This window comes from Longispora albida DSM 44784 (assembly GCF_000379825.1).
In the GTDB taxonomy this organism is placed as follows: Bacteria; Actinomycetota; Actinomycetes; order Mycobacteriales; family Micromonosporaceae; genus Longispora; species Longispora albida.
The window spans coordinates 814,691-872,361 of record NZ_KB903813.1; the positions used below are offsets into that span (position 1 = coordinate 814,691).

35 protein-coding genes, 2 tRNA genes and 1 riboswitch are annotated in these 57,671 nt (G+C 70.2%); of the genes, 18 read left to right on the plus strand and 19 right to left on the minus strand.

The window, feature by feature from the left end; translation table 11 throughout:
- Positions 1 to 52: 52 nt before the first annotated feature.
- A complete protein-coding gene (gene orn, locus A3G1_RS0103935; RefSeq protein ID WP_026211790.1) occupies positions 53 to 667 on the plus strand; it encodes an oligoribonuclease in 615 nt (204 codons plus the stop codon).
- Positions 668 to 767: 100 nt separating this feature from the next.
- Here the strand turns inward: orn and A3G1_RS0103940 are convergent.
- Positions 768 to 840, minus strand: a tRNA-His gene (locus A3G1_RS0103940).
- 144 nt (positions 841 to 984) lie between these two features.
- Here A3G1_RS0103940 and A3G1_RS0103945 point away from each other — a divergent pair.
- The 7 genes from A3G1_RS0103945 (at position 985) to A3G1_RS0103975 (ending at position 10,227) form a co-directional block, all read left to right on the plus strand.
- Positions 985 to 1,057: transfer RNA gene (locus A3G1_RS0103945), tRNA-Lys, on the plus strand.
- A gap of 214 nt (positions 1,058 to 1,271) precedes the next feature.
- The gene (locus A3G1_RS0103950; protein WP_018348166.1) at positions 1,272 to 1,748 is read left to right on the plus strand and encodes an Ig-like domain-containing protein; all 477 of its coding nucleotides are present in this window, start codon (positions 1,272 to 1,274) and stop codon (positions 1,746 to 1,748) included.
- A 53-nt stretch (positions 1,749 to 1,801) separates the two neighbouring features.
- Entirely contained in the window at positions 1,802 to 3,820 is a 2,019-nt protein-coding gene (locus tag A3G1_RS0103955; RefSeq protein ID WP_157640882.1) for a glycosyltransferase, read from the plus strand.
- Complete coding sequence (locus tag A3G1_RS0103960; RefSeq protein ID WP_018348168.1) at positions 3,820 to 4,767, plus strand: FkbM family methyltransferase; 948 nt, start codon at positions 3,820 to 3,822, stop codon at positions 4,765 to 4,767. Before A3G1_RS0103955 ends, A3G1_RS0103960 begins: the two co-directional genes overlap by 1 nt.
- The gene (locus tag A3G1_RS0103965) at positions 4,755 to 5,819 is read left to right on the plus strand and encodes a glycosyltransferase family 4 protein (protein WP_018348169.1); all 1,065 of its coding nucleotides are present in this window, start codon (positions 4,755 to 4,757) and stop codon (positions 5,817 to 5,819) included. Before A3G1_RS0103960 ends, A3G1_RS0103965 begins: the two co-directional genes overlap by 13 nt.
- Positions 5,816 to 6,604, plus strand: coding sequence for a glycosyltransferase family 2 protein (locus A3G1_RS0103970; protein ID WP_018348170.1), 789 nt, complete (start codon positions 5,816 to 5,818; stop codon positions 6,602 to 6,604). Before A3G1_RS0103965 ends, A3G1_RS0103970 begins: the two co-directional genes overlap by 4 nt.
- A gap of 26 nt (positions 6,605 to 6,630) precedes the next feature.
- Complete coding sequence (locus A3G1_RS0103975; protein ID WP_018348171.1) at positions 6,631 to 10,227, plus strand: hypothetical protein; 3,597 nt, start codon at positions 6,631 to 6,633, stop codon at positions 10,225 to 10,227.
- Positions 10,228 to 10,253: 26 nt separating this feature from the next.
- On the opposite strand, the gene A3G1_RS33000 is transcribed toward A3G1_RS0103975, so the two are convergent.
- From A3G1_RS33000 to A3G1_RS0103990, 3 genes are all read right to left on the minus strand, one after another.
- Complete coding sequence (locus A3G1_RS33000; protein ID WP_083936724.1) at positions 10,254 to 11,162, minus strand: RCC1 domain-containing protein; 909 nt, start codon at positions 11,160 to 11,162, stop codon at positions 10,254 to 10,256.
- 311 nt (positions 11,163 to 11,473) lie between these two features.
- Positions 11,474 to 12,301 (minus strand): DUF11 domain-containing protein, encoded by an 828-nt coding sequence (locus tag A3G1_RS0103985; protein ID WP_018348173.1) that lies wholly within the window; start codon positions 12,299 to 12,301, stop codon positions 11,474 to 11,476.
- 10 nt (positions 12,302 to 12,311) lie between these two features.
- On the minus strand, positions 12,312 to 13,322 hold the full coding sequence (locus A3G1_RS0103990) for a metallophosphoesterase family protein (protein ID WP_018348174.1): 1,011 nt from the start codon (positions 13,320 to 13,322) through the stop codon (positions 12,312 to 12,314).
- Between the two features lie 355 nt (positions 13,323 to 13,677).
- On the opposite strand from A3G1_RS0103990, the gene A3G1_RS41305 reads away from it, so the two are divergent.
- Positions 13,678 to 20,964 (plus strand): SdrD B-like domain-containing protein, encoded by a 7,287-nt coding sequence (locus A3G1_RS41305; RefSeq protein ID WP_085985653.1) that lies wholly within the window; start codon positions 13,678 to 13,680, stop codon positions 20,962 to 20,964.
- A 95-nt stretch (positions 20,965 to 21,059) separates the two neighbouring features.
- On the opposite strand, the gene A3G1_RS0104000 is transcribed toward A3G1_RS41305, so the two are convergent.
- From A3G1_RS0104000 to A3G1_RS0104010, 3 genes are read right to left on the minus strand one after another with little or no spacing between them, the layout of a single operon-like run.
- Positions 21,060 to 22,112, minus strand: coding sequence for a Dyp-type peroxidase (locus A3G1_RS0104000; RefSeq protein WP_018348175.1), 1,053 nt, complete (start codon positions 22,110 to 22,112; stop codon positions 21,060 to 21,062).
- Positions 22,109 to 23,416 carry a hypothetical protein gene (locus A3G1_RS38075; RefSeq protein WP_018348176.1) on the minus strand — a complete coding sequence of 436 codons (1,308 nt, stop codon included), beginning with the start codon at positions 23,414 to 23,416 and terminating at the stop codon, positions 22,109 to 22,111. Before A3G1_RS38075 ends, A3G1_RS0104000 begins: the two co-directional genes overlap by 4 nt.
- Complete coding sequence (locus A3G1_RS0104010; protein ID WP_211216204.1) at positions 23,413 to 24,726, minus strand: right-handed parallel beta-helix repeat-containing protein; 1,314 nt, start codon at positions 24,724 to 24,726, stop codon at positions 23,413 to 23,415. Before A3G1_RS0104010 ends, A3G1_RS38075 begins: the two co-directional genes overlap by 4 nt.
- 230 nt (positions 24,727 to 24,956) lie before the next feature.
- On the opposite strand from A3G1_RS0104010, the gene A3G1_RS0104015 reads away from it, so the two are divergent.
- Genes A3G1_RS0104015 through A3G1_RS0104025 form a run of 3 tightly spaced genes read left to right on the plus strand, consistent with a single transcriptional unit; the run spans position 24,957 to position 28,771 of the window.
- Positions 24,957 to 25,166 (plus strand): hypothetical protein, encoded by a 210-nt coding sequence (locus tag A3G1_RS0104015; protein WP_018348178.1) that lies wholly within the window; start codon positions 24,957 to 24,959, stop codon positions 25,164 to 25,166.
- Between the two features lie 18 nt (positions 25,167 to 25,184).
- Positions 25,185 to 27,395, plus strand: coding sequence for a M23 family metallopeptidase (locus A3G1_RS41615; protein WP_051110400.1), 2,211 nt, complete (start codon positions 25,185 to 25,187; stop codon positions 27,393 to 27,395).
- A 38-nt stretch (positions 27,396 to 27,433) separates the two neighbouring features.
- Positions 27,434 to 28,771, plus strand: coding sequence for a hypothetical protein (locus A3G1_RS0104025; RefSeq protein WP_018348179.1), 1,338 nt, complete (start codon positions 27,434 to 27,436; stop codon positions 28,769 to 28,771).
- Between the two features lie 49 nt (positions 28,772 to 28,820).
- Here the strand turns inward: A3G1_RS0104025 and A3G1_RS38085 are convergent, their stop codons facing one another.
- The 3 genes from A3G1_RS38085 to A3G1_RS0104040 are packed head-to-tail and all read right to left on the minus strand — an operon-like array spanning position 28,821 to position 32,064.
- Complete coding sequence (locus tag A3G1_RS38085; protein WP_018348180.1) at positions 28,821 to 30,599, minus strand: RCC1 domain-containing protein; 1,779 nt, start codon at positions 30,597 to 30,599, stop codon at positions 28,821 to 28,823.
- On the minus strand, positions 30,596 to 31,198 hold the full coding sequence (locus A3G1_RS0104035; RefSeq protein ID WP_157640883.1) for a DUF4352 domain-containing protein: 603 nt from the start codon (positions 31,196 to 31,198) through the stop codon (positions 30,596 to 30,598). The genes A3G1_RS38085 and A3G1_RS0104035 overlap by 4 nt, the downstream gene beginning before the upstream one ends.
- A 47-nt stretch (positions 31,199 to 31,245) precedes the next feature.
- The gene (locus A3G1_RS0104040) at positions 31,246 to 32,064 is read right to left on the minus strand and encodes a hypothetical protein (RefSeq protein WP_157640884.1); all 819 of its coding nucleotides are present in this window, start codon (positions 32,062 to 32,064) and stop codon (positions 31,246 to 31,248) included.
- 228 nt (positions 32,065 to 32,292) lie between these two features.
- On the opposite strand from A3G1_RS0104040, the gene A3G1_RS0104045 reads away from it, so the two are divergent.
- The 3 genes from A3G1_RS0104045 (at position 32,293) to A3G1_RS38095 (ending at position 45,371) form a co-directional block, all read left to right on the plus strand.
- Complete coding sequence (locus A3G1_RS0104045; protein ID WP_157640885.1) at positions 32,293 to 42,588, plus strand: DUF7507 domain-containing protein; 10,296 nt, start codon at positions 32,293 to 32,295, stop codon at positions 42,586 to 42,588.
- Positions 42,589 to 42,727: 139 nt separating this feature from the next.
- On the plus strand, positions 42,728 to 44,482 hold the full coding sequence (locus A3G1_RS42075) for a M23 family metallopeptidase (RefSeq protein ID WP_018348183.1): 1,755 nt from the start codon (positions 42,728 to 42,730) through the stop codon (positions 44,480 to 44,482).
- A gap of 19 nt (positions 44,483 to 44,501) precedes the next feature.
- Positions 44,502 to 45,371 (plus strand): alpha/beta fold hydrolase, encoded by an 870-nt coding sequence (locus A3G1_RS38095; protein ID WP_018348184.1) that lies wholly within the window; start codon positions 44,502 to 44,504, stop codon positions 45,369 to 45,371.
- A gap of 66 nt (positions 45,372 to 45,437) precedes the next feature.
- Here the strand turns inward: A3G1_RS38095 and A3G1_RS0104060 are convergent, their stop codons facing one another.
- The 3 genes from A3G1_RS0104060 to A3G1_RS0104070 all read right to left on the minus strand — a co-directional run bounded on the left by A3G1_RS0104060 (position 45,438) and on the right by A3G1_RS0104070 (position 48,570).
- Complete coding sequence (locus A3G1_RS0104060) at positions 45,438 to 46,619, minus strand: WD40/YVTN/BNR-like repeat-containing protein (protein ID WP_018348185.1); 1,182 nt, start codon at positions 46,617 to 46,619, stop codon at positions 45,438 to 45,440.
- A gap of 131 nt (positions 46,620 to 46,750) precedes the next feature.
- A complete protein-coding gene (locus A3G1_RS0104065; RefSeq protein ID WP_018348186.1) occupies positions 46,751 to 47,284 on the minus strand; it encodes a DUF6609 family protein in 534 nt (177 codons plus the stop codon).
- A 20-nt stretch (positions 47,285 to 47,304) separates the two neighbouring features.
- Entirely contained in the window at positions 47,305 to 48,570 is a 1,266-nt protein-coding gene (locus tag A3G1_RS0104070) for an FAD/NAD(P)-binding protein (RefSeq protein WP_018348187.1), read from the minus strand.
- A gap of 187 nt (positions 48,571 to 48,757) precedes the next feature.
- Here A3G1_RS0104070 and A3G1_RS0104075 point away from each other — a divergent pair, with 187 nt between their 5' ends.
- Both A3G1_RS0104075 and A3G1_RS0104080 read left to right on the plus strand, forming a co-directional pair.
- Positions 48,758 to 49,666: a DMT family transporter gene (locus tag A3G1_RS0104075; RefSeq protein ID WP_026211793.1), complete on the plus strand. Its 909-nt coding sequence runs from the start codon at positions 48,758 to 48,760 to the stop codon at positions 49,664 to 49,666.
- 210 nt (positions 49,667 to 49,876) lie between these two features.
- Complete coding sequence (locus A3G1_RS0104080) at positions 49,877 to 50,824, plus strand: sigma-70 family RNA polymerase sigma factor (RefSeq protein ID WP_018348189.1); 948 nt, start codon at positions 49,877 to 49,879, stop codon at positions 50,822 to 50,824.
- 57 nt (positions 50,825 to 50,881) lie between these two features.
- On the opposite strand, the gene A3G1_RS0104085 is transcribed toward A3G1_RS0104080, so the two are convergent.
- The 4 genes from A3G1_RS0104085 to A3G1_RS0104100 form a co-directional block, all read right to left on the minus strand.
- Positions 50,882 to 51,853, minus strand: a complete 972-nt coding sequence (locus tag A3G1_RS0104085; protein WP_018348190.1) for a C40 family peptidase — start codon at positions 51,851 to 51,853, stop codon at positions 50,882 to 50,884.
- 165 nt (positions 51,854 to 52,018) lie between these two features.
- Positions 52,019 to 52,966: a C40 family peptidase gene (locus tag A3G1_RS38100; protein WP_245563432.1), complete on the minus strand. Its 948-nt coding sequence runs from the start codon at positions 52,964 to 52,966 to the stop codon at positions 52,019 to 52,021.
- 52 nt (positions 52,967 to 53,018) lie between these two features.
- Positions 53,019 to 53,168, minus strand: a riboswitch (cyclic di-AMP (ydaO/yuaA leader).
- Positions 53,169 to 53,365: 197 nt separating this feature from the next.
- Positions 53,366 to 54,313, minus strand: coding sequence for an alpha/beta hydrolase (locus A3G1_RS0104095; protein WP_018348192.1), 948 nt, complete (start codon positions 54,311 to 54,313; stop codon positions 53,366 to 53,368).
- An 8-nt stretch (positions 54,314 to 54,321) separates the two neighbouring features.
- Positions 54,322 to 55,125, minus strand: coding sequence for a metal-dependent hydrolase (locus A3G1_RS0104100; protein ID WP_040477339.1), 804 nt, complete (start codon positions 55,123 to 55,125; stop codon positions 54,322 to 54,324).
- A 91-nt stretch (positions 55,126 to 55,216) separates the two neighbouring features.
- Here A3G1_RS0104100 and A3G1_RS0104105 point away from each other — a divergent pair, with 91 nt between their 5' ends.
- Entirely contained in the window at positions 55,217 to 55,564 is a 348-nt protein-coding gene (locus tag A3G1_RS0104105; RefSeq protein WP_083936728.1) for a nuclear transport factor 2 family protein, read from the plus strand.
- A 56-nt stretch (positions 55,565 to 55,620) separates the two neighbouring features.
- On the opposite strand, the gene A3G1_RS0104110 is transcribed toward A3G1_RS0104105, so the two are convergent.
- Together A3G1_RS0104110 and A3G1_RS38105 are read right to left on the minus strand one after the other, a co-directional pair.
- The gene (locus A3G1_RS0104110) at positions 55,621 to 56,973 is read right to left on the minus strand and encodes a dipeptidase (RefSeq protein ID WP_018348195.1); all 1,353 of its coding nucleotides are present in this window, start codon (positions 56,971 to 56,973) and stop codon (positions 55,621 to 55,623) included.
- 82 nt (positions 56,974 to 57,055) lie between these two features.
- Positions 57,056 to 57,637 carry an SMI1/KNR4 family protein gene (locus tag A3G1_RS38105; protein ID WP_018348196.1) on the minus strand — a complete coding sequence of 194 codons (582 nt, stop codon included), beginning with the start codon at positions 57,635 to 57,637 and terminating at the stop codon, positions 57,056 to 57,058.
- Between the last annotated feature and the right edge of the window lie 34 nt (positions 57,638 to 57,671).

A 57,671-nucleotide genomic window follows, 5' to 3' on the forward strand; every position in this document is an offset into this window, starting at 1 on the left:
GTATGCCCGGTCTCGCCCCGCAGAATGCCGATCAGCAGCCTAGGCTAGGCACGTGAGCGAGCTTCTTGTCTGGATCGACTGTGAAATGACCGGCCTCGACCTCGGGCGCGACGCGCTGATCGAGGTGGCGGCCCTGGTCACCGACCCTGAGCTGAACGTGCTGGGCGAGGGGGTCGACATCGTCATCAAAGCACCGGACGAGCTGCTCAGCGGCATGGTCGACGTCGTGCGCGACATGCACGCCCGCTCCGGCCTCACCGAGGAGGTGCGCGCGGCCACCGTCACCATCGGACAGGCCGAAGAAATGATCATGGAGTACGTGACGAAGCACGTGCCCTCGCCGCGCACCGCCCCGCTGTGCGGCAACTCGATCGCCACCGACCGGGGCTTCATCGCCCGGGACATGCCGGCCCTCGACGCGCACCTGCACTACCGCATGATCGACGTCTCCTCGATCAAGGAGCTGGCCCGCCGCTGGTACCCGCGGACCTACTACGGCCAGCCGGCCAAGGGGCTCGCGCACCGGGCGCTGGCCGACATCAAGGAGAGCATCCGCGAGCTGGAGTACTACCGCCGGACGCTGTTCGTCCCGGCACCCGGGCTCGACGTGGACGGCGCCAAGGAGGTCGCGGCCCGGGTGGTCGCGGACATGCCGGTCGCGGGCTGAGCCGCAGGGACCCGGCGGTTCGCGCCGCCGGGTACACGCTGGAAACCAGGAAAGGCCTGATCCGGAGATCAGGCCTTTCGCATCCGCTTCGCGGAATCTGGGTGACTGACGGGACTCGAACCCGCGACCCCCGGGACCACAACCCAGTGCTCTACCAGCTGAGCCACAGCCACCACGTGCACCTCACTGCTGAGGCGACGCCCAATAGTAGCCGAAGCCCCCGGGGTTCGCGCTACCGGGTTGGGCCGGGGCTGGGCCGGCCCCCCGGATTCGCGTCCCCGCCGAACCCCTGCTAATGTTCTCTCCGTTGCCAACGAGCGCCGCTAGCTCAACTGGCAGAGCAGCTGGCTCTTAACCAGCGGGTTCGGGGTTCGAGTCCCTGGCGGCGCACGGTAACGAGGCCCCGGTTTGTGGAAACACAGACCGGGGCCTTTTCCGTGTCCTGGGAACGTCCAGTGTGGCGCACCTGCCCACGCCCGGGTGCAGTTATGGGGAGTTTCTCCAAACTCAGGCCTTTCGTCAGCCTCCGCGATTAAATGACCTTCGTAGACGACATCGGAGGTTTGTGACGATGATCCGGCATGCCGCACGATGGTTAATCGGGATGTTCCTGGTGCTGGGAGCTGCTGCGCTCAGCGGCCCGCCAGCGTCCGCCAACTACCCGGTGCAGTACGGAGCCCTGACGGTCAGCGGGCAGGCCCAGGCCGGGCGGCCGGTCCAGATCTCCGGCAGCGGGTACTCGCCGGGGGCGACGGTCACCGTCCGGCTGAGCACCGGCGCCGTGGTGGGGACGGCGACCGCCGACGCGACGGGCAGCTTCTCGTACTCGGCGACCATCCCGGCTGGGCTGTCCGCCGGTACGCACAAGCTCACCGCGACCGGGCCGATGCCGGGTGGTACGCGGGAGCTGTCGGCCGAACTCGTCGTGAGCGGCAGCAGCGGCGGCTATGTCCGTGCTGACGACGGCGGCGCGACGATGCCGGTGACCGGTGCGCCGATCGCGGGCCTCGTGATCGGCGCGCTCGCCATCGGGGGCGTGGGGACGGCACTGGTGGTGGCCTCCCGTCGTCGGTCCGGCTGAGGCGGCCGGGCGCCGTGGCAGCGGTCTCGGCCGCAGGGAGAAGCGCCCCCGCCGTGGGCAAACGTGCCAGTGGACCAGCTGCTGGCCTGGCATTCCTGGCCACTATGGCTTTCGCGACCGGCAGCATGTCGGCAGTGCACCTGGTGGCCAGCCGCATGCTCGGGCCGTCCGGGTACGGGGCGCTGGGTGCCGTGCTCTCCATCATGGCGATCCTGGTGGTACCCGCCGTGAGCTGCCAGACGCTCTTCGCGGCCGAGGTGGCGCGCCGGCGGGACCGCGACGAGCACTACGACCCGACCCGGGCACTGCACCGGGCACTCGTGGTGGGCGGTGCCGGTACGGTGCTGCTGCTCGTGCTCGCTCCGGCGATCACCGCGTACCTGCGGCTGCCGAGCCTGGCCCCGGCGCTCTGGCTGGCGTTGTACTGCGTGCCGCTCGCCGTGGACGCTGTGGCCGGTGGCGTGCTCTACGGCCGCCGCCGCTTCTGGACGGTCAGCCTGGTCACCCTCGCGGGTGCGCTGTGCCGGCTTGGCTGCACGGTGTTGTTCATCGAGCTCGGGTTCGGGCTGACGGGTGCGGTCGCCGCGTCGATCTGCGCGGACGGGCTGCGTGCCGTCGTGCTGTGGCTGCTGGTGCGCCGGTCGGCCAGGCGGGGCGCGCCGGTGCTGTGGGTCGACCCGGGGCAGGCGCTCGCCGGTACGGCCGCGATGGCTGGGCTGTGGTTGCTGCTCGCCGCCGACGGGATGCTCGCGCGGCACATCTTCCAGCCTGCGGACTCCGGTCACTACACCGCAGCGGTCACGGTGACACTGCCGCTGGTGGTACTGGCGCAGGCGGTGGGGATGCTCGTGCTGCCCCGGTTCGCCGCGCTGGGGCCGAGGCGGGCCCAGCGGCTGCTGATCGCGACGCTGGTACTGCTGGCCGGATGCGGGGGTGCGGCTGGCCTGGCGCTCGCGGCTTCCGGGCGGTGGCTGCTGCCGGTGTTGTTCGGTGAGGACTTCGCCGCTAGTACGGGGCTGGTGGCCGTGCGGGCCGCTGCGGCTACGGGGCTGGGGATTCTGTGGGTCCTCGTCCAGTACCACCTGGCGCGCCGGCACACATTGCGGACTCTGGTGGCGTGGCCAGCGGTGATCGTGCTCGCGGTCAGTGCTTCCGTGTGGCATCCGGGACCGGGTGGGCTGGCCGGGTTGCTGGCGCTGTGCGTCGCGGCCGCGATCGTGCTCGGCCTGACCGGTGCGAACCTCGCCCGGCCTGTCAGGCGGCCGGAGCCGGTGCCCGCGAGCCCGGCCGGCCTGGACCTGAGCGTCGTCGTCCCGTTCCACAACCCGGGTGAGCAGTTGCGCCCGCACCTGCTGGCCCTCGTCGGGGCGCTGCGGGACACCGGAATGTCGTTCGAGGTGATCGCGGTGGCCGACGGGTGCACGGACGGCAGCCCCGGCAGCGTCACCGACCTCGGCCCGCTCGGCGTCCGGACGATCCGGCTGTCGTACAACATGGGCAAGGGCGCGGCGGTGCGGGTGGGGCTGCGGGAGGGCCGGGGGCGGTACCTCGGCTTCATCGACGGCGACGGTGACCTCGACCCCGCGCACTGGCTGCCGATCCTCGGCCTGATCCGGCTGTACGAGCCCGACGCCGTGATCGGTTCCAAGCGCCATCCGCTGTCGCACGTCGGCATTGAGGTGTCGTGGACTCGGCGGCTGTGCTCCGCCGGGTACCGGGGGCTGGTCGGCACGCTGTTCCCCTACCTGCCGGTGCGCGACACGCAGGTCGGGCTCAAGGTGTTCCGCCGCGAGATGCTGGCCGAGCTGCTGCCGCTGAGCGTCGAGCGCCGTTACGTGCTCGACCTGGAACTGCTGGTGGCCGGGTGGCGGCACGGATACCGGCGGATCCTGCCAGCGCCCGTGACCCTGCGCCGTACCGGGCGCTCCACAGTGAACCCCCGCGCGGTCTGGTGGATGCTGGCCGACACCCTGCGGCTGGCCGTCCGGACGCTGCGCGGTGACTACGACCCCGTCCCGGTGCCCCGATCCGGCAACCGGGCTCCCGTCCCGTCGATGAGTGAGCTGGTGTGATGAGCGCAGTCAGCAGCACAGTGGACAGTACGGTGGCTGGGATCGCCAGCTGGGCCCGGCGGCGGTTCGCCAACACTGCCGTCGAGCGCCTGCCGTTCGTCAGAGCGGCGCATCAGGCGTTGTTCCGGCTCACGTGCGACGGTACCGAGCAGCAGGCCGACTTCCGTGGCTCGCGGCTCACCGTGCCGACCAGCGACATCACGATGGCGCCCGGGCTGCTCCGCGGGTACTACGAAAAATGGGAACTGACAGCCTTCGAGCAGCTGGCGGCGGCCAGCGGCCTGATCGTCGACGTCGGGGCGAACATCGGCGTCTACGCGTGCGCCGGCGGGCTGCACCTGCCGCCCGGCGGCAGGCTGGTCGCCATCGAGCCGGTACCGCAGAGCATTTCCTATCTGCGGCACAACCTGGCGGCGAATGGCCTCGATGGTGTCGTGCAGGTCATCGAGGCTGCGGCAGGCGCGCACCCCGGTCGGTTGCGGCTGCATCTGGCCAGCGGGGCGATCGGGACGCACTCGGCGGCGTCGTCCAATGTGACCGGACATGGCGGGCTGGCCGACGTGCCGATGATCCGGGTCGACGATGTCGTGTTCGGGCAGCCGGTCGACGTGCTCAAGGTCGATGTCGAGGGCTACGACGGCTACGTCCTGCGGGGCGCTGAGGAGATGCTGCACCGGGACCAGCCCGCGATGCTCATCGAGTACGTGCCGAAGCAGTTGCGGGCGTGCGGGTTCCCGCTGGCCGAGTTCGCCGCACGGGTGTTCGGCGCGTGTGAGCGGGTGTATCTGGTGGACGAGCCGCGCGACGTGTTCACCGAGTGCGACGAGGCCGGGGTGCTGGCGCTCGCCGAACGGGACGTCCGCTACAACCTCGTCGGCGCGAGCCGCCCGGAGCACCTGGCGATCCTGGCGGCCGTCGCGGCGGAGGTGTCGCCGTGCGCATCGTGATCTTCAACTGGCGGGACCTGCGCCATCCGGCGGCGGGCGGGGCCGAGGTGTACACGCAGCAGGTCGCCAGCCGGTGGGCTGCTGCCGGGCATGACGTGACGTTGTTCTGCGCTGCCGTGCCTGGCTGCCCGTCCGAGGAGACCGCCGACGGCGTGCGGGTGGTGCGTGGTGGCGGAAGACATGGTGTGTACCGGGCGGCCCGCGCCTGGTACCGGGGCCTGGCTGGCCGGGTCGACCTGGTCGTCGACGAGATCAACACGAGGCCCTTCGGCTGCCCGTCGTGGGCGGGGGACGTGCCGGTGGTCGCGCTGGCGCACCAGGTGTGCCGCGAGATCTGGTCGTACGAGATGCCGCCGCCGTTGTCGTGGGCCGGCCGGTACGTGCTGGAGCCGTGGTGGCTGCGGCAGTACCGCGACGTGCCGGTGCTGACGGTGTCGCAGTCGAGCGCGGAGTCGCTGGCGGAGTACGGGCTGCGGCGCGTCCGGGTCGTGCCGGAGGGCGTGGAGCACAGGGGCCGGCCAGCTGTGGAGCGGGAGGAACAGCCGACGGTGCTCTTTGTCGGGCGGCTCGCGCGGAACAAGCGGCCGGATCATGCGCTGGCGGCGTACCGGCTGCTCCGGGAACGGATGCCGGAAGCCCGGCTGTGGTTCGTGGGTGATGGCGAACTCGCTCCCACGCTGGAGGGTGCTGGCGTCCGGTGCTTCGGCCGGGTACCAGGGCCGGTGCGCGACGAGCTGATGGCCCGCGCGCACGCCCTCGTCGTCACGTCGGTACGGGAAGGCTGGGGGCTGGTGGTGGACGAGGCCGCGGCGATGGGGACGCCGGCCGTGGCGTACGACGTACCCGGGCTGCGGGACTCCGTGACAGCCGCCGGGGGAGTGCTCTGTGCGCCGGATCCGGGGGCTCTGGCCCGGGCGCTCGCCGAGCACCTGCCCGGCTGGGCCGCCCGGCCCGCGACGGCTGGCTGGGCGGGCGGGGCTGTTGACTGGGACACCGTCGCGGCGGAGGTACTCACCGCTGCTGCCAGCGAGGCGGGGGTGGTGGCCGTATGACCCGCGTGACCGTCGTCGTGCCGACCCGGAACGCCGCGCGGACGCTGGAGGCCTGCCTGACCAGCATCCGCGCGCAGTCCTATCCGGACACCGAGCTGGTCGTGGTCGACAACCATTCCACGGACGGCACCCCGGAGATCGCCGCCCGGTACGCCGACCAGGTGCTGGTCGCGGGGCCGGAGCGCAGCGCGCAGCGTAACCACGGCTGGCGGGCCGGAACAGGTGAGCTGGTCGGGTTCGTGGACGCGGACATGGTGCTCGAACCGGGTGTGGTCGCCGACGCCGTGGCCGTGCTGAGCCGCGACCGGGGGCTGGGGAGCCTGGTCGTGCCGGAGCACGCGTTCGGCGACGGGTTCCTGGCCGGCTGCCGGGTACTGGAGAAGCGGATCTACCTCGGGGACGCCAGCGTGGAGGCCGCCAGGTTCTTCCGGCGGTCGTTGCTGGAGGAACTGGGTGGCTACGACGAGTCGCTGACGGCCTTCGAGGACTGGGAACTCGCCGACCGGCTGGCCGGGCGCGGCCACGGCGTCGGCCGGACCACCGCTGCCATCTGGCACGACGAGGGCCGGGTCTCGCTGCGGGTCGCGTTCACGAAGAAGCGGTACTACGGCCGCTGGCTGCCCGTCTACCGCGCCAGGGACGCGCGGCCGCTCGCCCGGCCAGCCCTGCTGGCGAAGCTGCCGGTGGGCAGGCATCCGGTACGCAGCGCCGGCCTGCTCGTGCTCAAGTGCGCGGAGCTGGCGGGCATGGCCCTCGGGACTCTCGACGCCCGACGCGCTCGGTGACGGGGCGTCACCGGCGACCGCCGCGGATGTCCCTGCCGCCCGACGTCACCCGTACGTGGGCGATCGTGCGGCGGTGGGTAGCCGCCCGGCAGTTCGGGCTCGTCGGGTACGGGTTGCCGGTGACGACGGCCGTGCTGTTCGCGGGCAGCTGGTTCCCGGACGGGGCGTTCATCGCGGCGGGGGACGTGTCGCCGTACCTGCGCGAGGGTTCGGCGAGCGAGCTGGGTGCACTGTGGAACCACGCGGGGACCGGGTCGGGTGCGACCTCGTACACGGCACCGGACGTCGTCGACGTGGCCCTGCTGTGGGGGACGGGGCTTTTCGGGCTGCCGCCGGTCGCCGCGCAGTTCCTGCTGTACGCGTTGTGCTGGGGGCTCGCGGCGTTCGGCACCGCGTACCTGACGGCGGCCTGGGTCCGCCGCCCGGTGGCGATCGCGCTGGCCGGGCTGGCCGGAGCCGTGAACTTGTACCTGCTGACCGCGTTCCCCAATCCGCTGCCGGCCCTGGCCATCGGGCTGACAGGCGTGCTGGCCGGTGCTGTGATCCGGGTGACCCGGCTGCGCGGCCCCTCTCCGGTACAACTCGCGCTGCTGACGACGCCTGCCGGTTACCTGGCCCTCAACCCGCCGCTGCTCGTGGTCTGCGCCGCGACCGTCGCCGTCGCGGCCGGGCTGGCACTCGCCTCCACCGGCTGGACGGGTATCCGGTCGCTGGCTGGCCGCCTGGTCCGCGCGCTGCCGTGGCTCGTCCTGCTGAACGTGTGGTGGGTACTTCCGTTCTGCCTGGCCAACCTGGCGTCCGCCGGCGTCGAGTTCAGCGCGGAGACCAGCGTGTCCGCCTGGTCGTGGACCCATGTCCGGGCTTCGCTGGCGAACGTGGCCGCCCTGAACTCGCACTGGGGCTGGGAACACGTCGAGAACTTCCCGTTCCGGGCGGCGATGGAGTCCTGGGGGCAGGTCGTCCTGCCCTGGGCGCTGCCGGTGCTCGCGCTGGCCGGTGCCGTGCTGGCCGACCGGGCCCGGCGGCGGGTCGCACTGGTGCTCGCAGGGGTTTCCGCGGTGCTGGTCGTCGTCGGTACCGGGTCCCATCCGCCGTTCGGTGCGGTCAACCTGTGGCTGCTCGACCACGTACCGGGAATGTGGCTCTTCCGCGAACCAGCCAGCAAGCTGAGCGTGCCGCTGCTGCTCTGCTACGCGGCCCTGGCGGCGCTGGCACTGGACCGGGCCATCGACCTCGCGCGCTCCGGGCGGCAGCCGGCCTGGATCACCAGGCTGCACGTCAGGCCGGTCCTGCTGCCGGTGGTCGTCCTCCTGGGACTGGGTACCTTGTGGCATCCGTGGCCACTGTGGACCGGTGCCGTGCTCGACGGCGGGCGCGGTGCCCTGCCAGCCCCGAGCGTCCACGTACCGCGGGCCTGGCATCAAGCCGCGGACATCGTCAACGCCGGCCCCAGGCACGGCAAGGTCCTGATGCTGCCGCTCGACGCGTACTACCAGGTCACGACGAGCTGGGGGTATCACGGCGTCGACGCCGTACCCCGCCAGCTCTTCCGCCGCCCCGTGCTGCAGCCACTGCCCGGCGGCTACTTCCGGGCGGCAGGCAGCGCCGACGAGCTGATCGCCGCCGTGCAGGACCGGCTGCTGCTCGGCGACAGCGCCGGGGCGCGCCGGCTGCTCAAGGCGCTCGCCGTGACGCAGGTGGTCGTCCGGCACGACCTGGTCACGACGCCGTTCAGCCCGCCAGCCGCGAACTCCCGGAAGCTCAGCGAGGCGCTGACCAGCATGGACTGGGCGCGCCGCGCGGGCCCCGGCCTGGACATCGCCGACGTGTACCAGGTCGGCGGCGAGCCAGGCCAGATCCGAGTCTTCTCCGGCATGACAGCTCTCGCCGGGGGAGACAGCCGTCCAGGGCTGGCCGAAGCCGTGGCCGGGGCTCCCGACGACACGGTCCTCGTCGACCAGTCGGCGGGACCGGCCGGTGTGCTCTGGCGCGGGGAGGACGACGAGCTGCACACCACGAAGGCCACCGAGTACCGGATCAGCCGCACGGCAGGCGCCATCGCCCCGTACCAGGCGGCTGAGGTGCCCGGGAAACTCCTGTTCACCGACGCCTCCCACTACGCGATCGACGGCGTGCGCCTGCCGAGCCGGCCGGAGCTGGAACTGCCGCTGTCCGGTACCGGCGTCGTGGCACTGGACGTCGACGGCCGGCTCCAGCCCTTCGCCGAGCCCGTGCTGGTCGGCGCGCCCGGCAGCCAGGTGGACGCGTACGGCTCGACGGGCGAGCAGGCACTCGGCCTGTTCGGCGACCTCGGCGACTGCAACCGGACGGCTGGCCAGGTACTCGAACCGGGCGCGCTGACGATGTCGATGACGGGTACCAGGCTGCTGCGGCTGGAGGCCGAGGCGCACACCGCGTGCATCGCCGCCGAGGTCGCGAGCGCTGGTACGTACCGGCTCGCGTTCCGCTACCGGGTGGTGTCCGGCACGCGGCCACGGCTGTGCGTGTGGCAGGACAAGCCGGGCCGGTGCGTGACGGCTCCCCAGCCGAACGGCGGCGGTACGGACTGGCACGACTATGCGGCGCTGGTCCGGACCAACCCGGGCCGGCTGTTCCTCTACGCGGACAGCGCGGGTGAGGGGCGCACCGTCGTCGAGTACGACTCCGTGCGGCTGGAGCCGCTGCGGCCGATCGGATCCGCGCGCTTCACGGTCAGCGACCCGCCGGACGCCTGGCGCGAACTGGCCGCCGGTAAGCACCAGCTCACGACGCGGCGGGCCCGCCCGGCCCTGGAGCCGGACATCACCAGCCAGCTCGGCGACTGCAACCGCTACGCGAGCTCGGCCGACCCCGGCATCACCGTGCGGCAGACCGGGACGACCGGTGTGGAGCTGACCGCCCGAACCGGCAGCGCGTGCCTGTGGCAGCCCCTCAGCGGCGAGCCGACCCGCCCCTACCGGCTCAACCTGGCCTACGAGAACCACGCGGGCGCCCCGGCCCGCATCTGCGTCTGGCAGACCGGCCCGGAACGCTGCGCCACGCTGCCTGCCCTGTCACCCGCGCCCGGCTGGCACCGTCTTTCCACTGTGGTCCATCCGGAACCCGGCACGACAGAACTCAAGCTCTTCCTGTACGCCGACGGCCGCACGCCAGCCACGAAAGTCGGCTACCGCGAGGTCACCTGGCAGCCGGACGGCCTGGCCGAGGCGATCATGCTGACCCCGGCCGGGCGTACGGCGGCGAAGCCGGACTTCCGGCCGCTCGGTTCCGGGCCGCAACGGCACAGCATCCGGCTCACCGGGCTGCGTGGCGCCACCGTCGTGGCCCTCGCCGAGTCCTACGCGCCCGGCTGGCGGCTCAGGGGCCTGCCGGACGGGTGGAAGGCGCGGCACGTCCTCGTCGACGGGTACGCCAACGGCTGGCTGGTGGAGGGCCGTGGCGATGCCGTCCTCACCGCTGCCTACGCCCCAGGCGAGCTCTCTGGGCACGGGGCGGCTGCTTCCGTGGCCACTCTGACGATCCTTGGCCTGCGGGGTGCGCGCCGCCGTATGTGGTTGCCAGAACCCCTGTGGCACGCGCTGACCCTGGCTGTCACGAGGAACAGGAAAGGCCCCTCGCGATAACGCGGGGGCCCTTCGCTGGAGGATGCTCAGGCCGTGGCGATGAGGGCCAGAGCGTGACAGGTACCAGCCGAGATCTGTGTGACGCTACTGAGCCCGGACGGTGCCTCGGTGGCGTCCACACCGCAGTACGGGCTCCAGGAGACGACGGTGCCGTCGGTCTTGAGCCCGTAGACGCTGAACGTGCCGATCGCGATCTGCTTGACCCCAGCAACCTGCGTGGTGATGTCGAGCTGGCCTGCTCCGTTGTCGCCCCAGCCCGCGACGGTGCCGTCCGCCTTCACCGCGGCCCCGTTCGCCACCCCAGCCGCGATCGAGGTCACGCCGGACAGCCCCGCTGGTACCTCCGTCTGGTGGTTGCTGTTGTCGCCCCAGGCGACGACCGTGCCGTCCGACTTGAGGGCGACGCCGAAGTCGTAGCCGGCGGCGATCGCCGTGACCCCGGTCAGATCAGCCGGCACGGTCAGCGCCGGACGGGCGGCGTAGCCCCAGGCGACCACCGTGCCATCGTCCTTCAGCGCGAGGTTCACCTCCCCGCCGGCGGAGATCGCCTGCACTCCGGACAGTCCTGCCGGGACATCCAGGCCGTTCATGGTGTTGCTGCCCCAGGCGACGACGGTGCCGTCCTTCTTGAGCGCCAGGCTGTGCCCGACCTTCGAGGCGGAGATGGCCTTGACGTCGGCGAGGCCGTCCGGCGGCTTGCCGATGGCGTCGCCCCAGGAGACCACCGTGCCGTCCTTCTTGAGCGCCAGGCTGTGCTGGGCGCCGTCCGAGACGGCGATCGCTCCCGTCAGGTCTGGCAGCTGGTTCTGCTGGTATGCGGGGTTGCCCCAGGCGTACACCGGGCCAGCCTCGTTCGTCGCCAGAGCGGGGACCGCGAGCGCGGCCAGCACCGCGCAGACCGCCCCGCCCCATGCCAATCTCCGTACTACGGACATGCCTACTCCTCTACTGGGTCCCCCGTTAGGCCCTGCGGGCTCGGGACCGGGACCACGCCCGCTTGTCCCGTCATGTCCGCTCCCGCAGGTTTGCGGCAAACACGCACGCCAATATCCACACTTCAGCAGTGTGCGAAGAAAAGGGGTGTATTTCTCGTACTTGCATGAACTAGGCCAAGCTGCCGACTTGAGTGGTACTGTGAGCAGTTTTTGCCCCGCAGTGCCAGAAAGCGCCGTGTCGGGTGCGGCCTCACACAAGAAGCTCGGCTGGGAGTTCCCAGCCGAGCTGAATCGCGGGCGTGAGCCGGAGGTCAGGCCCGGTGTTTGCCAGCCGGGGCCGCCGGCCGGATCAACTGCCGGGCGTCCGGGCTGCTCATGGAGTCCGGGCTGCTTGCGGAGTCCGGGCTGGTAGCTGGAGCGGGAGGGCTCTGGGCCTCCTGAGGGTGTCGCGGCTCCGGCTGGCGCCTGGCAGCACGGGACCCCGGCTGGACCGGTGCGGTGGCCGGGCGCAGCCGGGACAGGAGGATCGCGGGGCTGGGGCGGCCAGAGCGGTTCCACAGGACGAAGAGGCCGGCCAGCACGAGCAGGGCTGCGGCGAACAGCGCGACCTTGCCGAGGGCGGAGAAGCCGCCGGACGCCTCCGCCTTGACCGGGGCCTGCGGCGGGGCGGCGATCAGGTACCCGTTGATCGACGTGTTGTCGTCCGGCACGGTCTCCTGTGTGCTGGTGGTGACCGTCGCCGTGTTGCGGACGAGCCCGCCGGGCGGGCGCTTGGTGTCGAGCGTGCCGCTGATCGTGATCACTGTCGGCTCGGCCGGGGCTTGCTGGACGCTGCCGAGGGTGCACTCCACCTGGTCCGGCCGGACGGTCCGGCAGGTTCCCTGGGTCGACTTCGCCTCGACCCCGGTCATGGGCAGTGTGGTGGTGAACCGCATGGTGGAGTCCGCGGCCCCGGCCGAGCCGGTGTTGCGGACGACGACCTGATGAGTGACCTTGTCCCCCGGGCTGGCGTTGAACGGGGTACTGGTCAGGTCAGCCGTCACGTTCGGGCCGTCGGCAGCGTGTGCTGCCGCTGGCAGTCCGGTGAGGGCGAGCACGCCGAGCAGTGCGGCGGCTGTCAGGTGTCGTCCGCTGGTCATGGACGTAGTATCACCAGGTTTTCCCGTAACGGGTGGCTATTGGCGAAATCTTCCTGATTGGACGATGCGTACCGCTGTAGCCGGAGGGTTTCGCGCCCTGCACCCAGTTCGGGACGCGGAAGCTGAACTCGGGGATCCACTGGCGGCTCGCGATGTCCCGGCCCCGGACGACGACCATGTCGGAGTACACCTCGACCTGAAGCCCGTGGTTGCCGTCCGGGAGCTTCACGTGGTTCGCGTCCCACAGGTACGCGACGGCTCCAGTGTGGACGGACACGAACCGGTCGGCGTCGGTCAGGAGCCGGCTGTCGTTGACCCGCAGGCTCGTGTGCCAGTGGCTCCAGAAGAACAACGTCCTCGGGTTGGCGCGGAGGATCTCACGCAGCCGGTCCCGCTGGGCGACGTTCTCCAGCGGCTGGTGCAGGAACACGAACGCCGGGCGGCTGGCGTCCCCGCCGGCCAGGGTGCTGGCCAGCCAGTCGAGCTGGGCGTCGGACAGGATCGCCGTCCACGGCGACTTCGCGTACTCGGCCGGCGGCACGTCCTCCCCGCCGAGCAGGATGAACTGATATCCGCCGATGACGGACTGGGTGTACACCGACGAGCGGCCGGCCTGGTCGAGGAAGCGCTGCTTGTCGTTCGCGACGCCGGACTTGGCGAAGTACTCGTGATTGCCGATGCCCTTGAGGATCGTCGCCGGGGTGGGGTTGTTCGCGAACAGGTCGTTGAGGACCCGGTAGTCGGCCGCTGTGCCGTGGTCGGTGAGGTCGCCGTTGATCACCAGCGCGGCAGCCGGGTAGACGCTGTTGAGGTCGCGGAGCGCCGCCCGGATGTGGTCGTTGTACGGCGAGCCGTTGGCGTTCGCGTGCAGGTCGCCGAGGACGTGGAAAACGAGGTGCGGCGAGTCGGCGCGGGCCGGGGCCGGGCTGGCGTTCGCCGCGACGGTGGTGGCCGCCAGAACGCCGATCAGGATGACTGCGCACCGCCGTACCCAGTCGGGAATGAAAGTAGTAATGGACATAAAAAGGGATGATATTGGCTGGAACAGTGCAGACTGGCGATTGCCGCCGCGAGGGCGTTTCGGGCCCCAGGTGAGCCGCGAGCGGCCGGAAAGCCAGATCTGGGCCCGAACGCGCGGGAATTTGCTATCCGTATATCCGATTCCGGCCCGTGTAAAAACGGATAAGCAGCGTCAGCAGTACAAGATAGTGATTATTTTCCTAATGACTGCCTAACTTGAACTTCGCTGCTTTATCACATGAATAGCCGCGGAAATTTTTTTTGGCGCAAAACTCAAAAACCCATGGTGATCGTCACAGAATGGCCTCTGTGTGCAGTGGATCTACCTGGCTGGCCGGAAACCGCAGGGAGAGGCTATGAAGCATCGCAGGGCGAAAGTGCCGGAGGAAGTGGGCAATGCGCCCAACCGGGTATGGGCGCGCCTCGGGTGGTGGTTGCTGAGTCCGGGTGCAGGCGCGTCAGCCGCGCGGCCACCGAGCTCGCGGCCACCGGGGGGGCATCGCGCGTCCGGCAAGTCCAGCCGTAGCCGCCAGGCGGCTGCGGCCCTCGTTGCTGCGGTCATCCTGCTCGGCCTGCTGCCGTTCGGGATCGCGTCCGCCGCGAGCGGCACCGTGACGGGCATGGTCTTCAAGGACTTCAACTCCAACGGCAAACGGGACACCTACGACCCGGCGACCAACAAGACCGACCTCCTGCTCGACGACCCGGGGATGGCCGGAATCACGGTCACCGCCTACGACTCGACGGGCAAGGCCGTCGCGACGACCACGAGCGGGAAGGACGGCTCCTACAGCCTGCCGGTCCTGAACTCGGCCAGCGACGAACTGCGGATCGAGTTCACGAACCTGCCGTCGGGCTACTACGACAGCTGGAAGGGCACGGACAACGGGACGACCGTCCAGTTCGTGAAGCTCTCGCAGACTCCGAAGGCGAGCCTGGGCATCGTGCTGCCCGAGGACTACTGCCAGGCCAACCCGCAGCTCGCGTACGGCTGCCAGCGGTTCGGTGACCCGATCAACGGCGTCAACGGCAAGGAACTGAGCCTGCTGCTCACGCCGTTCAGCGCGCCGGACCACTACGAGGACAACAAGGACTACAACACCATCCTCGCGAACTTCAAGGACACCGGCTCCTACTGGGGCCTGACCATCCCGAGGACCCCCAAGGGCGTGGCCAAGTCCGTCTACACCGCCGCCTACTACCGGACCTCCTCGGGCCTCGGGCCGGGCGGTACCGGCGCGATCTACAAGTCGGCGACCACCGGCAGCCTGCCGAACACCGCGGTGTGGGCCGACCTGAACAAGATCTTCGGCGCGGGTACCGCTGGCACCGACGACCGGACCGACTGGCCGACCAACACCGGGCGGGACTATCCCTTCGCGACCAAGTGGGCTACCGACACGACGTGGGACAAGGTCGGCCACACCGCGCTGGGTGGCCTGACCTCCGACGACACCAACGTGTACACGATCAACCTCGCCGACCGGCAGCTCTACACCCTGCCGCTGGAGGACCCGAACAAGGCGACCAGGACGCCGGTTCCGGTCAACCTGCCAGGTGCGTCGAAGACCTGCCCTGACTCCGACACGGTGCCGTTCGCCGCCACCGTCCGCGGGGGCAAGGTCTACGTCGGTATCACGTGTACGGCGCAGAGCACGCAGTCAGCCAGTGACCTGGCGGCCTACGTCTACACGTACGACGTGAAGACCAAGAAGTGGAGCGACGCCCCGGTCTTCGAATGGGCGCCGCAGACCCGGCCAGCCACCGCCTACGTCAGCACCTTCGGCCCCAACCCGGACAGTGGCCTGTGGAAGCCGTGGCTGAACACCAACCCGCGCGGCAAGGTCCCGTACTACACCCACTGGACCTACGCGATGCCGCTGTTCACCGGCATCACCTTCGACGGCGAGGACATGATCCTCGGCTTCCGTGACGTCTTCGGTGACATGACCCAGGCGTACAACCCGGAGGTCGGCGCCATCGTCTCCGGTGGCGACGTCGTCCGGGTGTGCAAGGTCGACGGGAACTACAAGCTGGAGAACGCCGGCAAGTGCGGCGACCGGACCGGCGGTGACCCCACCAACGGCGAGGGCCCGGGTGGCGGTGAGTACTACCAGGACTACTCGCCTCCCGGCTACCACCGGGAGCTCCAGCACGGTGGTGTGTGGACGGTGCCTGGCCGGGACGCCCTCGCGCAGACCGGCCTGGACCCCATCGGCCTCTACACCGGTGGCGTGATCTTCAACAAGAACAGCAACGGCAAGTACACCGACACCTGGAAGAGATGGCAGACGTACCCCGACCGGTGGTACGACACCTTCCGCAAGAACAACGGTATGACCGACATCGAGACGCTGTGTGACCAGGCGCCACTCGAGATCGGTAACTACGTCTGGATCGACGACAACAAGGACGGCATCCAGGACCCGCAGGAGAAGCCCGTCCCTGGCGTGACGGTCCGGTTGTACGACCCGTCCGGCAGGGTCGTCGCGACCCAGATCACCAACTCCAAGGGTGAGTACTACTTCAACGACAACAACGTCCAGGGTGGCCTCAACCGGAACTACAACTACACGATCCGGCTGGACAAGCCCGAGGACTACCAGGCTGGTGGCCCGCTCGACGGCTACCAGCTGACGGTGAACGACGCCGGTACCAAGGACACCATCGACTCCGACGGCACCATGAAGGACGGGGCCGGCGGCAAGTTCCCGACGAAGGACGTCACGACCGGCAGCTCCGGTCAGAACGACCACACGTTCGACTTCGGCTTCAACAAGGCGCCGCCGCCGTCACCGACGCCGTCGCCGAGCCCTTCGCCGTCGCCTTCACCCAGTCCTTCACCGAGCCCGAGCCCGAGCCCGTCTCCGAGCCCGAGCCCGTCCCCTTCGCCGAGCCCGAGCCCGTCGCCTTCACCGAGCCCGAGCCCGTCTCCGAGCCCGTCGCCTTCGCCGAGCCCGAGCCCGAGCCCGTCGCCGACGACGCCTCCGCCGACGACGCCGCCACCGTCGCCGCCTCCGCCGGACGTGATCATCACCAAGCGGGACAAGGAAACCGGGCGCGAGGCAGACACCAGGGCCGACCAGATCGTGTTCGCGCCGGGTGAGACCCGGGTGATCGAGATCCCGGTCGAGCACAAGGGTGGCGCTGACCTCGGCGAGGTGCGGATCAGCGACCGGACCATCGCTGGTGGCCAGAAGGTCACCGACCTCGAGTGCACGTTCCCCGGGCAGACCACGCCGACCAAGGGCACTGTCCAGGCCGATGGCTCGACGGTGGCGCGGTGGGACGCGACGTTCGGGAACCCTCCGGCCCGGATGTTCAAGGCCGGCGAGAAGTTCATGTGCTACGCGAAGCTGACCATGCCGGCGAACGCGGACCCGCACCAGGACCGGATCTCGCTCGACGCCACGTGGAACGGCAAGCCGATCCACCGCGAGAACGACTACACCGCGGTGGTACCGAAGATCGACATCGTGAAGTTCGACAGCCGTGACCCGTCGAAGATCCCGGCGAACGCCCCGCTGGACTGGGTCGATGGCCCGGACAAGAAGGACGGTGTCTACGGCGGCCCGACGCCCGGTAAGTGGGACGCGAAGGTCGACGCCGACACCGAGCCGGACGCGGTGCTCTATCCGCTGAACGGCGCGACGACCGGCCCGCAGCCGGTGAACGCGATCATCACCAACAACGGCACGGTTCCGCTGGTCAACCTCGTGGTCAACGACCTGACCAAGCAGGACCCGCCGGTGAAGAACTGGAGCTGCACGTTCCCCGACGGGTCGAAGGGCCTGGCGTGGAGCGGGCCGCTGGCGGTCGGCAAGAGCTTCGTGTGCGGCGGCACGCTGGAGTTGAAGCCCGGCGACGTCCACTACGACATCGCCGGTGTGGTCGCCGCCGGTATCGACCCGAAGGACAACCGGGTCATCGGTGACGTCAACGACGAGGACCCGTACTGGGCGAAGGTGCCCACCAGCCCGACGACGCCGCCGGTGACCCCGACGACGCCGCCGGTGACGCCGACGACCGTCCCGCCGACGACGCCTCCGGGCCCGACAACGGCTCCGCCGACGACCCCGCCCGGGCCGACGACGGGACCGCCGACCACGCCGCCTGGTCCCACGACCAAGCCGCCGACGCCGACGCCTCCGCCGACCGAACCCGCGATCGACATCGTGAAGTTCGATGGCCGTGACCCGTCGAAGATCCCGCCCAACCCGGTCGACGGACCGGACGCCAGGGACGGTGTCTACGGTGGCGCGACCAACGGTGGCTGGGAGATCAAGGTCGACGCGGACACCGAGGCGAACGCGGCGACGTACACCCTGAACGGTGCGACCACCGGCCCGCAGCCGGTCACGGGGATCGTCACCAACACGGGTAACACCCCGCTGATCAACATCGTGGTGGACGACCTCACGAAGAGCGAGCCGTCCGTCAAGAACTGGAGCTGCACGTTCCCCGACGGGTCCAAGGGCCTGGCGTGGAAGGGCCCGCTGCTGCCCGGCCAGAGCTACGTCTGCAACGGCACGCTGGAGCTCAAGCCCGGCGAGGTGCACCACGACATCGCCGGGGTGACAGCGCTCGCCGTGGACGCGAGCGGCAAGCCGATCAAGCCGGTCAACGACGAGGACCCGTTCTGGACGAAGGTCATCGTCACGCCGCCGCCGTCGACTCCGCCGGTGACGACTCCTCCGGCGCCGCCTCCGCCGTCCCCGATCATCAAGAAGCGGGACAAGGAGACCGGCCGGGAAGCCGACACCCCTGGCGAGGCGATGGTGTTCAGGCCGGGCGAGACCCGGGTGATCGAGATGCCGGTGGAGAACAACGGCGGTGACGACCTCAGCGAGGTGCGGATCACCGACCGGACGATCTCCGGCGGCGCGAAGATCACCGACTTCGAGTGCACGTTCCCCGGGGACAGCGCGCCGACCAAGGGCACGGCCCAGGCCGACGGCTCGCAGGTCGTGCGGTGGGACGCGACGTTCGGGACCCCGCCGGCCCGGAAGTTCAAGGCCGGGGAGAAGTTCCTGTGCCACGCGAAGCTGACCCTGCCGCCGGACGCGCAGCCGCACGAGGACAAGGTGTCCATCGACGGCACGTGGAACGGCAAGCCGATGCGCGACGAGAACAACTTCAACGCGCGGGTACCCAAGATCGACATCGTGAAGTTCGATGGCCGTGACGCCAGCAAGATTCCGCCCAACCCGGTCGACGGACCGGACAAGAAGGACGGTACCTACGGCGGGGCGACCGACGGCTCGTGGGACAAGAAGGTCGACGCGGACACCGAGCCCAGCGCGGTGACGTACGCCCTGAACGGTGCCACGACCGGCCCGCAGCCGATCATGGCGATCGTGACCAACACGGGTACCGTCCCGCTGGTCAACGTGATCGTCGACGACCTGACGAAGATCGACCCGGCGATCAAGAACTGGAGCTGCACGTTCCCGGACGGGTCGAAGGGCCTCGCCTGGGCAGGGCCGCTCGAGGTCGGCAAGAGCTTCGTCTGCCAGGGCACGCTGGAGCTCAAGCCGGGCGAGACGCACCACGACATCGCCGGAGTGGTGGCCGAGGGCTACGACCCGGTGACCAAGAAGCCGATCGGCAAGGTGAACGACGAGGACCCGTACTGGGCCAAGGTCCCGCCGAACGGTGACGTGATCATCGAGAAGAACGACAAGGAGACCGGTAACAAGGCCGACACCGCGGCCGACGCCCAGGCCTTCAAGCCTGGCGAGACCAGGGTGGTCGACATCCCGGTGACCAACAACGGTGCCTCCGAGCTGGCCGAGGTCCGGATCACGGACCAGACGTTCGCCGGTGACGCCAAGGTGACGGACTTCCAGTGCACGTTCCCCGACGGGACGAGCGCGAAGGCCACGGCGAACGCCGATGGTTCGCAGGTGGTGAAGTGGGATGCCACCTTCGGGAAGACGCCGTCGCGGATGTGGAAGCCGGGCGAGAAGATCGCCTGCACGGCGAAGCTGACCCTGCCTGCCGGAGCCAAGCCGCACGCCGACAAGGTGCGCGTCGACGCGAAGGTCGGCGTGGACGGCAAGCCGGTCAGCAGCGAGAACGACTTCCACGCCAAGGTCGGGCGGATCGACATCGTGAAGTTCGACGGCCGTGACCCGTCCAAGATCCCGCCCAACCCGGTCGACGGGCCGGACAAGAAGGACGGTGTCTACGGCGGGGCGACCGACGGCTCGTGGGACAGGAAGGTGGACGCCGACACCGCGGACAACGCTGTGACGTACCAGAAGCCTGGCCCGCAGCCGGTGTACGCCATCGTCACCAACACCGGTGACATGCCGATCGCCAACGTCGTGGTGGACGACATGACCAAGGCCGGCCCGCAGGTGACCGACTGGAAGTGCACCTTCCCCGACGGTTCGACCGGGCTGACCTGGAAGGGCCCGCTGGCTCCCGGAGCGTCGTTCCGGTGCCAGGGCACCCTGGACATGAAGGCCGGGGACACCCACCACGACATCGCCGGGGTGACCGGTGACGTGGTCGACAAGGACGGGAAGATCATCGGGAAGGTCGATGACGAGGACCCGTTCCACGCCAAGGTGCCGCCGGACGGTAACCCGATCATCGAGAAGAACGACAAGGAGACCGGCAACAAGGCCGACACGTCGAACGACCCGATGGTCTTCAAGCCCGGTGAGTCCCGTGTGATCGACATTCCGGTGACGAACAACGGTGCCTCCGATCTGGCCAACGTGACCATCACGGACCGCACGATCGCCGGGGACGCGAAGATCACTGACTTCCAGTGCGTCTTCCCCGGGCAGGGCACGCCGACGGCCGCCACGGCCGGCGCTGACGGATCGCAGGTGGTGAAGTGGGATGCCACCTTCGCCAAGCCGCCGACGCGGATGTGGAAGCCAGGCGAGAAGTTCACCTGCTCGGCACGGCTGACGCTCCCGCCGGGTGCCAAGCCGCACGCCGACAAGGTCCGCGTCGACGCGACGGTCGGCCCGGACGGCAAGCCGGTGAGCAGTGAGAACGAGTTCCACGCCAAGGTCGGCGGGATCAGCATCAAGAAGTACGACGGCGAGAAGGGCATGCCGGAGCCGTACGACCCGTCGATGATCAGCTCCGACCAGAAGCAGGACGCCAACACCTCCGGCAACGCGGTGAAGTACGAGCCGGGCAAGCCGCGGACGATCCTCTACGCGGTGAAGAACATCGGCGAGGAGCCGCTCAAGGACGTGTCGGTCACGGACGCCCGCACGGGTGGTACCGGGGACGTCACCGGCCTGACCTGTGACTTCTCGAAGCTGGGTGGCCCGTCCTCCGGGACGAGCTGGGCCGGGCCGTTCAACCCGGGCAGCTGGTTCTTCTGCAAGGGCACGCTGACGCTCCCGGCCGGTGCGACGCACGTCGACACCGCGACCGTGAACGGCACGGGCACGATCAGCGGAGCCAAGTACACCGACGCTGACCCGTACCACGCGAAGACGGACGCGGCTCCTCCGCCGCCTCCGCCTCCGCCGGCACCGCCGATCCCCGTGATCCCGGTGACGGGTGCGCCGCTCCTGGGCCTCATCGCGGCCGGCCTGCTGATGCTGGGCGCGGGCCTGGTGATGATCCGCAGGACGCGGGCCGGGAAGGGGTGGACCTTCCGGAGCTAGTCAGGCACCGGGGCGGGCCTGGTGACGGGCCCGCCCCCTGAGGAAAGGCACGAAGGACGCGCGGCCGGGGAGTTCCCCGGCCGCGCGTTCCGTGGTCAGAACAGGGTCCCCCCGAGGGGTGCGCCGGGCCCGAAGCCGGGGAGCACGAGGAAGGTGCCGCTCGCGGTGCAGGTCGTGAAGGCCATCAGGTCGTCGCCCTCGTCCATGCGGTGCTGGGTCGCGGTGAAAGTGCGCAGATCCCGCTGGTACGAGATGAACAACAGCCCCCGGTCGTCCCACCCGTTGTCGTAGCTGTACCCCTGCCGCAGCATCATCCCGCTGCCCGTGGCCAGCCGGTGTGCCCGCCGGACGTGCGCCGTCGGCGGGATCAGGTACTCGCCGTCGGCGCTCTTCGCCGCGAGGCTCACCGTGCCGCCCCCCGACAGCGGCTCGCCGTCGGCCCTGCGGCGCCCGATGATCTCCTCCTGCCGGGTGACGGGCAGGGCGGCGAAGCCCGCCAGGTCGAGCCGGAGCCGCCGGATCACGGCGATGGTGCCGCCGGCCACCCGGCCCGGCCCGGCGAGCCACACCTCGCTGGCCAGTTCCTCCGGGCCCCGGGGGTTCTCGGTGCCGTCGAGGAAACCGAGCAGGTTGCGCTCGGCGTGGAAGCCACGTTGCCGCCAGCGCAGCTGTACTCCGTCCACTGTGGACAGAGCTGCCGACGCCAGCGACACCGCCAGCTGGTCGGTGCCCCGGACCTGCACCATGAGGTCACCGCCCCGGCAGGGGTGCGTGATCGCCTCACGCTCGAACACCGGCAGGTCAACGGCTCCGGGCAGCTCGGGGTCCACGGCGGACACCAGGCGCGGGCCGGCTCCGACCGTGACGGTCAGGTCGCCAGGCGGCAGCCCGGCCAGCCGCGGGTGCGAGCCAGAGGTCAGCGCGAGTACCAGGTCGCCGAGGCCGCCGAGCACCTGGCCCGGCCGCCCGGTGACGTCGAAGACGCCGAGGTCGGCGTGCGGCTGCGGGGCCGGCCGGTCGATCCCGGCCTGGGTACCGCCGGTGTGCGTGATCGCCCTGGCGGGCACGAAGGTACCGGAGGCCTGGCAGCCAGCGAGCCCGGCGACGCCCAGTGCGCCGGCCAGGAGCGACCGGCGGGGCACGTTCACGAGCCCGCCTGGGGGATCTGGCCGGGCGTGAGGTCGAGGATCGCCATCGCGCCCGCCCGGGTACGCAGCTCCAGCCGGCGCAGGTCACCGGCCGGGCCGATCCAGTACCGGAACCGGGCGTCACCCGGCTGGGCCTTCGCCTCGTCCGGCTCGGGGATCTCGAAGACCGCCGCGGGCTGGCCGTCCACGGTGTCGGAACGCAGCCACGCGGCCCCGGCCTTCATCGCCGCCGGGTCGTCGGCCTGCGCGCTGCTCAGGGCCAGCAGGCGGCGGAGCAGCACGTCCAGCTCGCCGGGGCCGAGCTTCGGGTCGGCGCGGGACTCCCAGCTGCTCGACACCCAGCCGCTGGCCGGCGGGTGCAGCGGGTCGTGCGTGCCGTTGAGGACCATGGCTCCGGACGGGGTGGCCCGCATCAGCGCCGGGGCCGGCTGGGTCACCGACAGCTGGGCGAGGGCCGCTGGCCAGTTGACCCAGCCGGTCGCGGACAGTGTGGTCACGTCGCTGGCGGGCATGGTCACCGCGAGCGTCGCGCCGCGCTGCTGCTGGGCGCGCAACCGGATGCCCGCCAGGGCGGCCGCCTCGGCGTCCGTGACGGCCCGGGGCGTGACCGGCTTGCCGCCGAGTACCGGGACGGCGGTCAGGGCCGGCCGGTCGCCCCGGTCGAAGTCGATCGTGACGGGCTCGCCGGCCGCCCTGGCTTCGAGCCTGCGGAGCCTGCCGCCGTCGTCGACCCAGTACCGCAGTCCCTCGCCGGGCGCGCGCGTCTGGCCGCCAGGGCCGGCCGTGCGGGGGCCGAGGAACACGTCGACGTCCACACCGCCCACCTTGTCCTCGCGGAGCCACGCGGCACCGTTCTGCTGGAGCAGCTGGAGGTTCTCCGGCCGGTCGGCCGACAGCTCGAACAGCACGGCGAGCACGGTGTCCAGCGCCATCCGGCCGCCCGTCCTGGCCGGGCGGACGTTCCAGTCACCGGCCGGTGGTGGGAACGGGGCCTTGTCGAACTGGCCGGCTCGCGTCGCGACGACGCCAGGCCGGGACTGGACGAGGCCGGACGCCCCGCCCTCCAGCCGCCCGTACACGAGGGACTGCCGCCAGTCGATCCAGCCGCGCAGGCTGACGGACCTGCCTGTGTCGGTCAGCTTCGCGGTGAAGCCCGACTCCTTGTCGGTGTGGTTGCCGAGCCGCACAGTGGCCAGCCGCTCCGCCTCGGCGGTGTTCAGCGGGCGCTGCTCGTCGCCGGACGAACACGCCGAGGCCGCTGAGGCTGCCATGACGAGCACCGCCGCCGTGATCCGCGCCCTCACCGCGAGGCTCCGGCCCGGTCGGCGAACAGTGCCGCGTCAGGTACCGGAAGGGAATCGATCTCGGCCTGTGACGGCGGCAGGACCTTGACCTGGGCAGGCATCCTCGCCGGATCGGGCATGCCGGGCTGGTCCGGGGGAGCCGGAACCTCCAGGAACGACAGTCCGCCCGGCTGCCGGAGCTGGGGGTACGGCACACCGGGGCCCTTCGCGTTTCCGGCGGGGCACGGCGCTGCGGCCAGCAGCCCGGCGGGTGCCTCGGTGGCGGGGGAGTTGCCGTCGAAGCAGTTGCGTTCGCCCGGCGCACGCGCGGAAGCCGCGTAGGCCACGTCGAGGCCGTTGCCCTCCAGCGTGTTGCCCAAGACCCGGTTGCCGAGCGGTGCCAGGTCCTCGGCCGAGGCCAGCACGACACCCGCGGCGGGATTGCCGGCGATCCGGTTGCGGGCGATCAGGTTGTCCCGGCCGCCGGAGATGCCGACGCCGATCCCGAAGCCGCCTTCAGCGTGCGCGGGTGAGGACTGCTGATCGTTGTACCCGATCAGGTTGCCGGCCACCACCGACTGCTGCTGCGGGATCAGCGCTTCCTGGTAGTTGGACGCGATGGTCAGGCCGACCCGGTTCGCGGTGAACCGGTTGCCGACGACGTACAGCCCGCCGGAGGCGTTGGCGTTCTCGAAGCCGACGGCGTTGCGCTCGGCCACGTTGCGCCGGACGACCGTGTCGCACGGCTTGCACTGCCCGACGTAGAAGCCGGAGTCGGCGCCGCCCGAGGCGTAGTTGTCCTCGATCACGCCGGCCGTGGCGTCGAACGCGTAGATGCCGTAGAGCCCGTTGTTGCTGGCCGTCACGTACCGCACCGCGAAGTCCCTGACCGGCGGGAAGCGCTTCGGGTCGAGCGTCTGGTACCCGTCGCTGCCCCGCCCGATCCCGGTACCCGACTCGTCGGTCATGCCGGTGACCAGCACCCCGTTGAACAGGTGCCGGGTGACCGTCAGGTTCTCCACCGACACGCCGGCGGCCGTGACGACGACCCCGTCGCTGCGCTTGCCCTCGCCGTCGATGACGACCTTGTTCCGGTCGGCGCCGCGCAGGGTGACGCCCGGCCGGGTGATCCTGACCTTCTCCCGGTACACACCCGGCGACACGAGCACCAGGTCACCGGGCCGGGCCGCGCCGACGGCCGCGGAGATGGTGGCCGCGTCGGCGGGCACGCGGATGGTCACCGGCCCGCTGCCCGCCGGGCGGCGGGCGGGGTCCTCATCGGATACCGAACAGCCCGCGAGGGCCATGACCAGGACGACAGTCATCGCCATCGTGGACCGCATACTTCGCGCCACCCCTTGCCGTCAAGCAGCCTCAAAAAAGCAGCAAACCTACCAAACTAGGCCAAAGATATCAGGTCAATGTGGTCATCGGTGTGATACCAGAAAACAGTCCCCAATGTACTGATTACCGTCGAACCCCCAACATCGCCATTAATAGATCGCACACTGGCTGAAGTATCGACGATCTCAGTCGTTGGTACTGCCTGGGGGAGGAAACGATGAACAGCGACTCCAACGACCTGTTACGTCAGCACTGGCTCGGGCTCGTCCCTTCACACCGCCGGGTCTCCGGCGCGCACCGGCAGAAGGAAGCTCCCGAGCTGCGCCGCAGGGCCGTCCGGCTCCGGGTGCTCTGGAAGCTGCTCGCAGGCAACTGGATCGCGGTACGCAGCGACGGGAAACCGTCATCGGCCAGGCACGCTGCCTGACGGGCGAGGAGGGGACAGATGGCGCGTAGTCGGCTGGGCCGCCAGGCCCACGGCTGGTACCTCGCGGCGGTCATCACCGCCGTCACGGCTTCCACGGGGCTCGGCGCCCTGATCGCGGTAGCCGAGGACCCGCCGCCCAGCGTCTCGGTCCAGCTCGCCAGCACGCCGATCGCCGCCCAGGCCGGGCAGGACTCCAGCCACCGGATCACCGTCCGGGGCGCTGCGGGGGCCGGCCAGCAGGGCGTGCAGGTCACCTTCAAGTCCAGTGTGGCGCTGACCGGTCTGGCCGCGACCGGGCCGGACAGCACCTGCGACATCGTGTTACCCGGGTCGGCCAGCTGCCTGCTGAAGACCACGAAGCCCGACACGGAACCCGTCGTCATCACTGTCACCGGCAAGGTCGACCAGAAGGCCAGGCAGGGCACGGTCGTCTACAACGTGGCCAGCGTGGTGGCAGCCAAGGACAAGGACACCGCCGACAACTCCTCGGCCAACGCCTACGTCATCACCACGGGCGGCCAGGCCGCTCCGGCTCCGGCAGCTGCCGCCGGTGGCGTGGTGGCCCCCAAGCCGGGCGGCGGCGCTGGCAAGGCGATCACGGGCATGGCACAGGCCGACATCTCCTCGCCAGCCGCCGACCAGCTCTCTTCGGCAGAACTTGTCTTCCTCGTACTGGGGGCCGGCGTCGCCGCGTTCGCCATCCACGAGATCTGGATCCGCAGGAGGCAGCCGCGTCACCGCCAGGCGGCGGTACAGCGCTGGCGGCACGCGCGGAACGGCCCGCCGAAGCTCGTCTCGGACCGGGCGGTGTCCTGGGGTACGGCGTCGGCGGCTGCCGTGCTGCTCCTCGGCCTCGTCGTCGGCCCGGCGCTGGCGACCAGTACGCCGACTCCGGAGCCGTCCCCGTCGGGTGGCGGTGGCGGCCGGGCCCCGATCACGGCGGTCGAGGCACCGGGACCGTCCCCTCAGGACAGTTCCGTACCGCCCCCGCCGCCCGCCCCGCCGGCTCCGTCGCTTGAGCCTGCGCCTGTCCAGTCACCGGCACCGGCACCGGCCGAGCCGCCGGCCTCGGTGGCCCCGGCAGCTCCAGCCGCCTCGGTGCCCGCTGCTCCGGCTCCGGCTCCGGTGGAAACGCCAGCGCCGGCCGTGCCTTCCGCTCCGGCAGCTCCTTCGCCGCAACCCAGCGGCCCGGCCAGCCCCGGCGTGCCTCCGCCGGCCAGCAAGAGCCCGGTCGCGCAGGCCCCGGCCTCGCCGTCAGCCGTACCCCCGGCGGCACCGGCCAAGCCAGCTCCCGGGCGGGCCGCACCCGGCAGGGACGTGCCGCCGCCACCGGTACCACCGGCGAAGCCTGCCCAGGCCACCAAGCCCGCCGCGCCAGCCGCCCCGGCCGCCGCGCCGGAGAAGCCTGCCCGGCCAGCGGGGCCCGGCCCGGCCCGCCCGGCGTTCCCCGACCGGATACCGGAGCAGGGTGACAGCCCGGTGCGCGCCGAACCGCCCAGCTCCGACGGTGCGAAGTCGGCGGCGCTGCTGAACATCGTGGTCGGCATGACGCAGTACATGCGTGACACGATCGCCCGCACCACAGCCGACAAGACCAGCCTGCTCGCGACCGTTCCGGGGCTGGAGGCGCAGCGGGCGAAGAACGAGGAACGGCTGCGGGACACCAAGGCCGGCATCGCGACTCTCGACCTGGCTCTCACCTCCAACAACGCGGAACTCAAGCGGCTGGAGGCCGAGACGGAGGCGCTGAAGAAGGCCGCCGCCGAGCCTGCCAGGAAGGCCGTGGCCCGTGGCGGGCGGGCCGAGTCGGCCCAGGCCGCAGCCGGCTACACCGGAGGCAAGCTCCTCCGCCCGGTACCCGGGACGGTGAACAGCCCCTTCGGCGACCGCGACGACCCGTACTACCACCGGTGGCAGCTGCACGCTGGCATCGACCTGGACGCGGCGATGGGTACGCCGATCAGGGCCGCGGCCGCAGGCGTGGTGTCACAGGCCGGGTCGAACGACGGGTACGGCCTGTTCACCTGCATCGACCACGGCCAGCTGGACGGCGACCGGCTGACCACCTGCTACGCGCACCAGTCCAGGCTCGGCGTGGAGCCGGGCCAGGAGATCAGAGCTGGGGCGATCATCGGCTGGGCCGGCTCGACCGGCGCGTCCACCGGGCCGCACGTGCACTTCGAGGTGCGGCTGGCCGGGCAGCCGGTGGATCCGGTTCCCTGGCTGTGACGGCCATCCTGAGGGGACAGACGCCGGGGAGGTGAGCGATGAAGGCCGGCTGGGGGGCTTCGCTCCTGCGACGGCTCAACCTCGTCTGCTGCGTGGTCACCGGCCTGGGCCTCGTGATCGCCCTCGAGAGGGCCGGTGAGAACCCGAAGGTGAGCCAGTTCGACGACGGCGGACGGGGCGCTGCCCTGTTGGTGATCCTGGGGCTGCTCGCCGTGTACTTCACGGCCAACCTGGTGATCCGGCCGTTCGGCACCAGCGTCGTCCGGTACTGGATCTCCTCTGTGGCGTTCAGCCTGTGCTGCGTCATCGGCATGAGCGGGATCTGGCTGATCGTCCACAACAGCCACTACCGGGAGCGCATCCTCGGCGAGAAGATGGAGACCGCCGCCGCCGTCGACTGGTACCTGGCGCACAACATGCCGCCCGGGCCGCAGCCGCGCCGGGTGCCGACCGGGGTCTACATCGAGTCGATGGAGTTCGACACGGGCAACAACGTCCTGATCACCGGGTACATCTGGCAGCGGGTGGCGAAGGACCTGCCGGCCAGCGCGATCGGCGTCGCGCTGCCGGAGACGCACGGCACCAGCAACCTCACCGAGGCGTACCGGAGGGATCTCGGCTCGGAGACCCTGATCGGCTGGTACCTGAACGCGCGGTTCCGCCTCCAGTTCGACTACGCCCAGTACCCGATCGACCGGCAGGACATCAGCCTGCGGATGTGGAGCTCGGACTTCGCCAGGGGCGTGATGCTCGTGCCGGACCTCCAGTCGTACCCGCCGTGGCAGGCACACGGGGTCTTCGGCCTCGACAAGCGCTTCGCCCGGGCCGGCTGGAACCCGCACTACTCGGTGTTCACGTACGTGAGGATCGACTACGACTCCTCGTTCGGCGACGGCGCGTACAAGAAGACCAAGCCGTATCCGGAGCTGTACTTCCACGTCGGCTTCGACCGGTCGTTCCGCGGCCCGCTGACCGAGACCGTCCTGCCGCTGGCGTTCGTGGCGATCCTGGTCTTCGCCGCCATGTTCATCACGACGACCGACAGCGAGCGCCGTCTCGTCGTGGGCTGGTCGACGCTGACCACGATCACGTTCGCGATGTCGGCGCTGCTCGTGGTGGCACTGCGGCACAACGCGATCCTCACGTCGACCGAGACGCCCAAGCTGGTCTACCTGGAGTCGTTCCCGTTCGTCATGTACTTCATGATCATGGCGACGGCCGTGAACTCGATCCTGTTCGCCACCACCCAGTACCGCTTCCTGCACTGGCGGGAGAACCTGCTGCCGGCCCTGCTGTTCTGGCCGGTGCTGACCGGGGCGCTGCTCCTGCTGACCCTGGTGGCCTTCTGGCGCCCGCCGATCGGCTCAGTGTCCTAGCCCCTCCGGTGCCGCGACCCAGCTCGGGTCACGGCACCGGAGGACGGCGTTACTGGGAGTCGCCGGTCACCAGGGCGAGGGCGTGACAGTCGCCGGCCGCGATCCGCTGGACGTTCCTCAGCCCGGCCGGCGGCTGGGTGGCGTCCGCGCCGCAGTAGGGGCTCCAGGCGACCACGGTGCCGTCGTTCTTGAGGCCATACACGCTGAGTGCGCCGAGGGCGACCTGGCGGAGATCCGTGACGCCCCGCGTGGCGTCGAGCTGGCCGGCGGTGTTGTCTCCCCAGCCGACGGCGGTGCCGTCCGGCATGAGGGCGGCCCCGTTGACTGCCCCGGCCTCGACCGCGACCACTCCCGACAGCCCGGCGGGCACCTCCGTCTGGTGCAGGCTGTTGTCGCCCCACGCCACCACGGTGCCGTCACCCTTCAGCGCTACTGCGAAGTCGTTGCCGGCCGCGACCGCGACGACGTTGGTCAGCCCGGCTGGCACGGTCAGCGCCGGGCAGCCGGCCCTGCCCCAGGCGACCACCGTGCCGTCCTTCTTGAGAGCCAGATTCACGTGGTAGCCGGCCGAGACAGCCTTCACACCGGTCAGGCCGGCGGGGACGTCCATGCCGTTGCAGGCGTTCCCGCCCCAGGCGACCACTGTGCCGTCCCACTTGACGGCGAGACTGTGCCTGCACCAGGACGCGGAGATGGCCCGCACTCCGGTCAGGCCGGCCGGCGGCTTCGCGTTGGCGTCACCCCACGAGGCGACGGTGCCGCCGAGCCGCAGCGCCAGGCTGTGCGAGCCACCGTCGGCCACGGCGACCACGTCGGTGAGCGGCGGTACGTCGTTCTGGCCGTGGGCCGAGTTGCCCCACGCCACGACCTTCCCGCCGAGCAGCAGGCTCGGATCGTAGTCGTAGAACACGGAACCGACCTGGAAACCGTCCTCGGTGGCCGGATTCCAGCTCCGGGCGGAGCAGTCGGTGACGCCAACGGAGCTGCGCGCCTGCGGCCACACCAGGAACCGGTAGTAGCCGGGGCCGCTGCCGGTCAGGTCCAGGGCCGGCAGCTCCACAGCTTTGGTCCTGTCGTCCCTGCCGTGCGGGTCGAGGGTCACCGAGACGGGGGCCGGAGTGGCGGAGCTGGGCCTGCCGTCGTCCCGGACCAGCTGGTAGTAGGCCCGGTCCGTCACCCCGCAGTCGGCCTGGTTGCCGAAGTTCGGGTTGACGGCGTCCACGACGAACGTGTTCGCGGGTATCTTCCCGGTGCTGGTGATGTGGCCGTAGCCGTCCTGGCTGTTGCCGTCGGGGCTCGACCAGGCGTTGTCGTAGGGCAGCCGGGCGGCCGGGCGCTCCCCAGGGCAGCTGTCGTCGGCGAAGGCCCAGCTGGGCAGCGACGGGAGGGTCACGGTGCCCGACGGCATGGTGACCTGCACGCCGAGCTGGTAGGTCTTCGGGCTCGCGGCGCAGCCGGTTCCCGGCCCGAGGCCGCCCCGGAGCGTGATGGTCAGCAGGTCGGTGTCGCCGCGCGGGGTGGTGCTGACGATCTGGTACTGGTTGTCGGCTCCTGGCTGGGTGGCCAGGCGGGCCTCGGTGTCGAACCTGCCGTCGGAGTTGAAGGAGTACCGCACGCTGGTGGGCTTCTCGCCCTTGGCGACGGCGAGCACGAAGTCGGCCCGGATCTCGCTGTCGGACTGCGCCCACCGGTTGGAGTAGCCCAGCACCTTGGCCACGCGGGGCTCGGCGGCCTGGGCCGGGCCGGCCGGGATCGCCAGCCCTGCGGCCAGGACGATCAGGGGCAGTGCCGCCAGCCGGAGCCTGGACAGACCACTGTGTACTGTCACGCTTCCCCCTTCAGGATGACCTTCGCCCCGGCCGATCCGGCGGAGGCGTGCAGGACGAGCCGGTGCAGCCCGGCCTTCGGGGCCAGGTCGTAGGCGAGCGTGCCGGAGACCTTCGCACCCGGCTTGATCAGGCTGGTGAACGTGTGGTGCTCGGCCGGCGGTTCGGCGAGGAGTCCCGCCGCGAGGTCCGGCCGGTACTCCAGGCCGGTGCTGTCGAAGGCGCGCTGCTCCACTTCGGGCAGCCGTGCGGGCTGCTGGCCGGTGTTCTCCACCGTGAGCCGGACCGTGCAGTACTGGCCGAGGGGCGAGCGCCTGCTGCCATCCCTGACCAGCTCGCCCTGCCCGCACTTCACCTCGCCCACCGTCATCCTGAGCGGGCCGTCGGTGACGGTCCGGTCCGAGTCTCCGCCGGCGAACAGTACCCAGGCTCCGGCTCCGGCGAGCACGGCAGCCGCCCCGCCTGCGAGGAGCCACAGCCTGGGGGCGGCCAGCGGGCGTCTTCCCGGCTGGTCCGGGCCTGCGGGGCGGGGTACGGCTTCCTCGGTCTGCTGGCTGGTCACGACCACCACCTCCACGTCGCTGCACAGTTCTCTGTGCACTGTAGGCAGCAATGGGAGGTTTAGTGATGTTTCGGTGAAAAGTCCCGCTAGTGGTCTGCGATGGCGGGCATCGGGGCCCCCTGGACCTGGGCGCGCCCCAGGTCCCGCCCGGCCGCGGTGTGCCGGTGACGGCCGGGCCGCTGGCGGGTGATGACCGCGCTCACCGGCCAGGCGGGGATCTCCTCGGTGGCCCGTTCCCGGCTGAACAGCGCGCGCAGGCCGCGCGGCGCGCGGTGCCGTGGCTCGTACCGGAACCGGCGCCGTGTGATCCACACAGTCCCGACCAGCAGCACCGCCGCGGCCAGTGACACCGGCGGCGGCATGTCGACCAGCTGGGCGAACGACGTGACCCGTGACGAGGACGGCGGGGCCGGCGGCGGGGTCATCCGGGTGACCGCCTGGTTGTCCGGCTCGGCGCTCAGCAGGTACCCGTTGACGGCCGCCTCGCCTTCCGCGCCCTTGTCGCTGCGCAGCATGGCCGTGTTGCGGATGACGCCGCCCTTCGGTACCTCCCGGCCGACGGTCGCCTGGATCGTGACGTCTGGAGTGGAGCCGGCGGTCAGCTTGCCCAGCTCGCAGCGCACCTCGTGCACGCCGAGCGGCTGGCAGCCACCCTGGCTCGACGTGACGGTCATGTTGTCGAGGACGGCCGTGCTGGTGAAGTCGAGCCCGATCGGGCTGGGCGGCAGCGGATCCCGGTACGAGATGAGGATCTTGTGGGTCACCCGCTCGCCGGCCCTGGCGCCGAAGGGCGTGCTGCTCAGCGCCGCACTCACCCCGCTGCCATCGGCAGCGGACAGAGGTGCGGCCGGAAATATCCCCCAAGCAGCAGCGCACATCACTGCTGTCACCCGCGCGATCCGCATGACCGGATTATGGCGCTGCAATTGGGCAGAAAACTTAGGTTCGGGGGATTTCATCCACTGATAGTGCTGAAAGGAGCTGTCTGGGGAAAAGTGGCGAGCATAGCCTCGCTGATCGAGATGCACCTTAATTTTATGTATTTACGGTAATCGCCACTCCGGGGGGTACTACGTTCCGTGACGGATGGGTCCGGCTTGGCCGGTCCGCGGTTCGTGGCGGGGGGAGTGCCAGTGGCCGGATGGGGTGTGGTCAGCATGTCCGCCTGGTGGCGGCGGCTCGTGGCGGGCCTCGTGATGATCCTGGCCGGGGCTGGCCTGGTCATCGTGCCGCTGGCCGCGCAGGCCGACCGCAGTGACTGGACCTGCCGTTTCCAGGGGGCCGTGCAGGGCGGCATGGTCATGACCGGCAATACGTTCCAGGCGTCCAATGGCAAAGCGGCTAATGCGGACAATATTACCGGACAGCCGACAAAGTACTCATACGTGACGCGAAACACCTCGGCGACGGCCCCGCTGGCGCTCCCCGCCGACGCGACCGTCGTCAAGGCCGTGCTCTACGTCTACGGCAGCCAGTACCACCCGCCGGGCAGCGCCGATTACGACGATCCGAAGAGGTTCAAGTTCCGGGTGGCTGGCAGTACCGGCTATTCGGACAAAACTGCTTCCGAGGTCGATAATCTCGTTTTCGATAATGAAGCACACGGCAACGAGCACCAAGCGATCCTCGACGTGACGAACGACGTCAAAGCGGCCGGATCGGGGACGTACGGCGTCGCGGACACCCCCGTCTACGCCTTCCCCTCGTACTTCTTCGGCGGCTGGGCGCTCGCCGTCGTCTACTCGTCCCCGAGTTCCCCGCAGACCCAGGTCTCCCTCTGCGACCGCTGGCTGCGCACGGACAACACCTCCGCTGACGCCACGTACGACCTGGGCTGGACACCGATGGCCAGCCCGGCCAGGGTCGCCATGTTCCACACCGGAGTGTCCGGCGACCCGGGCCACGAGGACGCGATCCAGCTCGAAGGCAAGCGGACCGGTGACGCGGTGAACCCGAACCCGAACTCGTCGGGCGGTGTCACGCGCCAGGAGGTCGCCAACGGCACCTGCGAGCAGTTCGGCAAGGACATCGCCGGGCGCGACCCGCAGGGCCCGTCAACCGGGTGGGATGGCCAGACGGCCGACTGCCCCGGCATCGACGTGGACACCATGAACGTGACCACTGTGGCTCCCGCCACGCGGACGTTCACCGTCCGCGCGGGGGCCGAGGAGGAGACGGCGTGGGGCGTCCTCGGCTTCACGTACGAGCCCAGCCCCGACGCCAGGCTCGGCCTCGCGAGGGACGCGAAGCTCAACGACGCCAACGGCGATGCCTTGGGCAACGTGGGCGAGACGATCAGCTACACGTACGCGGTCACGAACTCCGGCAACGTGACCATGTCGGGCATCGCGATCGCCGACGACAAGGACGCGGCCGGCTCGACGACCTGCGCGAAGACGACGCTGGCACCGGGAGAGTCGGCGGCGTGCACCGCGAAGTACACCGTCACGGCTGCCGATGTCGCGGCCGGGACGGTCAGGAACACCGCGACCGCGACGGGCAAGGACCCGAAGGGCGCCGGCGTCGTGAGCCCGCCCAGCGCCAAGGACGTCCCGACCGCCGAACTGCCGGCCAAGCTGGAACTCGGCAAGGCCGCCCGGCTCGACGACCGGAACGGCGACGCCAGGGCCAACGCCGGCGAGACGATCGCCTACACGTACACGGTCAGGAACTCGGGCACCGTCGCGCTCACCAACCTGGCCATCAAGGACGACAAGGTTCCGGCGGCGGGGGCCACCTGCGCCAGGCTCTCGCTCCAGCCGGACGAGTCGACGACGTGTACCGGCACCTACACCGTCACCAGCGCCGATGCCGATGCCGGCAAGGTCCGTACCACGGCCACGGCCGGCGCCGACGACCCCAGCGGCAAGCAGGTCGTCAGCCCGCCCGGCTCCGCCGAGGTACTGACCGCCGTGGCAGCCGCTGTGCTCGACCTGGCCAAGGACGGCAGGCTCAACGACGCCAACAGCGACAACCTGGGCAATCCCGGTGAGACCATCGACTACACGTACACCGTCACGAACAACGGCACCGTGCCGGTCAGCGGGCTCACCATCACCGACGACAAGATCGCGGCGGTGTTCATCGCCTGCGGGAAGACCACCCTGGCAGCCGCCGAGTCCACGATCTGCACGGCGACCTACACCGTCAGGCCGGAGGACGTCGCTGCCAGGAAGGTGCGGAACGTCGCCACCACCCAGGGCAGGGACCCGGACGGGAACCCGGTCGTGTCACCGCAGGCGAGCAAGGAGGTACCGGCCGGCGACGTCAGGCCGTCTGCCGCTGCCCTGAGGGTCGGCAAGCAGATCACGAAGAACCCGGCCCCGGTGGCCGGCAGCCCGGGCACCTACGAGATCGAGTACGAGGTCACGGTCACGAACTCCGGCCAGGGTGCCGGCACGTACAGCCTGAGGGACGAGGTCCAGTACGGCACCGGCGTCGACCTCACCAAGGCTGTGATCGCCGGCAAGTCCCCGGCCGGGCTGACGGTCAGGCCCGACTGGAACGGGCGCAGCCAGCCGGTCGTCGCGGAGAACGTGAACATCGCGGAGGCCAGCGCCCACGTGTACACGGTGACCAACTGGTACACAGTAGACACCGCGAAGGCCACCAACCAGTCAGTGGACTGCATCCTCGACACCACCGAGACCGGCACCGGTACCCGCAACCGGGCGTCCATCACGTTCGCCGGCGGCGGGCAGGGCACCTCGACCTGCATTCCCATCCCGGCGGTCACCGTCTCCAAGCAGCTGATGAGCGCGAGCAAGGACGCCACTGGCAAGTGGAATGCCGTCTACCGGGTCACGGTCGCCAACAAGGGCGCGGCTCCCGCGATCTACGACCTCGACGACCGGTTCAGGTTCGGGGAGGGGACCGTCGTCAGCTCGGCGGTCGTCACGGGCAAGCCGACCGGGGCGAACATCGACCCGGCCTGGAACGGCCAGGGCAAGACGCGGATGGTCAGCAACATGCCGATCGACCAGACCTCGACCCAGACGTACGAGCTGACCGTCTCGGCGGCCCCGCCGTGGCCAGCGGCGCCGGCGAGTACCGACTGCACGCTCGACACGGGGGAGGCCGGCACCGGCCTGCTCAACGAGGCGGCCATCGTCACCGACGGCCGCACGGCCAGGGCACAGGCCTGCCAGGAGACCGCCGAGTCCGGCTTCAAGAAGGTCGTCACCCAGCAGCCAGTTCCGGTGGCTGGCCAGCCCGGCGTGTACGAGATGAAATGGGAACTGCGGGTCTTCAACTACTCCGCGGCGGAGCAGGACTACACGCTGCTGAACGACACGCTCAAGTTCGGCTCGGGCATCACCGTCCAGTCGGCCAGCGTGGCGAACACGACGCCGGGCACTCTCACCGCCCGCGCGGACTGGGACGGCCGGACACGGACCGTCGTCACCGACGCCGGGAAGATCGCGGCGCAGGGCCAGCACGTCTGGACGGTCACCGTCAGGTTCTCGGTGACCGACTCCGCGACCGCCGACTCCGCGACCTGCAAGAAGGGCAGCAGCACGGGCCTGCTCAACACGGCGTCGGTGACCACGAACGGCCGCACCGAGGGCGCTGAGGAGTGCGTGAGCGCGCCGATCATCAAGTCCGAGAAGCAGCTGGTCTCGGCGACGCCGTCCGGCAACGGCACCATAGTCCTGGTCTACGCGGTCATCGTGACGAGCTCCGGCGGCAGCGGAACGTACACACTGGACGACAAGCTGCGCTTCGGCACCGGCGTCACGATCCAGCAGTCCATCGCTGGCAACGAGGTCCCCGGCGACATCGCCACCGAGCCGGGCTGGGACGGCCTGGGCAACACCCGCATAGTCACCGACAAGGCGATCGGGCCTTCGGGCGCGCACGTCTACCTGATCACGGTGACGGCGAAGCCGCCAGCGGAGTTCGCCGACCGCAGGAACGCCGACTGCACGCTCGACGCGGGGGAGACCGGCACCGGATACCTGAACGAGTCGACGCTGACTGTCGCCGGGCTGTCAGACAAGGAGGAGGCGTGCCACGCTGCGGCGTTCCTCGACTTCACGAAGAAGATCAGCGCCCAGCCGGCTCCGGTGCCTGGGCAGCCGGGCACGTACACCGTCGAGTACGAGCTGATCATGAGCAACGCCGGCAACCCGTCGAGCAGGTACACCCTGACCGACAAGCTCAGGTTCGGCGCGGGCGTGACCGTCCAGAGCGCGAAGGTGACCACCATCCCGGCCGGGGCCGGCGAGAACCCCGGCGGCTGGAACGGCACCACCCAGACCACGGTCACCAAGGACCAGGACATCGGCGCCAACACCACGCACACGTGGAAGGTGCAGGCGACGTACAAGGTGGAGCCCACGCTCACCGAGGCGGCGGGTGACTGCACGCTCGACACGGGCGAGACCGGCACCGGCACCCTGAACGAGGCCTCCGTCGAGGTCGGCAACCGGGGGACCATCCAGTCGGCCTGCGCGACGGTGAGCATGCCGTCGGCGGTCACCACGGCGAAGAAGATCCTTTCGGCCGGTACCGACGCGAACGGGCTCTGGACCATCAAGTACCAGCTCGACGTGACGAACTCCAACGGCGCGGGGAAGTACACACTGGACGACGAGCTGCGCTACGCCGCCCAGGTGGCCGTGCGGACGGCCAAGGTGACGGGCCAGCCGGCCGGGGTGACCCCGAACCCGGCGTGGGACGGCAAGGCCGCCAGGAACCTCGTCACGGACCAGGCGATCGCTGCGGGTGCCACGCACACCTACGAGGTCACGGTGACGGCGAACGTCACAGCCGGTACCGGCAACGTGGACAGCACCGACTGCACCCTCCAGAACGGAGAGACCGGCACAGCCTTCCTCAACGAGGCAACCACCACAGTGGACGGCAGGGCCGGGAAGAGCCGGGCGTGTGAGCCGCTCCCGTCGGTCACTCTGACCAAGAAGGTGTCGAAGGAACCGGTGCCCGTGGGGCAGGTCGACAACACCTTCGACATGGAGTACGAGGTCACGGTCACCAACACCGGCAAAGCCGCCACCACCTACACGGGCGTGGACGAGCTGCGGTACGGCAAGGCGATCCAGGCCCAGCCCACCCCGGTGATCACCAACACCACGCCCGGCGGCCTGACCGCGCAGGCCGGGTGGAACGGCGCCAGCCAGGCCACCTTCGTCACGGACCAGGCGATCGAGGCGGGTGCCACGCACGTGTGGACGGTGAAGGTCCGGTTCACGGTCGACGCGCCCAACGCGACGATCGACGACGCCGACTGCAAGCTCGACCCGGGCGAGACCGGCACAGGCACACTGAACACCGCATCGGTCACCTACAAGGGCGGCAAGGCCGAGGACAAGGACTGCGCGCCGATCACGCCGGTCACACTCACCAAGGAACGCAAGGTGATGACTCCGAACGGCGATGGCACGTGGGACATCGCCTACGAGGTGACCGTCGCCAACACGGGCGCGCCGACGACGTACGACCTGAGCGACAAGCTCCGGTTCAGCCCGGCGGTGCAGGTGATCAGCGCGAAGCTGGCTGGCGTGCCGGCCGACATCGCCGCCGACCAGAACTGGGACGGGCAGGCCACCACGAAGATCGTCACCGGCCAGGCGATCGGGCGGACGGTCCGGCACGTGTACACCATCTCCGTCAGGGTGCGGCTGCCGCTGGACGCCGGCGGCAAACCGGAGCCGTCCGACTGCAGGCTCGACCCGGACGAGGCCGGTACCGGCCTTCTGAACGAGGCTCTCGCCACGTCGAAGGGCGGCACGAGCACCAAGCAGGCCTGTGACCCGATCCCGAGTGTCACGTTCGCGAAGTCGGTGCTGAACCAGCCGGCCCCGGTCGACGGCCAGCCGGGCACGTACGAGATCGTCTACCAGCTCCAGGTCACCAACTCCGGTGCCGCCCCGGCCGCCTACGACCTGGCGGACAAGCTCAGCTTCGGCCAGGGCCTGACGGTGGCTGGCAAGCCGGTCGTGACCAAGGCCGGCCCGGGCGCGCCCGACCCCAGCCCCGCCTACGACGGCGCGGCAGACACCTCGGTCGTCAAGGGCGGCACGATCGCGGCGAACACGGTGCACGCCTACAGGCTCGCGGTCCGGTACACCCTCGACACGGCCAAGCTCACGGCGGCCTCAGGCGACTGCCGGAAGGACGCGGAGGAGACCGGCACCGGCACGCTGAACGAGGCCACGCTCACGATCAACGGGCAGAAGACCGAGGGCCAGGCGTGCGCCGAGGTGTCCACGGTGCTGATCGAGAAGAAGGTCGCCTCCGTGACGGCGAACCCCGACGGCACGTCGACGGCCGAGTACGACCTCGTCGTGCGTAACCCTGGTTCCGCGAGCAAGACCTACGAGGCCAGTGACCAGCTCAGGTACGGCGCGGGCATCACGATCAGCTCGGCGTCCGTCGCCAGTACCCCGGCAGGCGTGGCCTTCAACAAGAACTGGAACGGAATTGCGGACACGGCCTTGTCGCCCGCGCAGTCGATCGCGGCCGGCGGGACGCACACGTACCGGCTCAAGATCGTCGCGAAGCTGCCCGCGACCCTGGACCCCAAGGCCGGCGACTGCACGCTGGATTCGGGTGAGATCGGCACCGGCCTGCTGAACGAGGGCTCGATCCTCGTCGACGGCAAGACGAGCCGGGCCCAGGCCTGCCAGGAGACAGCGGCGATCACGCTGGACAAGAAGGCCGGCGAGGTGAAGCCGGTACCGGGCTACCCGGGGCTGTACCGGATCACCTACGACCTGACCGTCACGAACACCAGCAGCGCCGAGAGCACGTACTCCCTCACTGACCAGCTCAGGTTCGGCAAGGGTGTCACGGTCCAGGAACTGCCGGTCGTGACCAACGTGACGCCGGGCGCGCTGGCGGCGGTGGCCGGGTTCGACGCGGCTGGCCAGCCGAAGGTCACCCAGGACCAGAAGATCGCCGGCAAGGCCAGCCACGTGTGGCGGGTGGACGCGTTCTTCAAGATCGACAGCGCCTCGTACACCGCCACGTCCGGCGACTGCACCGTGGACCCGGGCGAGAACGGCAGCACCGGTACCCGCAACGAGGCCACGGTGACCTTCACCGGCGGCCAGTCGGCGAAGGAGGACTGCAAGCCTGCCGGCCTGGCCGGCCAGGTGAAGCAGAAGCCGAAGACGCTGGTGTCCGCGACGGACAAGGGCAGCGGGATCACCGAGCTGGTGTACGAGATCGCGGTCGAGAACTCCGGCGCGTCCGAGGGCAGGTACACCCTGGACGACGCGCTCAGGTTCGGAGCGGGCACGACGATCCACACGGCGGCGGTGACCACCAGGCCCGCCGGGGTGACGGTCAACTCCAGCTGGAACAACAGCCCGGTGGACAAGAACATCGTCACGGACCAGGTGATCGCGGGCGGCGCGGTTCACGTCTACCGCGTGACCGTCCAGGCCACCGTGCCGCTCAGGACGGCAGACGCCAAGGCGACCGACTGCAAGCTCGACGACGGCGAGACGGGTACCGGCCTCCTCAACACCTCGACGGTCACGGTGAACGGCCAGCCGGACACGAGCACGGCGTGCAAGGAGACGCCGAGCATCGAGCTGACGAAGAAGGTGAGGGCCGGCACGCCGTCGCCGGTCGCCGGTCAGCCGGACACCTTCGAGATCCTGTACGACGTCACCGTCACCAACGGGGGCGCCGGTGAGGGCAGGTACTCCCTGACCGACGAGCTCAAGTACGGCAAGGGCGTGAACATCCAGCCCGCGCCGAGCGTGACCAGCACCCAGCCGGGCAGCCTCACCCCCGTGGCGGCCTGGAACGGCACCGGCCAGACCAAGGTGGCCGACGGCCAGGTGATCGCGGGCAGGAGCAGCCACGTGTGGACGGTGAAGGCCCGGTACAAGGTCGACAAGTCGATGGTCACCTCGGAGACGATCGGCTGTGTCCGCACCGGCACCGAGTCCGGCACGGGCACCCTGAACGAGACCAGGGTCGACGTCAACGGCCAGTCGGACACCCAGCTCGACTGCGGCGGCACGCCCGTCGTCGTCCACGAACCGAAGAAGGTGGTCTCGATGACCGCCAAGGGCGGCGGCGTGACCGAGATCGTGTACGAGCTGCGGGTCCGCACGGTCGGCAAGGTGCCCGGCCAGTACACGCTGGACGACCAGCTGCGCTTCGCCGGCGGCGTGCAGGTCCAGTCGGCGGCCGTGACCACGGCACCGGCCGGCGTGACGCCCAGCGCGGACTGGAACGGCACCACGAAGACGAACGTGGTCACCAGCCAGGCGATCCCCGGCGACACGGCACACGTGTACCGGGTGACCGTCACCGCCAAGCTGCCTGCGACCGCCGACGCGAAGGCCGCCGACTGCAAGGTGGACGCCGGCGAGACGGGTACCGGCCTGCTCAACGAGGCCACGGTCACCGTCGACGGCAACAAGGACGTGCAGTCGGACTGCCGGGAGATCTCCAGCGTCCTCTTCACGAAGACGATGACGCAGAAGCCGAAGAAGGTGGGCACGAACGAGTACGAGGCCGTCTACGAGCTGCGCGTGCAGAACACCGGCGCGGCGGCTTCGGCCTACGACCTGGTCGACGTCCTCAAGTACGGGGACGGGACCGTCGTCAGCGCGGCCACCACCGTGAACACCCAGCCGGGCGGCCTCGCCCAGAAGCCGGGCGGCTGGGACGGCCGGACGAAGACCACGCTGACGAACGGCGAGCCGATCGCGGCGAACGCCACCCACGTGTGGACGACGACCGTCCGCTTCCGGATCACCCAGGCGATCACCGCCGGAGCCAGGGACTGCGTCCTGGCCCCGGCTGAGAGAGGCACCGGAACGCTCAACCAGGCCACCCTGCTCGTCGGCGGCCAGGCCCAGAACCGGGAGTCCTGCGGGGAGGTCGAACCACCCACAGTGGACCCGGATCCGAAGGTGACGGTGCGCAAGGCCCTGGTCTCGGCCCTGCCGAAGGGTGACGGCACCTACGATCTCGTGTACGAGGTCAAGGTCACCAACGAGGGCGGCGGCACCGGCAAGTACACCCTGGACGACTCCCTCAGGTACGGCACCGGGGTGACCGTCCTGGCCGGCCGGATCACCGCGACGGGCACCATGCTCGAAACGGGCTGGGACGGCCGGACGAGGACCCGGATCGTCACCGACAAGGAGATCGCGGGCGGCGCGACCCACACGTTCACGATCTCCCTGAACGCCCAGGTACCCGCAGCCGTCCCCGCCGGCGAGACGGACTGCGCGCTCGACGGCGCGGAGAAGGGCACCGGCACGCTGAACACGGCCACACTGACCGGCGCCAGCACCGGCGAGGCCAGGGCCTGTACCGAACTGCCCAGCACCACCATCACCAAGAAGCACCTCGGCAGCTCTCCGGTGGCCGGCCAGCCGGGCACCTACGACCTCGCGTACCAGATCAAGGTGACCAACGCCGGTGCCGGACCGGGCAGCTACGACCTGGACGACACCCTGACCTTCGGCGACGGTGTCCAGGTACTGGCGGCGGCGATCGGCGACCCGAAGCCGGCCACACCGCAGGCCGGCTGGGACGGCCGGGCCAAGACCAGGATGGCCACGGCGGTGACCATCGGGCCGAGGACCGAGCACGCGTGGCTGGTGATGGTCCGGGTGAAGGTACCGCCCGCGATCTCCGCCAGGGCAGCCAACTGCACGATGGAAGGCGACGAGAAGGGCACGGGCCTGCGGAACCAGGCGACGGCGGTGGCCAACGGCAACAAGCTCAACGGCGAGGCCTGCACCGTCGCGGGCGGCACGGCAACACCCACCGCGGACCCGACCGGCAAACCGTCCCCTGACCCCACGGGAAAGCCTTCACCGGACCCGACAGGCAAGCCTTCACCAGACCCCACCGGCAAACCGTCCCCAGATCCCACAGGGAAACCGTCCCCGGACCCGACCGGCAAGCCGAGCCCCGATCCCACGGGCAAGCCCAGCCCCGATCCCACAGGCAAGCCCAGCCCGGACCCCACGGGCAAGCCCAGCCCGGACCCGACCGGCAAGCCCGGCCCTGATCCGACGGGTAAGCCCGGCCCTGACCCGACGGGCAAGCCTGGCCCTGATCCGACCGGAAAGCCAGGCCCGGACCCCACGGGTAAACCCGGTCCTGATCCGACCGGCAAGCCTGGCCCTGATCCGACCGGAACGCCCGGTCCTGACCCGACCAGCAAGCCGACCGCGAACCCGACTATGAGCCCGACCACGAACCCGACCGGCACGCAGGTGCCGCCGCCGGCGCCTACCGATGGGCCCGGCCCCACCGAACAGCCCTACCCGCCGAAGCCTCCGGTTCCGCCCGGGCCGCCGCCGATGCCGGTGACGGGTTCGACGCTGATGCCGTTCCTCATGGCGGGCGGGGTGCTGCTGATCCTCGGCGGGGCGCTGCTCCTGGCGACGAGCCTGTGGCGGAGGAGGGTGACCTACGAGGCGTAGGCCGATCGCCTCACCGTCCGGGGCCTGGAGCATGACGCTCCAGGCCCCGGACGTCTGTTGTGGAATATCAGCGTTCGCCCCAAAAATCACAGATCAATAACTACGTTCATTTCTGGGTACCGGGCAGAAAGGGGCGAACATGACGATCCGGTCGGCTGTGTCCTGGCTCGGGGCCGCGTTGCTGATGTCCGGCGCCGCGGCGGTGTTCCTCCTGTCCGGGCTGCCGGCCGGTGCCGCCGACCAGGTACCGGCCGCCGTGCACCTGGTCAGCTCGCCGATCGCGGCCAGCGCCGGCCAGGCCGTGACGCACCGGCTCGTCGTCCGGGGGGCTGAGGCGGCCGGTACGGCTGGCGTGCAGGTCACCTTCGAGACCACGGCCGACGTCACCGGCCTCGCCGCGTCGGGTACGGACTCTGCCTGCGAGCCGGCGAACACGCGCTCGGTACGGTGCAGGGTCGTCACCGCCCGGCAGCCCGGCGAACCCGCCGTCATCGTCGTCACCGGGCAGATCTCCCCGGAAGCCCGCCCGGGGGACGTGGTCCGTAACCAGGCCGTCGTCACGGCAGCCCAGGACCCGGACCAGGCCGACAACGTCTCGGCCAACGCCTACGTGCTCACAGCCGTGGCCGGTCCTGCGGCGCAGCCCAGCGCGTCCCCGGCTCCCGAGCCCGGTTCCGAGGCGGGCGACGAGCAGATCCTGGACCTGATGGCCCCGGCGACCATCTCCGACGTGCTGCCGTCCTCGCCGGGCGAAGCGATCGCCTTCGCCGTGCTGATCGGCGGCCTCGCCATCGCCGGCCTGACCGGGCACAAGCTCTTCGTGCGGGGGCACCGGTTCCCGGGCCTGGGGTCAAGGCTCAAGCCGCGCCTCGCGTACCGGGGCCGCCACCGCCGGAGCGTCTTCCGCCGCCGGGGGCTTCCGGCCGGAGCGGCAGGTGTCCTCGTGCTGGTACTCGCGGCGGCGCTGTCCGGCCCCGCGACGTCCATCGAGGCGGCACCGTCCACACCAGACGCTCTGCCGCACCCTGAGGCGACCAAGCCCCCAGCCACCAAGCCAGGTACCGCCAAGCCAGCAACGGCCAGGCCGCCTGTCACCAGGCCGTCTACTCAGGCTGCCCCGCCGTCAACGCCAGCCGAGAAGCCGCCCCTGCGCCCTGTCGCCTCGGAAGGCCCCCGGACGGCCACCGCGCCCGACCAGGGTGCCCGGCCACCGGCCGGCCCGGTGGAGAAGGGCGGGCAGGCCGTCGCCGGGCTGCACCTGGTTCTCGGGCTGGCCCAGTACGTCAACGACACGCTCACCCGCACCGAGGCCGATCTGAAGACCATGCGGGGCACGCCGAAGGTGGCCGCGGAGGCCGTCACGACGCTCGAAGGCACGCTCCAGGCCAACAGGCTGGAGCTGACCCGGCTCGAAGCGGAGGGCACGAGGCTCACCACGGCGGTCGCCGACCTGCTCAAGGGCAGCCGGGCCGAGTCGGCCACGTACCAGGGCGGCAAGCTGCTGCGCCCCGTTCCCGGCGGCCTGAACAGCGGGTTCGGGCACCGTGACGACCCGTACTACCACCGCTGGCAGCTCCACGAGGGTCTGGACCTCGACGCCGCGATGGGCGAGCCGATCCGCGCGGCGGCACCGGGGGTGGTCTCGCGGGCCGGTGACCACGGCGACGGGTACGGCAGGCTGACCTGTGTGGAGCACGGCCGGCTCAACGGTGATCGCCTGAGCACCTGCTACGCGCACCAGTCGGTGATCAGGGTCGAGCCGGGCCAGGCTGTCACGGCAGGCCAGGTGATCGGCGAGGCTGGTTCCACCGGCGCTTCCACCGGCCCGCACCTGCACTTCGAGGTCCGCCTCGGCGGCCGGGCCGTCGATCCGGGGCCGTGGCTGGCGCCCTGAAGCGGATAGCCTTGCGCCCGTGCTGACTAACGGGGAACACAAGCTCACACTCAACGGCGTGGAGCACTGGGTCCGGGTGGCCGGTGCGGAGCACGCGACGACACCGGTCGTGCTGGTGCACGGCGGCCCGGGTGCGAACGCCTTCCTGCTGGAGCGCACCGTCGGGCCGTTCATGGCCGAGGAACTGACCATTGTGTACTACGACCAGCGCGGGTGCGGCCGATCGGAGCGCACTCCCGGCCGGTACACGATGCGGGATCTTGTTCTTGACCTGGAGGCGCTGCGGGGTGCGCTGGGCGCTGAGCGGATCGACCTCGCCGGGTTCTCCTTCGGCGGGCAGGTCGCGGCAGAGTACGCCGTGGCGTTCCCCGGCCGGGTGCGCAGGCTCGCGCTGGGCGCGCCGTCGATCGCTGGCCCGCTGCGCTGCTCCGGCAGGCTGGCCGCGATGGACGCCGTGGCCGACGAACCCTTCCGCGAGAAGGTCCGCGCGCACGCGTCCACCCTGGAACACCTCCCCGGCGAGCTGTCCTACCCGCTGGTCGCCGGCCTGTGGCGGGAGATGAGCGGCGAGACGGCCGCCCGCTTCGCCCTGCACGACCCGTCCTTCGCCGGAAAGATCCCGAGCCTGGGCATCGAGTCCGACCCGGACTTCGGCACGGACGTCTTCCGCGAGCCGCGTCCCGGCAACCTGCTCGACGACCTGGCGGCGCTCGACCTGCCGGCCCTCGTCGTGGTCGGCGTCTACGACCGGGCGATCGGCGTGGACGCCTGCCGCGACCTCGCCGACCGGCTGCCCGGCGCCCGCCTCGGCATTCTCGACCGCAGCGCCCACAGCCCCATCGAGCAGCCGGAACTCTACGCGGAGCACATCAGGCGCTTCCTGGCATGAGACAGGGCCGCGGAGTTCCCATCCCGCGGCCCTGCCCACCTACTGCTCTCTACTGCTCAGTGCTCTTTACGGCTCGACGGCCAGGCCCAGGTAGAGGGTGTTCGCGTTGAGCGGGTTGAACGCCACGGCGTCGATGTCGTGGAAGGTGTTGTGCGTCTTCGTCACGGTGCCGCTGGTGTGGCTGTACTTGTACAGGTCCGAACCGTAGGCGCTGAAGTTGGTGCCGTAGGTGAAATACAGCGTGTTCGCGTCGGTCGGGTGCGGGAACAGCGGGTTCCCGTTGTAGAGCGTGACCTCGGCGTTCTGGTCGAACACGGCGGCCCAGGTCTGCCCGCCGTCGTTGGAGCGCCACAGGTGGCGGCCCTGCGAGGGGTGCTGCGCCTCGTACTGGCCGACGTCGATGCCCTCGGCGTACACGACGTTGCCGTCAGCCGGGGACACCGCGACCGACAGGATGTTCACGCCCCACTGGTCGGCCGGGGTCAGGTCGATGCCGCTGCCGGTCCACTGCGACCAGGTCTGGCCGCCGTCGTAGGTGTAGAACGTGCCGACGGTGCCGAGGCCCGCGACGCCGTGGTACAGGTTCTTCGGGTCCCACGACACGTCGTAGAACGACTGGCCGGGCAGGCCGTTGCCGCGCTTCGTCCACGAGTTGCCGCCGTTGAACGACTCCCACACCTTGCCGTCGTAGCCGGCCAGGAGCACGTGCAGCCCGTTGGCCGGGTCGACGCCGAGGCCGACGTGGCCGACCTGGCCGTCCGGGGTCGGCTCGGCGAGCGTCGGGTCGGTGAGCGGGGTGATGGTGGTGCCGGTCATCCGGTACAGGCCGGCGCTGCCGGAGTCCGACCACAGGTACGCCCGGCCGCCCTTCGCGGCGGTCACCTTGACGAACCAGCCCTCGGGCAGCACGCCCACGGAGGTCCAGGTGCAGCCGGCGTTGGTGGAGCGGTAGACGGTCTGCGTGGTGGAGTACGGCGACTGGATCGTCTTCTCCTGGACGGCGACCAGGGTGTTGGCCGTGTCCAGGGCCGCGAGGCCCACCGTGTACGTGATCGGCGTGGCCGCGTTCGTCGTCGGCTTGATCGTCGCGCCGTCGTCCTTGGTGTAGGACAGGCCGCCGGGGCCGGTGACGGTGGAGCAGTTCGGGTTGATGGTCCAGGTCGTGGCCGCGGTAGCGGTCCCGGACATGGACAGCACCGCCAGTGCCGCTGACAGCGAGGCGGTGACGCCGGTTGCGAGCTTTCGCATGTGGATTTCCTACCCCCAGATCGTGGTGGTCTGAACTCCCCAAGCTTTGATCATGAAAAGCGTCCGTGCACAGTGGACAGTCATGTGAGACATGTCATGCGACCGAACCTGTAACAGTCACAAACCTCGCGCTAGAACCCGTACGTGAAAGCCGGGTACTCCAGCAGCATCCACAGCCCGAACCCGAGCTTGAGCAGCCCGTCCACCAGCCCGAACGCCCGCAGCGGTACCCGCGTGACGGTCAGGGCCGCGAGCGCGTTGAGGGTGGCCAGCACGCCGAGCAGGGCGATCAGCGGCCCGTGCGCGAGGCCCATCAGGACGAAGTGCGCGCCGACCACGAGCAGGATCCAGCCGATCAGCGTCCGCTCACCGGACTCCCTGAACCTGTTGACCACCAGGGCGATCAGCCCCATCTCGGCCACGATGGCGGCGGCGAGCGCTCCGATGTGGACAAGGGAAGGCGAGCCGAGCGAGGGCAGCAGGGCGCTCAGCCCGCTGGCGGTGATCCCCGCGATCCCGCCCCCGATCGCCAGCGGTACCCAGCGCCGGGGGAACAGCCAGCCCAGCGTGAAGCCGAGCCCCACGAAGATCAGGAACAGCCCGCCGCCGCGGATCAGCGGGTACGGGTGGTCGCCGGTCAGGGCCAGCAGGGAGGGGGTGTCCATGATCAACACCCTAGGGCCTGTCACAGGGCGGCGGCCTGCGCCCTGATCTCCGGTACCGCAGTGGTCTCCCACCACCGGCCCCGGCGCAGCGGCCCGACCGCCCACAGCCGCGCCGACGCCTTACCGGACCGGCCGACGAGCATCCCCGCTCCGTCCACATCGAGCCCCAGCCCCAGCGCGTCGTACCTGGCCTGCCCGCTGGTCACCAGCGACCGGATCAGCTGCGACGTCGGGTACGCACCGGGGCCGGTGCAGTTGACGACCCGTCTGGCAGGGATCGCCCTGCCGTCCGAGAGCACCACGGCCTCCCCTGTGGACCCGGCGAGCTGCCCGGCCGTCACGGTCAGGTCACCGGAGTCGAGCAGCCGCTCCACCGCGCGGGCGACGACCGGGGCCATCCGGTGCCGGTGCACCTCCCAGTACCGCATGACGTGCCGCAGGAACCGGCCCCGGTCCTCCGGGCTCAGCCACGCCCACAGCTGGTTGATCCGGGGCCGCAGCGCGTCGACGACCGGCCGCCAGTCCCCGGCCTCCTCCGCCGCCGACCGGGTCATCCGCAGGATCTCCCTCAGCGAGTGCCCGCCCTCGGGCAGGGGCGGCATCGGATCCACCACGGCAGCCGGGACGACGTGCGCCCTCGGCATCAGCCCGTGCCGGGACAGCAGATGGATCCCGCCGTAGTGCCCCCGCCTGCTCAGGCTCAGCGCCACGTCCACAGCCGTCAGCCCCGTGCCGAGCAGGACGACCGGCTCACCGGGGCTGATACCGCCCAGCGCGCCCGGGGCCCACGGATCCGGCACGTACCGCGGCGAGCCGACCGGAGCGCCCGCCGGATGCGCGGGCCTGGAGTGCCCGAGCGCGAGCCCGACCCAGTCGGACCGTACCGACCGCCCGTTGTCCAGCTCCACCACGCCACCGGCGATCCGCAGCGCCCGCTGGTGGACGATCTCCAGCCGGCCGGGATGCGCCTCGGCGGCGTCCTCCAGCGTCGCCTCCACGTACCTGCCGTACGCCCGCCGGGGCAGGAACCCGCCCGGCGCGCCCGGCAGCCGCTGCCACCCGCACCAGCGCACGAAGTCGTCCGGCTCGCCGGTCCTGGCGCTCATCGCCGAGGCCGGCGAGTTGAGCAGGTGCCACGAGTCGTCCGTCCCGTACGCGAGGCCCCGGCCGAGGCGCGGGCCCGGCTCGATCAGCACGACCCGGGCGTCCCTGGTGCGCAGCAGGTGCGCGGCGACGATCGCCCCGCTGCATCCGCCGCCGATCACGGTCATCGTGCTCCGGCCCATGCCGACCTCCGGGGGATACGCAGTGCGAACACACCAGGCCGACACAGCGTAACCGATATACCTACTAATCCGATAGGGAAACCCGCCTGGCATGCCGGAACCGGGCCCGGCGCAGTGTTGATCATCACCGGGCATCAGGTCCGGAACCCGCTTGTGCCCCTTACAGTTCAGGCATACTGTCCAGCTCATGCAGCGTGGAAGTCTCGCTAGGCTCGCGGCACTCGGCTTGATCTGGGGCTCGAGTTTCCTGTTCATCGCCGTCGGGCTCCGGGGCTTCGAGCCGATCCAGATCGTCCTCGGCCGGCTGGCCGCGGGCGCTGCCGTCCTCCTCGCCGTCCTCGCCCTGCGCGGCAAGGGCCTCCCGAGGGAACCCATGCTCTGGGTGCACATGGGCGTGATGGGCCTCCTCGCCAACCTGCTGCCCTTCCTCCTCTTCGCCGTCGGCGAGAAGCAGGTCAGCTCGGGCATCGCCGGCGTGGCCAACGCGACCACGCCACTGTGGACGATCCTCCTGGGATACCTGGCGGGTAAGGACCGGCGGGTCACGTGGCTGCGGGTCGCCGGGATCGTCCTCGGTTTCGCCGGGGTGCTCATCATCTTCTCGCCCTGGGAGTCCAGCTCCCAGGCGGCCAGCTGGGGCGGGGTGGCCTGCCTGGCGGCCTCGGCCTTCTACGGCGTCGGCTTCATCTGGCAGGAGAAGTACCTCGTCGGCCGGGGCTACGAGCCGGCCGTCATGATGGCCTCCCAGCTGAGCGCCGCCACGGTCCTCACCCTGGTCGCCCTGCCGTTCCTCGGCGGGCTGAAGGCTCCCGAGTGGCGGCTGGACTCCGTCGCGGCCCTCCTCGCCCTCGGCGCCGCCGGTACCGGTGCCGCCCTGGTCATGAACTACCGGCTCGTGGTCGACGAGGGCCCGGCTGTCGCATCCCTGACCACGTACCTGGCTCCGATCGTCGCCGTCACGCTCGGTGCGCTCGCTCTCGGTGAGGACCTCAGCCCGCAGATCGTCCTGGGAGCCGCGATCGTGCTCGGCAGCGTGGCCCTGATTCGCCGTCAGCCAGCCGTATCGCGAAGTTTGCCGGTTAAATCTCGCGCGTAATTGTGTAAAACGGCAGGTTGCGGCCTGTGGTCGTTTGCACACTGGGAACCTGGGGGCCACCCCTGGGCGTCTCACTGAATGTGGTCACCCGTGGCGCCGTCACCGCCGCGAGTTACCTACGTCTCATGGCCGGATGGCTGGCATCCGGAATGGGCGGGCATCGTCGCTCGTTATTCCAGTGACACGTCAAGCACGGGAGGTTCGGCGCGCGTGGAGAAGACCCGGGTTCTGCGGACTGATGAGGTTGCCGAGGAGCGCGACCTGGTCGGTGTCTACTTGCACGAGATTTCCAAGACGCCCCTCCTCGACGCGGCAGAAGAAGTGGATCTGGCGAAGGCTGTCGAGGCCGGGCTGTACGCCGAGCGGCTCCTGGAGGACGACGCCGTCCCGCAGGGAGTCAGCCCGGCTGACCTGTCGCAGCTCGTGTCCGAGGGCCAGAAGGCCAAGGACCAGTTCATCAAGGCCAACCTGCGGCTCGTGGTGTCGATCGCCCGCCGGTACGTGCGCAGCGGCATGCCGATGCTCGACCTGATCCAGGAGGGCAACACCGGCCTGGTCCGCGCGGTCGAGAAGTTCGACTACGTGCGGGGCTTCAAGTTCTCCACGTACGCGACGTGGTGGATCCGGCAGGCGATCAGCCGGGCCATCGCCCAGCAGGAGCGCACCGTCCGGCTGCCCGTCCACCTCGTGGAGGACGTCAACCGGATGCGCAGCATGGCCCGCCAGCTCACCCGCGAGCTGGGCGGCGAGCCGGAGCCCGAGCAGCTGGCCAACGCCCTCGGCGTCCCGGTGGAGCGGGTCAACGAGCTCAAGCGCTGGTCGCAGGACACCGTCTCCCTGGACACGCCGGTCGGCGACGACGGCGACACCAGCCTCGGGGACCTGGTGTCCGACTCCGACGCGCCCAGCCCCGAGGACATCGTCCTGGCCGGCCTGGAGCGCGAGCGGATCGACACGATGATCCGGCACCTCGACGACCGTTCGGCTGGCATCGTCCGGGCCCGCTACGGCCTGGAGGACGGCCGGGAGCACTCCCTGACCGAGGTGGCGCAGCGGTTCTCCCTGTCCAGGGAGCGCATCCGCCAGCTCGAGATCCAGGCCCTGGGCCGCCTCCGCGAGCTGGCCAAGTCGGAGGGCATGTCCTCGGTAGCGGCGTAAGCACACAAACGAGAAACCCCGGCGGGTGATCCCGCCGGGGTTTCTCTTTGCTCTCGCCTAGATCCTGACCCTGCCGTACCCGTACAGGCCGCCGATTTGCGTGATGCTGGCGATCTTGACGTTCTGGCCGGGCTGCGGGGCGTGGATGACCTGGTCGTTGCCGATGTAGATCGCCACGTGCCCGAGGCCGTTGGAGAAGACCAGGTCGCCGGGCATCAGGTCGCCACGGCCGATCCGGGACGTCTGGCTGTACTGCATGGCGGCGTTGTGCGGCAGCGAGGCGCCACCGGCGTGCCAGGCTGCCAGGGTCAGGCCGGAGCAGTCGTAGCCGTTGGGGCCCTCGGCGCCGAAGATGTACGGTTTGCCGATCACCCCGTACGCGAAGTCGACGGCCTTGCCTGCCGGGCCGGGCAGGTGGGGCGCCGGGGGAGCCGGAGGCTGCGGCGGGTTGGTGACGCCGGCCTTCTTCTTCTGCTCCTCGAGCTTCTTGATGTCTTCCTGGATCTTCGTCTTCTGGGCGGCCAGGTCCTGTTCCTGCTTGGTCTGCTCGCCGAGGACCAGGTCCAGCTTGCTCTTCTCCCCGTCGTACTGGGCCTTGAGCTTCGTGTACGCCTCGATGTCGCGGCGCTGGCCCGCTGCGAACTGGTCGAGCATGGTGAGCTGCTCGACCATCACCTTCGGGGAGCTCGCGGCGAGCATGGCGCTCGTGGAGGAGATGTTGCCGCCCTTGTACGCGTTGGCGGCGACGATCCCGATCCGCTGCCGGGCCGCGTCCACTTTGTCCTGCATCGGCTTGAGCTGCTCGTTGAGCTGGGCTGCCTTAGCCCTGGTCACCTTGAGCTGCTCGCCGACCTTGTTGTAGTCCTCGATGACCTTCTCGAGTTTCTCGGCCTGCTCGTCGATCTGCTTGGCGATCTCGGCGGGCGTCGGCTCCGCGTACGCCGCACCGGGGCCGAGGGAGACGGTGAGGGCTGCGGCCAGCAGGGCCGCGGCGAGGAGGCGGAACGGCTTTCGTCGGACGGGAGTCACGCAGCGCGAACCTTCCTGAGGGAGACAAGCCCGGCCAACGTTACCCGCACCACACAGCCCCGGGCCAGCCCCGGAAATGCCTACTACGCAAGGAAAAGCGCCCATCACGCTGTGTGCATGGTGGGCGCTTTTCCTTGCTGGTACCAGAAAAAGGGGGTTTGGTTTTTATGCGCGCACGCGGCCCGCACCGTCGTAGGAACCGAAGGCGTCGATCGACGTGATCTTCACCGACTCGCCCGGCTGCGGGGCGTGGATGACCTGGTTACTGCCCACGTAGATGCCCACGTGGCCGAGGCCGTACATGAAGACCAGGTCGCCGGGCTGGAGCTGCGAGCGGCTGATCCGCGTCGTCGCGGCCCACTGCGCGTTGGTCTGGTGCCCGCCGATGCCGACACCAGCGGCGCCCCACGCGGCCATCGTCAGGCCGGAGCAGTCGTAGGAGCCGGGGCCTGCCGCGCCGAAGACGTAGGGCTTGCCGAGCTGTGCGTAGGCGAACTGCACCGCGACGCCTGCCTTGCCGGAAACCGACGGCGGGGTCACGTTGCTGGGCTGCGCGCTGGTGGTGCGCGGCGTGCTCGACGAACGGGAAGCCGTCTGCTGCTGACGCTGCTGCTCGGCGGTACGCTCCGCCGCTGCGTCCTTCTCAGCCTTCAGCTGCCTGGCTGTGGCTTCCAGGCCGGACTTCTTCGTGCCGAGTTCCTGCTCACGCTGCATCTGCGTGGCGATCAGGCCCTCCAGGCGGGACTTCTCCGCCGCCAGCTCGGTACGGGCCTCGGTCATGTCGCGGACGCTGTCGGCGAGCGGCATCCGGTTGCCCGGGGTGACCTGGTCGATCAGGGAGGACGCGCGCGGCGGGGCCGGGAGGTCCAGCGGGCTGAGCTTCGCCGCGACAGTGTCGGCGATCACCTTCGTGCCGGTGAGCTCGGCGCGGGCCAGGTCGAAGTCCTTCACGGCCTGGGCCAGGTCACGGGTGTTCTGGTCGATCTTCGCCTGGAGATCGGTGCTGGTGGCCGGGTCGGCGTGCGCAGCGACGGGAACCGAGACGGCAAGCGCGGACACACCCGCGAGGGTGAGCACGGCGCGCAGCAGCCTCGGCACGGAATGTGGTGCCAAGGAGGGAGCCCCTCTTCCACTCGTCTGCCCGCACAAGGAACGGGCAGCGCTCCGCCTACCGGGTTAGCTGACGGGTTCGGACGGGAAGTGGCGCGCCCTACCGCGATCGTGGCCTGCGGCACACGTGTGCGGATTCACCCCGGCGGAAGGAGTCTCACCCTCCGCGATGGGTCCCCGGCTCACCGGTCATGGCGACTCAGCGGCCTGTCCGGCGCCACCCAGGGATGGGCGGCTAACGTCCGGACGCCGATCCACGTTACCTGCGGATCGGGACGATGCAACCCAGCGTGATGGCTACGACGCGAGGGTCACCCGGTATAACTGCAGGAAAACGCGAGGGTTACTCTCCCTGCGATTACCTTCCGTTATGACTCCGTCGCTACTGGACGAGCACGGCCGTTACTGGACGTGCTTGCCGAGCCAGGACTTGAGGGAACGGAAGTACGCCTCGCGGGCGTGCTCGCCCGACAGCGTCAGGTCGTGCATGCCGTCCGGGATGCGCTCCAGGGTGACGTCCCTGCCGAGCTTCGGCGCCCACTGCGCGATCTGCTCGACGTTGAGGACGGAGTCCGTACGGCGGGCGTCATCGTGCCACTGTGGACGGAAGTAGCTCTCCGTCGACGCCGTGACGAGGACGGGAACGTCGATGTCGAGGCCCTGGCGGAGGCGGCGCTGCGCGTCCGCGACGGCCAGCAGCCAGCCCAGCCGGGTCGGGATGCCCTCGATCGGCTTCCACGCCGTGTCGAACCACCACTCGCCCTTACGGCTGCCGTGCACGCTGTCGCCGTACACGCCACCGAGCCCGGCCGGCACGACACGCAGCGGGTCACGCTTGGCGACCGGGGCGAGGAGGACCGGGGCGACGCGGCGCAGGAACCAGTTCGCGTTGATGTCGAGGAACGGGCTGTTGAGCGTGAGGCCGCTGATGGTGCGCGTGCCCCGGATCCGGTGCGCCCACATCGACGTCGTCAGGCCGCCGGTGGAGTGGGCGTTGATGACCAGGGTGCTGTGGCCGTCCTCCTCGCGGATGATGCGGGCGGCGGCGTCGAGCTCCTGGAAGTAGTACGAGATCTTCGTGACCATCGACGGGACCTCGCCCTCGCGCAGGCTCCGGCCGTAGCGGCGCAGGTCGATGGCGTAGAAGGTGTACCCGAGGCCGGTGAAGAAGTCAGCCAGGTGCGTCTGGAAGAAGTAGTCGTTGTACCCGTGCACGTACAGCACGGCGCGGTCCGTCGGCGTCGTCCGGCGCCGGATCAGCGTCGCGACCGGCTTGCCCTGGTCGTCGGCCGGCAGATCGAGCGTCCGCGCCTCGTACTCGTCACCGAGGATGTCCTTCACCCACACCATAGGCACCATCATGGCAGGTACTTGGTGACCTCGGGTACGGCTAGCGCGATTGCCGCGACCGTGGACGTGACCAGGAAGAACGGCCGCAGGCCCTTCACCTCGAAGCCGCCGCCGACCTTCACGGCCATGAAGTCCGGCACGCCGATCTCCCGCCAGGCCCGCCCGGCCAGGGGCAGCGGCCACAGCACCGGGCAGCCGGCCTTCGTGATCATGTCGCCCCAGGTGTGGATGACCCCGCCGGCCCCGATCGCCAGGCCCAGCAACGGGAAACCCCGGTCGGCGGGCAGCCACAGCCAGCCGCCGTACGCGGCGGCACCGGACAGGACCGTCACGACGATCCAGCCGCGTTCCTTGGCCCACTCGGCCAGCAGGCCGCGGATCGCGAGCCCGAAGGTGAAGAAGAGGAGGCCGATGACGAACGGCTTGCCCCAGTGCCCGGCCGCCCACGCCACGCCACCGCCGAGGGCCACGTTGAACACCCAGGTGTGGGTGAGCGTACGGTGACCGTTCTTGCGTTTCGGGTCGTGTTTCATGCGGGTGACCATGTAGACGGCCAGCGCGAACTTCTCGACGCACTCGGCGAGGAAGAGCGAGACGATGCCGAACGTGCGGGCGACCGTCGCGCCGCCCTTGTTCGCGGTGACCCTGCCCGAACAGTCCAAATCGGGCAGTAGTGCCGCACCCGCGCACACCGCAGCCCCCACAACGATTTCCGCAGGTCGCTGATGGACATTCGCGAACTGCGCCAGCGCCCACGAACCAGCGAGCCACGCCGCAGCACCGGACAACGCGTGAGTAGGACCCATAACCATGAGGGGAAGAGTCGCGGCTCGACAGTGGAGCGCGCGTTCTGACACGCTGCCGTGACCTTATCGTTGCCAAGGTCACTGAAATAATGGCGGCATGAGCTCACAGGTAGTGACCGACTTCCTGGCCGCGTGGCTGCGCCAGGACGTCGACGCCGTGCTGGACTGCCTCACCGACGACGTGGTGTACGCACCGGCTGTCGGCCCCACATACGAAGGCAAGGAAGAAGTCGGCAAGGCGATGGCCGCGGAGATCACCGCGGACCTCGGCGGCATCGAACTGATCCTCGACGACCCGGTCGGCCTCGGCGACCACGTCCTCGGCGGCTGGGCACTGGCCACCGCCACCGGCGAGATCTTCCGCCGGGGAGTGGACGTCTACCTGATCAGGGACGGGAAGATCTCCGTCAAGGACCAGTTCCGGAAGGTGTACGAGCGGGACTAGGCCCCCGATGGGAGAGGGCCGGGACGCGTGGTGCGTCCCGGCCCTCCGACGTGCAGTTACTTACCGCCGGCAGCCAGGTTGGACAGCAGCAGGGCCTCGGCCAGGCAGGCCTTCGCGAACTCGGCCAGGTGCAGGCTCTCGTTCGGCCCGTGCGCCCGCGAGTCCGGATCCTCGATCCCGGTCACCAGGATCGTGGCCTCCGGGAACGCCGCCTGGAACGTGGCGATGAACGGGATGGACCCGCCGATGCCGATGTTCACCGGCTCGGCACCGTCCCACGCGGCACGCAGCGCGTCCCGGGCCGCCTCGTAACCGGGGCCCGAGGGGTCGATCACACACGGGTTACCGCTGTGGTCCAGCGTCACCCTGACCTGCGCGCCCCACGGGGCCCGCGACTCCAGGTGCTTCTTCAGCAGCTCGAACGCGCCCTCCTGACGGTCGCCCGGGCCGATCCGGATACTGACCTTCGCGCGGGCCGAAGGCTGGAGCGCGTTCGCGGACTCCTCGGCACCAGGCGCGTCGATACCCAGGACGGTGGCCGACGGCTTCGTCCAGATCCGGTCGACGATCCGGTCCGAGCCGATCAGGTCCACGCCGTCCAGGACACCGGCCTCGCTGCGGAACCGGTCAGACGGGTAGTCGTCGGGCACACCGGCGCTGGTACGCGACAGGCCCTCGATGGCGACGTCACCGTTCTCGTCGTGGAGAGTGGCGAGGAGCCGGCAGAGAGCAGTCAGCGCGTCGGGGCTCGCGCCACCGAACATGCCACTGTGGACAGCGTGCGACAGGGTACTGACCTCGACGAACGCGTTCACGATGCCGCGCAGGGACGTGGTCAGGGCCGGGGCGCCGACCGCCCAGTTCGCCGAGTCCGCGATCACGATCACGTCGGCGGCCAGCTTGTCCTTGTGCAGCTCGATCAGCTCGTCGAACGTCGCCGAGCCGTACTCCTCCTCGCCCTCGACGAAGACCGTCACACCCACCGGCAGCCGCGAACCGTGGGCGCGCAGCGCGGCGACGTGCGCCATGATGCCGGCCTTGTCGTCGGCGACACCCCGGCCGTACAGGCGGCCATCCCGCTCCACCGGCTCGAACGGGTCATCCTGGTCCCAGGAGGACGGGTCACCGGCGGGCTGGACGTCGTGGTGCGCGTACAGCAGGACGGTCGGCGCGCCGGGCGGAGCCGGAATCCGGCCGATCACCGCAGGCTGGCCTTCGCCCACCTGGACGATCTCCACCTCCATGCCCTCGGCGCGCAGCAGCGCGGCCGTCGCGTCAGCGGAACGCTGGACATGGCCGTGATCGAAACCAGGGAAGGCCACACTCGGAATCCGGGCGAGGTCTTCCAGGTCCTTGCGAACTCCCGGCAGCACCGCGTCAAGCGCGGCCCGCAGCTCGGGCAGGGTCATGGGCTGGCTCATGGAGATCATTCTGCCTGATCGGCAGCCGGGACCCGCGGGTGTTCGCCAGCCGTTACCCGGAGGAGTTGATCTACGTTGCGGGGACCGGTACAGCCAGAGACCCGGCGATGGCCGTGAGCATGACGGCGACGCCAGGCCAGGCCGGGGCGGAGGACTCCGGCCAGTAGCCGACGCTGTACCGGCGGACGCAGCCGCGGGCCGGGCCAGGACGCAAGTCGAGGAACAGGCCGTTGCCCGAGCGGTCCTCGGCGATCGGCAGCCAGGCCGGCAACCACGTCGAGCCGGGAGAACCGGCCGGGAGACGGCACTGGGAAGCGATCGCGGTCTCCAGCTCGCGAGGCGTACGGGAGGCGCCGGAACGGACCAGCTGGTTACCCAGCTGCCAGCTGGCCAGCGCCTCCTGAGGGCTCAGGAGGTGGTAACAGGCGGGGATCAGCGGAGTCGGGAGAGACGAAGGGGCCGGCAGGCCGCTGGTGGCCCGCCAGAGCGCCGTCATGTCAGGGGAGAGCGGAACACCCAGCGCCGCCTCCACGGCAGCCAGATCGGCCTCAGAAGCCGCGGGGCGCACCCCGGCCAGCGTCTCCGGCGCGTACGCGGCCAGCCACGCGGCAACCTCCCGCCAGGCGGAACTGGCGAGCTCTGCGAGATCCATCAGAATCCTCGATCTGGGGCTGAGCGGTGCGAAC

What these genes read in the sequence shown, in the direction of transcription:
- A3G1_RS0103950 (WP_018348166.1), top strand. Translation starts at nt 1,272, where the DNA reads ATGTTCCTGGTGCTGGGAGCTGCTGCGCTCAGCGGCCCGCCAGCGTCC.
- A3G1_RS0103960 (WP_018348168.1), top strand. Translation starts at nt 3,820, where the DNA reads ATGAGCGCAGTCAGCAGCACAGTGGACAGTACGGTGGCTGGGATCGCC.
- A3G1_RS0103970 (WP_018348170.1), top strand. Translation starts at nt 5,816, where the DNA reads ATGACCCGCGTGACCGTCGTCGTGCCGACCCGGAACGCCGCGCGGACG.
- A3G1_RS0103975 (WP_018348171.1), top strand. Translation starts at nt 6,631, where the DNA reads ATGTCCCTGCCGCCCGACGTCACCCGTACGTGGGCGATCGTGCGGCGG.
- A3G1_RS33000 (WP_083936724.1), bottom strand. Translation starts at nt 11,162, where the DNA reads ATGTCCGTAGTACGGAGATTGGCATGGGGCGGGGCGGTCTGCGCGGTG.
- A3G1_RS0103985 (WP_018348173.1), bottom strand. Translation starts at nt 12,301, where the DNA reads ATGACCAGCGGACGACACCTGACAGCCGCCGCACTGCTCGGCGTGCTC.
- A3G1_RS0103990 (WP_018348174.1), bottom strand. Translation starts at nt 13,322, where the DNA reads ATGTCCATTACTACTTTCATTCCCGACTGGGTACGGCGGTGCGCAGTC.
- A3G1_RS41305 (WP_085985653.1), top strand. Translation starts at nt 13,678, where the DNA reads ATGAAGCATCGCAGGGCGAAAGTGCCGGAGGAAGTGGGCAATGCGCCC.
- A3G1_RS0104010 (WP_211216204.1), bottom strand. Translation starts at nt 24,726, where the DNA reads ATGGCGATGACTGTCGTCCTGGTCATGGCCCTCGCGGGCTGTTCGGTA.
- A3G1_RS0104015 (WP_018348178.1), top strand. Translation starts at nt 24,957, where the DNA reads ATGAACAGCGACTCCAACGACCTGTTACGTCAGCACTGGCTCGGGCTC.
- A3G1_RS41615 (WP_051110400.1), top strand. Translation starts at nt 25,185, where the DNA reads ATGGCGCGTAGTCGGCTGGGCCGCCAGGCCCACGGCTGGTACCTCGCG.
- A3G1_RS0104025 (WP_018348179.1), top strand. Translation starts at nt 27,434, where the DNA reads ATGAAGGCCGGCTGGGGGGCTTCGCTCCTGCGACGGCTCAACCTCGTC.
- A3G1_RS0104040 (WP_157640884.1), bottom strand. Translation starts at nt 32,064, where the DNA reads ATGCGGATCGCGCGGGTGACAGCAGTGATGTGCGCTGCTGCTTGGGGG.
- A3G1_RS42075 (WP_018348183.1), top strand. Translation starts at nt 42,728, where the DNA reads ATGACGATCCGGTCGGCTGTGTCCTGGCTCGGGGCCGCGTTGCTGATG.
- A3G1_RS0104060 (WP_018348185.1), bottom strand. Translation starts at nt 46,619, where the DNA reads ATGCGAAAGCTCGCAACCGGCGTCACCGCCTCGCTGTCAGCGGCACTG.
- A3G1_RS0104065 (WP_018348186.1), bottom strand. Translation starts at nt 47,284, where the DNA reads ATGGACACCCCCTCCCTGCTGGCCCTGACCGGCGACCACCCGTACCCG.
- A3G1_RS0104070 (WP_018348187.1), bottom strand. Translation starts at nt 48,570, where the DNA reads ATGGGCCGGAGCACGATGACCGTGATCGGCGGCGGATGCAGCGGGGCG.
- A3G1_RS0104075 (WP_026211793.1), top strand. Translation starts at nt 48,758, where the DNA reads ATGCAGCGTGGAAGTCTCGCTAGGCTCGCGGCACTCGGCTTGATCTGG.
- A3G1_RS0104095 (WP_018348192.1), bottom strand. Translation starts at nt 54,313, where the DNA reads ATGGTGTGGGTGAAGGACATCCTCGGTGACGAGTACGAGGCGCGGACG.
- A3G1_RS0104100 (WP_040477339.1), bottom strand. Translation starts at nt 55,125, where the DNA reads ATGGTTATGGGTCCTACTCACGCGTTGTCCGGTGCTGCGGCGTGGCTC.
- A3G1_RS0104105 (WP_083936728.1), top strand. Translation starts at nt 55,217, where the DNA reads ATGAGCTCACAGGTAGTGACCGACTTCCTGGCCGCGTGGCTGCGCCAG.
- A3G1_RS0104110 (WP_018348195.1), bottom strand. Translation starts at nt 56,973, where the DNA reads ATGACCCTGCCCGAGCTGCGGGCCGCGCTTGACGCGGTGCTGCCGGGA.
- A3G1_RS38105 (WP_018348196.1), bottom strand. Translation starts at nt 57,637, where the DNA reads ATGGATCTCGCAGAGCTCGCCAGTTCCGCCTGGCGGGAGGTTGCCGCG.